Here is a 57,671-nt window from a genome sequence, read left to right as displayed (position 1 = left end):
ATTGTGTACATGGGTGCCATTGATATTGAGCGCCAGAAGCCCAACGTGGACCGCATGCGCATGCTGGGGGCCAAGGTGGTGCCTGCCACCAGCGGCAGCCAAACCCTGAAAGACGCCACCAACGAGGCCATGCGCCACTGGATAAGCAACCCTACCGACACGCACTACATCATCGGCTCGGTGGTGGGCCCGCACCCCTACCCCGACATGGTGGCCCGGTTCCAGTCCATCATTTCGGCCGAAACCATTAACCAGCTCCTGGAGCAAACCGGCCGCGCTACCCCCAATTTTGTGCTGGCCTGCGTGGGCGGCGGCTCCAACGCGGCGGGCGCGTTTTACCACTACCTCGACGAGCCCGGCGTGCGCCTCATTGCCGCCGAGGCCGCCGGCCAGGGCGTGAATTCGGGCCACTCGGCCGCCACCACGGCGCTGGGCAAGCCGGGCATTCTGCACGGGGCCAGTACCATTTTAATGCAGACCGAGGACGGCCAGGTGACGGAGCCCTACTCCATTTCGGCGGGCCTCGACTACCCCGGCATCGGGCCGCAACACGCGCAGCTGTTTGCGACGGGTAGGGCCGAGTTTCTATCGATTACCGACAAGGCGGCGCTTGATGCCGCGTTCCAGCTGAGCCGGTTGGAAGGCATCATTCCGGCCCTCGAAACGGCGCACGCGCTGGCCTGCCTACCCCTCATCGGGGCCACGAAGGACGACGTAGTAGTGGTGTGCCTCTCGGGGCGCGGCGACAAGGACCTAGCCACTTATACCAAGCACCTAGAGGAATATTCCTAACGTTTTTTGTAGGGTGCGGAGCTTGCCCCCGCCCGTCGTTGAACGACTCACCCTGCTCTTGTTCAACGACGGGCGGGGGCAAGCTCCGCACCCTACCCCAATTCTTATGAACCGCCTCACCACCCTATTCCAGCACAAAACAGCCGACGTCCTCAACGTTTATTTCACGGCCGGCTTCCCGCAGCTCCATGACACGGTGCCCATTCTAAAATCCTTACAGGATGCGGGCGCCGACCTCGTGGAAATCGGAATGCCCTACTCCGACCCCGTGGCCGATGGCGAAACTATTCAGCGCAGCAACCAGCAGGCTCTGGACAATGGCATGACCGTGGCCACGCTTTTTGAGCAACTGCAAGATATTCGCCAGCAAGGTATTACGGTGCCTATTCTGCTCATGGGCTACCTCAACCCGGTGGTGCAGTTTGGAGTGGAGAAATTTTGCCAGCAGTGCCAGGAAGTGGGCGTTGATGGCGTGATTTTGCCCGACCTGCCGCTCGAAGTATTTGAGCGTGAATACCAGCCGCTCTTCACTAAATATGGCCTCAAAAACGTATTCCTGGTGACGCCCCAGACCAGCGCCGCCCGCGTGCGCCAGCTCGACGGGTTGGCCGACGGCTTCATTTACCTAGTGGCCGCCGCCGGCACCACGGGCGCGCAAACCGACATGAACGCCGACGTGGACGCCTACCTCCGCCGCACCAAGGTGCTGGGCCTGCGCAACCCTACCCTTGTGGGCTTCGGCATCAGCGACGCGGCCAGCTTCGCGGCGGCCAGCCGGCACACCACGGGCGCTATTATCGGCAGCGCTTTTATTCGGCTCTTACAAAACACGCCCGCTGAGGGGCAACGCCAGGCCATTCAGGACTTTGTGGCAGGTATCCGGCCAGTTCCCGAACCTGCTTAGGCACTCTATTATTCCATGACAATTCAGTGGTAGACAGAATTTTGTAGCCATATCTTGGTCGTAGGCCGAACCTATTTGCTTTGCAGTTCTAGCCAGGTAATCCGTGCGTACGCGGATTACCTGGCTAGTTTTTTTAGTGGCTGATTAGCTACTACTAACGCTGATATAATCTGGATTAATTCTAAATAAATTTTGTCGAAGGCCCGTGCAGGTTGTTTCTTTGTGTATTCTTTAGATTAAATCTAAATAAATCATATGGCAGCCGCACGTTTACTGCTCTTCTTTTCTTTACTATTTGGCTATTCCGGGAGCGCCTGGGCGCAGGCTACGGGTAGCATCAAAGGCCGTATTACTAACAGCACCGGTGGGGCCGCGGAGGCGGTGAGCGTGGGTGTGCAGGGCCAGCCGCAGGGCGACATTACCGACGAGCAGGGCCGCTTCCAGATTCGGCAGGTAGCACCGGGGCAGTACACGCTGGTAGTATCGGCACTGGGGCTCAAGCCTGCGCAGCAAAGCGTGACGGTAGTAGCCGGGCAAACCGCCACGGCCAACTTTTCACTGGTGGAAAGCGCCGCCGAGCTGAAGGAAGTAATCGTGAACGGCGGCCGCACCAACAAATTTAGCCGCACCAACAGCGACGATGTAGCCAAAATGCCGCTCAAAAACGTGGAGAACCCGCAGGTCTACAATACCGTGACCAAGGAGCTACTGACCGAGCAGCTCGTTTTCACGGCCGACGATGCTACCCGCAACGTGCCGGGCATTCAGCGGATGTGGGAATCGACGGGCCGCGCTGGCGACGGCGGCAGCTACTACACCATGCGCGGCTTCGTGACGCAGGCACAGCTGCGCAACGGCCTGGCGGGCAACGTGGCTACGACGATTGATGCCGTTAACCTGGAGAAGCTGGAGGTGATTAAGGGGCCGTCGGGCACGCTCTACGGTAGCTCGCTCACCTCGTATGGTGGCTTGCTGAACCGCGTCACCAAGAAGGCCTACGACAACTTTGGCGGCGAGGTGAGCTACTCGGGCGGCAGCTACAATTTCAACCGCGCAACCCTCGATTTGAATACCCCGTTCAACGCATCCAAAACGGTACTCTTCCGTGTGAATGGGGCTTTCAACTACGAAAAAAGCTTCCAGGATATTGGCTTCCGCCGCTCCTATGCGCTGGCCCCTACCCTCACCCTGCGGCCCACCGACAAGCTAAGTATCACGCTCGACGGCGAGTTTCAGTGGGCCACGACCACGGGGCGCACTTTCTTTTTCCCCAACTCAGCCATCAGTCAGCTGGGCTTCGACCGAGCCGACCAGGCACCCATCGACTACCGCAAAACCTACAGCGGCTCGGGGCTGTGGACCGCCAGCCGGGCCACCAACCTGTTTGGGCAAGTAAACTACCAGCTTTCGCCGGCCTTCCGCTCGTCCACCAACTTCGCGTCGAGCCAAAGCTATTCCGACGGCTTCGGCCCCTACATCGGCATCACGGGCAATGGCAAGGGCATCGGGCAGGATTCACTCCAACAGTCCGACCAGTCGAGCCGCAATAGCCGCGGCCGCATTCAGCAAATTCAGCAGCTTTTCAACGGCGATTTTCAGCTGGGCAGTATGCGCAATCGCGTGGTGCTGGGCTTCGATTTCCTGCACGTGCGCAACGACCAGTTCTTATTCGGCAGCACGTACGCGACCGTGCCCATCAACTCACCGACCTACGACTACAGCACGTTCAACGGGGCCAATATGACCAAGCTGTACGCTACGCAAGCGCCCGGCTACACCTATCCGGTTTATAATGAAACGAATACCTACAGCGCCTTCGTGTCGGATGTGCTGAATATAACTGACCGCTTCAACGTGCTGGCCGCCGTGCGGGTCGACCGCTTTGCCAACAAAGGCGCGGACGGCGCCAACGCCGGCTTCAACCAAACGGCGGCTTCGCCTAAGTTTGGGGCCGTGTACCAGCTGGTGCCCGAGCAGTTGTCGGTGTTTGCCAACTACCAGAATTCCTTTTCTAACCGGGGCACCTACTACGGCTACGACGCTACGACCAATAAGCTAACCGCGCCCCGCACGGCCAAGCTGGAGCACGCCAACCAGGTGGAAGCCGGCGTGAAGTTTGACCGCCTGGGTGGGCGCTTCACGGCCACGCTGAGCGTGTACGATATTCGGGTGCAGAACATTCTGCGCACCGACTCCGACCCGCGCGGCGCGGCCCTTTTTGCCCAGGTGCAGAGCGGCGCGCAGGTGAGCCGCGGCGTGGAAGTGGACATCATCGCCAACCCTTTCCTGGGCTTCAACGTGGTGGCCGGCTTTGCCTACAACCACGCGGAACTGACCAACGACGTGGCCGCCACCGAAGGCCGCCGCCCCAGCACGGCCGGCTCGCCCGCCCTGGCCAACCTCTGGCTGAGCTATCGCCTCTCCAACGGCCCCCTCAAGGGCCTGGGCCTGGGCGCGGGGGGCAACTACGCCAGCGACAACCTGGTAGTGAACGACGCCAACAACGGCCAGTTTACCCTACCCCACTACATAGTGCTGAACGCCAGCGCCTTCTTCGACCAGCCCCGCTATCGCCTCTCGGTGAAGATGGACAACCTCACCGACCAGCACTACTGGATTGGCTACGGCTCGATGAACCCGCAGAAGCTGCGCAGTATTATTGGCCAGGTGGCAGTTAAATTTTAATTTTTCATTGAGTAATAGCCTGTTAAAATGAACGTCATGCTGACGACAGGAAGCAGCTCGCTCTCGTCGTTGCACAGCGCGGACGAGGCGAGCGAGCTGCTTCCTGTCGTCAGCATGACGTTCTTATTTTGTTAAAAACCTCCTTCGCATGACTTTCAAAAAAGCTATCGGCAACCTGCACCTGTGGCTGGGCCTTAGCTCGGGGCTGATAGTCTTTATTGTGAGCTTGACGGGGGCGATTTTCACCTTTCAGGATGAAATTCGGGATGCCGTGCAGCCGTGGCGGCTGGTGGCCGCACCGGCCCGCGCGGTGCCCCTACCCCCCTCACGGCTGCTGGCGGCGGTGGTGGCCAGCCACCCCGGCGCTACCCCCTCCTGGACGACCTACTACGCGCCCAACCGCTCGGCCACGGTATACTTCACCACCAAGGCCGGCGGCAACTACGTGGCGTCGCTCAATCCCTACACTGGCCGGGTGCTACACGAGCAGGATTTAGCGACTGATTTTTTCACCATCGTGCAGGCGCTGCACATGTACCTGCTGCTGCCGCCCGCCGTGGGCGAGTGGGTAGTAGGTATCGCCATTACCATTTTTTTGGTGATGCTAGGCACCGGCCTGGTACTGTGGTGGCCCAAGCGCAAGCAGGAGCGCCGGCAGCGCATCACCATAAAATGGGGCGCTAAGTGGCGGCGGCTCAACTACGACCTGCACCAAGTACTGGGGTTTTACATCGCGGCCGGCGCGTTTGTCATTGCCCTCACAGGTTTGTTTATGAGCTTTGGCTCGTGGATGCAGGCGGCCAGCCTCGTGGCCAACGCCGGCCGTCACTACCCCCTCGAAGAAGTGCCGCCCACCGTGGACACGCTGGCGGCTGCCGTGGCCCCGGCCCGGCCGCTGGTCGATGTGGCCTACGCGCAGGTGCGCCAGCGCTCGCCCACCGCCGCTATGGTGCTCATCGGGCCCAGCGCCGGGGCCAAGCAGCCCGTGTATTGCCTCACCTACCAAAAGGCGCTGCACTACTACCATCGCGACGAGTACTATTTCCACCCCGTGTCGGGCCAACTGCTACGCGCCCTACCCCATGCCGCCAAGAGCAACGGCAAGAAGCTCGGCGACCTCAACTACGACCTGCACACCGGCCAACTGCTGGGCCTGGGTGGCAAAATCGTAGCCTTCTTGATAAGCCTGCTCTCAGCCAGCCTGCCCGTCACGGGCACGCTGCTATGGTGGGGCCGCCGCCACAAAACGCCCAAGCGCCGGGTGGCACTGGCGCCCGCGGCTTAGCGCTCAGCGCAGGGGGTAGCGCTGAAACGTGACGTTGCCCATTACCTCTTTCTCGTATTTTGCCAGGCAGTTTTGGTTGAATTCCGGGTCGAAATTCACGTCGCCCGGCCGCACCATTTTTGGTGCCGGCTGGCCTTGGCGAAAGAAATACACCTTAGTATTGCCGTATTTAGTATAAGGCATAAAGTCGCCGTATTGCTTCATCTGCTGCCACAGCGTGTCGGCCACCGTCACGGCGTACACGCGCACGATGGGGCCGGTGTTGTTCTCGTTACGGTACAAGGCTACTTCCTGAAAATTGCCTTTCAGGTCGCCTACCCCCGGCTGGCTCAGCGAGTCGAACACAAACCAGCCCAGCAGTAGAATAAGGGCGCCGAGGGCGAGGTATTTTGGCTTCATAATCAATTGGTTACGCCCAGCGCAGCTTCAGGCCCGCGTAGTCGGTAAACTTACCGTCGCGGCTTATCAGCGTTAGGTCCTCGCTCAAGGCCTGGGCGATGAGCAGGCGGTCGAACGGGTCGCGGTGGTCTTTTACCTGCGGCAAAGTAGCGTAGATAACCAAGTGCTTATCAAGAATGGGCAAAATCTGAAAGTTATTACCTTTCACTGACTCAAACTAAGTGGCTAGGTCGGGCTGCAACACTAGGCGCTTAAGATTCAGCAAAGTAGCTAACTACCAAGAGGTCAACATACTTACACAACGCTCTACAGCTGGCGAATCTAGCAACTGCCGCGTGGCAGCAGGGAGCTGCGGCGAATCATCCGCATACCAAATAAGCGCGTGAGTATCCAGCAAAACTTTAGTCACGAGCAACTTATCTCATGCTGGTGCTTCCAGTCAGTTAACGGTGCATCCCAATTAGCGGTCAGGTAACTGATTGAGCCTCGCAAAAAACCCGCTTTCCCCCGCTGGCGCTGTGGATGCAGCACTTCCTGCACCATCGCCTCAATCTTATCGAAAGCCGCTTCGTCCTCCAGCTGCGCGATAACGGTCAGCAGTTGCTGTTTTTTTTCTTCTGCTATCATAGCGGCTTGATTTTGAGTATCAACTTACGACGCTGCCTGCAAAGCTATCCCGCCACCTTATCTGCTAGGAATCGCGCCGTGTGGTTCGTATCCTTGAGCTTCACCAGCTGCTCGGGCGTGCCCTCAAACAGCAAGTGCCCGCCGTTGATGCCGCCCTCGGGGCCGAGGTCGATGAGCCAGTCGGCGCACTTGATGATGTCCACGTTGTGCTCAATGATGAGCACCGAATTGCCCTGCTCCACTAGCGCGTTCAGGGCCGAAAGCAGTTTGGCAATGTCGTGGAAGTGCAGGCCGGTGCTCGGCTCATCGAAGATAAATAGAATCTTATCCTGCTGGAGCGTAGCGCCTTTGGTGAGGAAACTGGCCAGCTTCACGCGCTGAGCCTCGCCGCCGCTGAGCGTATTGGCCGACTGCCCGAGGCGGATGTAGCCTAGGCCTACATCCAATAGTGGGCGCAGACGCTCGGCTACTTTGGGCTGGCCTTTAAAGAACTCCACGGCGTCTTCCACCGTCAGGTCGAGCACCTCGTAAATGTTCTTGTCCTGAAATTTGACTTCCAGAATGTCCTGCTTGAACTTGTGGCCGCCGCAGCTCTCGCAGGTCAGGTAGATGTCGGCCATGAACTGCATCTCGATTTTGACTTGGCCCTCGCCTTGGCACACCTCACAGCGCCCGCCCTCCACGTTGAACGAGAAGTGCGACGGTTTATAGCCCCGCGCCTTGGCCAGCGGCTGCTCCGAAAATAGCGTCCGAATGGTGTCGTAGGCCTTTACATACGTCACCGGATTCGAGCGCGACGACTTGCCAATGGGATTTTGGTCCACGAACTCGACGTGCGTTACCTGGCCGTTCACGCCCAGCAGGCGGTCAAACTTACCGGTGGTTTCGCCCGCGCCGCCGCCCAGCATCTTCATGAGCGCTGGGGCCAGAATGCGCCGGATGAGCGTCGATTTACCCGAGCCCGATACGCCGGTGACCACCGTCATCACGCCCAACGGAATCTTGACGGTCACATTCTTGAGGTTATTTTCGCGCGCACCGGTCAGTTCCAGCGCGTTGCGCCAGGGTCGGCGGGTAGTGGGCACCGCCACTTCGAGCAGCCCGCTCAGGTACTTACCGGTGTAGGTTTCGGTATCCCGCATCAGCTCCGGGAAAGTGCCCTGAAACATGAGGTGACCGCCGCCGCTGCCGGCCTCAGGGCCGATGTCGATAATCTGGTCGGCGGCCGCCATCATCTTCTCTTCGTGCTCCACCACCACTACCGTATTGCCCATTTCTTGCAGCGAGCGCAGCACACCAATCAGCTGCTCGGCATCCTTAGGATGCAAGCCAATGCTGGGCTCATCGAGCACGTACATCGAGCCCACCAGCGCCGAGCCCAGCGACGTAGCCAGCGAAATGCGCTGGCTCTCGCCACCGCTCAGCGTGTTACTTAAGCGATTGAGAGTCAGGTATCCCAGCCCTACCCTATCCAGGTAGCCCAGGCGGTTGGTGATTTCGGCCAGCAGGCGGTCGGCTACCGCCATATCGTGCTCGCTCAGGCTCAGGGTGGAGAAGAACGTGAGCGCCTCGGAGATGGGTAGGAGCACCAAATCGGTGATGCTGCGGCCGTCGATTTTCACGTACTGCGCGTCTTTGCGCAGACGCGTGCCGCGGCAGTCGGGGCACACGGTGCGGCCCCGGTATCGGCTTTGCAGCACGCGGTACTGAATTTTGTGGGTCTGCTCGCTTACCCACTTAAAGTAGGCGTCCAGGCCCTCAAAATACTTATTACCAGTCCACAGCAGGCGCTGCTCGGCGGCGTTCAGGTCGTTGTAGGGGCGGTGAATGGGGAAGTCGAACCGGATGCCGTTCTTCAGCAGCGGCTTCAGCCACTCGCCCTGCTTTTCGGTGCGCCAGGGCGCAATCGCGCCCTCATACACCGTCATACTTTTGTCGGGAATCACCAAATCCTCGTCAATACCCAGCACCGAGCCAAAGCCCTCGCAGGTGTGGCAGGCGCCGTAGGAGTTATTGAAAGAGAAGAAGTTAACGCTCGGCTCTTCGAACACTTCGCCGTCCAGCTCAAACTTATCGGAGAACATGCGTGTCTCGTCATCCAGCTTCACAAGGCAGGTGCCGTGGCCCTCAAAAAAGGCGGTCTGCACCGAGTCGGAGAGGCGGAATTGCAGGTCTTCGTCATCCGGCTGCACGGCGGCGCGGTCGATGAGGATGAACACGTCGCCCGTTATTTCGGGCTTGCCTTCGCCCACAAGGTCCTCGATAAACGCATTCTCACCGCTGGCCAGCACCACGCGGCCGTAGCCTTTTTGCAGCAGCAAATCCAGCTCCTTGCTCATGGGGCGGTCGGGCTCGGTGCGCAGCAGCGGGGCCAGTATCGTCACCCGCGTATCGGGGGGTAGGGAGAATAAATAATCGACCACATCGGCCACCGAATCTTTGCGCACCTGCTCGCCGCTGATGGGCGAAAACGTGCGGCCCACCCGCGCAAACAGCAACTTGAGGTAGTCGTAAATCTCAGTGCTGGTGCCCACCGTCGAGCGGTTGTTCTTGATACTGACCTTCTGCTCGATGGCGATAGCCGGCGAAATACCCCGGATGTAGTCCACGTCGGGCTTGTCCATGCGGCCCAGAAACTGGCGGGCGTAGCTGCTCAGGCTTTCCACGTACATACGCTGACCCTCAGCATACAAGGTATCAAACGCCAGGCTCGACTTGCCCGAGCCCGAGAGGCCGGTGACCACGATAAACTTGTTGCGGGGCAGCGCTACGCTTAGGTTTTTCAGATTATGGACCCTAGCGTTTTTAATAACAATAAACTGGCGCGGGTCGAGGAGGTCGATTTCGTCGTGGGCCGGGGCGGCCACTTGCAGAGCGGAATTGTCGGACATGAATGGGATAACCGCACAAGCGGGGCGGAAGGTTTCGGCAGGGGCGTAAAGGTCGGGCCTGGCACATGCCCACAACTAGCTTTATCATTGCAGACCGACTACTTACTTCTCTTTCATGCCCGCCCCTAGTCCACTCGCCGCGCTGGTCGCCGCGCTGGCCAATGTTTGCCACCAAGCCGAGCAAAACCATGCGCTCCTAAGCAAAAACGAAGCGGCCACTCGCGCTGCGCTCATCGACCCAGTACTGCGGGCGCTGGGCTGGGACACCGCCGACGTGCGCATGGTAGAGCCCGAGCGCACCGTCGAAAATAAGCAGTCGCTGGATTATGTGCTGAAAGGCCCGGCAGGCGCTATCCAGTCGGTAGTAGAGGCAAAGAAATTGGGCGAAAGTCTTGACAAGCTAGGCCACGTAGGCGCGCTAATTGGCTATGCCTTTTCGCTAAAGCCAGTTTCGTTTTTTATCACTGATGGGCTGAACTGGCACTGCTACTCGCCCGGCCATTCGCACTACGAGCCTACTTCGACTATTGAACTGCGCGCCGACCAGTTGCTTCCAGCAGCCTTGCAACTGCTTCAGCTGTTGGATGCTGCCCATAGCGGGCACGGCCTCAGGACGGCTCCTACCATAGCCTCTGCCCCAGGGGCTGCTTTTGCTCTGTCCGTCGCCAAGGTTCAGTCGCGCCAAGTCAGCAATACTTCGGCGCCCATACTGTCTAAAAAATACTACCCCCTCGCTGTTGACCTCACCGACCCTGCCAAGCAACTTGGCAAACCGCAGTGGCTGCGCCTGCCCGATGGCCAGGAACACGCTCTCAACACGTGGAAGGATATTCTGATAAAAGCGGCCGACTTGGTTTTGCACAGCCAAAATAAACTGACCATTCCGCTGCCAGATAAAGCCGGCAAAAAAACGGTGCTTCTGAGCTGGCACTATTCGGGCAAAGAGCGCAGCTCCCAGCAATTGACCTATCAGGGGAAAACTATTTTTCTGGATACGCATTACAGCGCCCGCGACTGCGTGGCCAATGCGCTGCATTTATTGAATATGCTGCCTAAATTAAAGTATGCAGTCGAGCCAGCGCTCGCGTTTGGCTAATTAATTAGCAGGAAACGCAGGGGTACTATTTAACGAATACTTATTAAAATTGCCCTTCGGCCCCGCCGCCGCCCGAGTGGCCGCCGCCGAACTGGAAGCCGGCTTCGGGCGCGGCGGGCGCGTGGGCCGTTTGGGCGGTGAGGAGGGTTTCGAGCTTGAAGTGAGGTTCCGCGTCTTCATCGGCGGCGGCGGTGAGGCCGTGGCGCGGGGTGCGCAGGTAGCGCAGCGCCGCCAGGGCCACGGCCAGTAGCAGCGCCCCGCCGATGGCCGACGCTACCGCCGGCGGCAGCAGCGAGTGGTACGTGCGCAACGTGAAGAGCGAAAACGCCAGCGCCAGCAGGCCCATGCTCAGCAGTAGCCGGTCGTGGCGGCGCAGGCCCAGCATTATATATAGCAAGGGAATACCCGCCGTGAAAGCCCAAAACAGGAAGGCCAGCGGAATCTCGGCCGAAGGGCTACCCCCTCCCAGCAGCTCGGCGTTGCCCTCGCGCACTACCAAGTAGTTGCCGGCCAGGTAAAGCGTGGCCAGGCCCAACGTACGCAGCACCAGCCCGGCCGAGCGGTAGTAGAAATAATCAGCCCGCGCCGGCAGCCGCCGCAGCGCCAGCAGCAGCGCGCCGCTGGCTGCCAGCACGGCAAAGGGTAGGAGCAGCCGGCCGGCGCTACTTTGCAATAGGCCATTAGCTAGTAAGGATAAAGCTATTACGAACGTGGCGGCGGCCACTATCGGGTCGGCGTAGCGGAGCAGGGCGGCCAGTAGCACCAGCAGCACGGGCAGCAGCCAGAGCCAGAGCGCGGGGTTGCCGAGCGAGTCGGATAGCACGTCGCGCAGCCCATACGCCACTAAGAACCCCCAAGCCAGCAGCGCGCAGTAGAGCAGCGCATTATCAAGGCCCGAGCGGTAGTGGCGAAAATTTTTGATGACTAGCTCCAGACCAACCAGGCAGCCAATTATAATTAATATGCTATATAAAATCGGACTGACATCAAAGCCAGTTAGTGTCCCGGCCATCCCGGCCAGGCTGCCAATACCAAAGAGGGAGGCTATGAAGAGGCCAACGCGCAAAAACAGGATTGGGCGCTCGTAGCCCATCGGGTAGGCCGCCTCGATGGCCACTTGCTGGGCGGCCGTGAGCAGGCCGCGGCGCTGCCAGCGCCGGGCGGCTTGGCGCAGGGCATCGTTTTCGGCCCATGCCAGGGGGTAGGCGTACCAGCTCATTTGAGACGCAGGATTTTTTTAATTTTGACAAAAAACAGCACCAGCGCGCCGAGCGTGAGCGGAAAGTAGAGCGCGCCTAAGCCAAACAGTAAATCCTCCAACTGCCCGGCTTGCAGCAACCTATACAGGCCTACCGTGCCCACCACGTAGCTGTAGCCCACAGCTAGTAGCAAAAATAAATACGACTGCGTACGCCGGGCATACCAGACCAGTCCCGCGCAAATACCCAGTACCAGCAGCCAGCAGCTAACAGCTGCCAGCCCCGTACGCTCAAAAAATAGGCTGGTGGCCGATAGCAGCGCCAGATTGCTACCCAGCAGCAAATACGTATAAGCAAAATGCGCCTTGCGCTGCCAGCGCTCCGAGGCCAGCCCGGCGGCCACCAGCGCCAGGCCCAGCCCCAGCGCCGGCCGGCTGAGGATGGCCTGAAGATAATCGGTGTTCTGAAATACCGCCAGCGGGGCCACGCTTACCCCTACCCAGGCGGCCAGCGCCGTAACGGCCATGCTGAGCACGCCCCGGTGGTCGTAGCGGTAGGCCAGGGCAAAAAACAGCACGGCTGGTAGTAGCGTCACCAGCCCGTAGCGGGTGCCAAACACGCCGTAGGCGTACTGCACGTAGCCCTCTAGCACTAAAAACAAGAGGCAGCCGAGCAGCAGCAGGTAGTCGGCGGCGATACGCGTGCGTGGGGCCTCGCCCCAGGTAAAAGCCGGCCGGTGCCGCGCCGCGTAGGTAAAGCTGGCTACCATCAGCAGGGCGATGAGGGCCGTAATAGCTTCCTGCCCCAGACTATCGCGGTTTTCGTAGATGAGCACGCCCAGGCCGCCCACTAGCAGCACGCTACCCACATAAAGCAGCGCCCGCAGCTCGTAGTGCAGCGAGAAGGGCCGGGTACGTTCATCGTCGGCGATGGCAGCGGCCTGGGCGGGGGGTAGCAGGTCGTCGGCCACGAGCCGGGCTAGTAAGCGGGCGGTAGGAATCGCCATGTGAGTGAAAGCCAGGTGAAATCAACCGTAAACATAGGCTGGGTTAGGGGCGAAATTTGCATTGGTCTGCCCCAACTGCTGCCCGGCCCCGTGCGTAAGCAGGGCCTACCCCCTCCCGTTGCTCCAATGGCCGAACTGCGTATTCAACCCAAAAAGTCGGCCCCGAGCCCTTGGCTGCTGGTCGCCCTCGCGCTGCTGGTGCTGGCCGCGGCGACTTATTTCTTCCTGCGGCCCGACCCAGCCGACGAGCCGGCCCGGCCCGTGCCAGCCTCAGCTACCGCGCCGGCCCCTGGCCTGCCGCCCGGTGCCTCCGCCTCCGCCGACTCGTTGGTGCGGGCCGTACCCCTGGCGACCGACTCGGCTGCTACCGCGCCGCCCGCTACCGCCGCTAGTCCCGCCCGCGCGGCGCTGCTTCGGCTCAGCCCTGCCCTCACGCAGCTCGTGGACCGGCCCGACCTGCGCGACGATGCTACCGTGCGCGAGCAGCGCGACAATTTTACCAGCGCCACCGCCCGCCTCGAAGATGGCGACCCGCGGGCGAGCCTGCGCCCCGGCCTAGTGGCCGCCGCCAACCTGCTGCTGGCGGTGCAGCAAAAGGCCTACCCCAACCTCGATGCCGAAGCCAACGGTCTCGTGCGCCAAGCTACCCAGCTTTCGGGCCGCGATACTACGCCCGCCGAGCAAGCGCAGAACCAAGAATACCTGCGTAATGCGGCCAGCCTGCTCAATACTATGAGTTACCCCGCTGCCGACGTGCTTTAACTTCCACGCTAGCAAGTATATGAACCCTCCCCTGCTACGTCGCCTGCGTGACCTGCCCACCTTCGAAATGGTGCCCGGCGACCCCGACCCGCGCGGCTGGGTCGTGCGCGGCCGCGACGGTCTACCCCTCGGCACGGTGCACGAACTGCTGGTTGACCCCGCCGCCCGGCGCGTGTTGTACCTCGACGTGGAGCTAGCCGCTGGCTTGCCCGGCCTGCCGCTGCCCGCGCCCCACGCCGACCAGCACATCCTGCTGCCGTTGACTGCCGTCAACCTCGACACAGAGGGTAGCAGCGTGTTCGTCACGGCCCTTAGCCAAGCTACCGTGCATGCCTACCCGCTATTCTTGGACTTCATTCTGCCCGCCGAGTTTGAGGCCGCCATGCGCCAAGCGTTGGAGATTACTGGTTCCTGATTTCTGGTTTGAACGACAACCACGCACTAGGAACGCCGGACCATATTGGCCACAGCTTCTATCCATTGCGGCTCCGAGTTGAGCGAGGGCACCAGCTGCCAATGCTCACCGCCGTTTTCCTCGAACAATTCGCGGAATTCCATCCCGACTTCGATAGTCGTTTCGAGGCAGTCGGCCACAAAAGCCGGTGAAAAGGCCAGTACGCTCTTAATGCCTTTGGCCGGAAATTCCTTGAGCACCTCGTCAGTGTAAGGTTTCAGCCAGGGGTCACGCAGGCGGCTTTGCAGGCGGCTCTGAAACGTCACCGTGTACTGGTCGTCGCGCAGGCCCAGGCCCGCCGCCACTAGCCGCGAGGTGGCAAAACACTGCGCTCGGTAGCAATATTGGTTGGCCGGCGTCAGCGAGTTGCAGCACGCCCCAAACTGGCAGTAGTTGGTGGGGTCGCCCTTCTTCACATGCCGCTCTGGAATGCCGTGGTAGCTCAGTACTACGTGGTCAAACGAGCGCTCGGCCATCGCGGCCCGGCCCCGCGCCACAATGCTGGCAATGAAGCCCGGCTCCGTAGCAAACTGGCTGATAAAGTTAATGCTGGGTACTATCCACCAGTCTTTTACAATATCCATCACCTTCTCCTGGACCGAGCCCGTGCTGGCCGCCGCGTACTGCGGAAACAGGGGTAGGACGATGATGCGGTCCACGGCCGCAGCGCGCAGCTCTTCCAGCGCCGTCTCGATGCTGGGCTTCTGGTAGCGCATCCCGAAGGCCACCACGTACTCCTCGCCCAGCGCCTGCTGCACCGCGGCTTTCAGGTCGAGGCCGTGGAAAAGCAGCGGTGAGCCGCGCTCGGCATCCCACAGCTCCTGGTATATTTTGGCCGATTTGGGGGCCCGTAGCGGCACTATCAGCCCCCGAAAGAGGGGGTAGCGCACGGCGGCCGGCATGTCTACCACGCGGCCGTCAGTCAGAAACTCATTAAGGTAGCGGCGCACGTCGCTGGTTTGGGGCGAGTCGGGCGTGCCGAGGTTCACCAATAGTAGGCCAATGCGGCGGGAGGGGGTAGGCATTATTCTTTGGCTGGTAGCTGTTGGCCGGTAGCTGGTAGCTTTTGAAAGGCTAGCCGCCGCCGGCTGGCAGCCCGTTTCATATACAGATTACTACCTAAACTAAAAAGGCAGCTTTTCGGCTTCATTCCGATTACAAAAAAAGCTATCTGATAACCGCCAACTGCTAACAGCTTAAAGCCGCCGTACCTTTGCAGGCTGATTTTCAAAACTATCCCTAACTTATATTTATCGTGAGTCCCGAACCTACGCCGCATCGCGCCGGCTTTGTCAGCATCATTGGCAAGCCCAACGTGGGCAAATCTACGCTGATGAATGCGCTTGTGGGCGAGCGCCTGAGCATCGTTACGAGCAAGGCCCAAACCACGCGCCACCGCATCCTGGGCATTCTCAACGGCGCTGATTTTCAGCTGGTTTACTCCGATACGCCCGGCATTATTCAGCCCAAATACGAGCTGCACAACGCCATGATGGCCTTCGTGTACTCGTCGCTGGAGGATGCAGACGTGATTTTATTCGTCACCGACATCTACGAAAAGCACGACGAAGAACCCGTGGTGGAACGCCTGCGCAATACTGTGGACACGCCCATCTACATCTTGGTCAATAAGATAGACCAGGCTGACCAAGCCGAAGTAGAAGCCAAGCTCGCCTACTGGAAAGAGCAGCTGCCCAACGCCACCGACGTGCTGCCCATTTCGGCCCTCAACTCCTTCGGCACCGAGCGCGTGTTGCAGCTGGCCCTGGCCAGCCTGCCCATTCACCCGCCCTACTACCCCAAAGACGAGCTGACCGATAAGCCCGAGCGCTTTTTTGCCGCCGAAATGGTACGTGAGAAAATCTTCAAGCTCTATAAAAAAGAGGTGCCATACAGTTGCGAAGTCACCATCGAAGAGTTTAAGGAAGACGACGATATTATCCGCATCCGGGGCGTGATTTACGTGGAGCGCAATAGCCAGAAGGGTATCATCATTGGGGCTAAGGGTGAGGCGCTGAAGAAGGTCGGCACCTGGGCGCGGGAGGAAATGGAGAAATTCTTCCGGAAAAAAGTGTTCCTGGAATTGTTCGTGAAAGTGAACGAGAACTGGCGCACCGATGCCAAAGCGCTCGCCCGCTTCGGCTACCAATAGTCAATGTACAGAACGTCATGCCGACCGAAGGGAAGCATCTCGCTCGCAGCAGTAATCTCAACCGTTTGCAGCTAGTGCACTATGCGAGATACTTCCTCCGGTCGGCATGACAATAAGATAATACCGACCTTAATTCACCTACCTACTCCGGGTACTGCCGCGCCATTGGTCGGGCCGGCGGCTGGAGCCAACTACATGAATACCATTGCAATAGTGGGCCGCCCCAACGTGGGCAAGTCCACCCTCTTTAACCGCTTGGTGGGCCGCCGCCAGGCCATTATGGACAACCAGAGCGGGGTGACCCGCGACCGTCATTACGGCTACGGCGACTGGACGGGCCACAACTTCACCGTGATTGACACGGGTGGCTACGTGCACAACTCGGACGATATTTTCGAGAGCGAAATCAACCGCCAAGTGAAGCTGGCTATCGACGAGGCCGACGTTATCCTGTTCATGGTTGATGCCGACGCTGGTATGCAGGGCCTCGACGAAGAATTTGCTGAAGTGCTACGCCGCTACATCAGCAAAAAGCCCATTTACCTGGTTGCTAATAAGGCCGATACCAACTTGCGGGCCCAAGGCTCGGGTGAATTTTACGCCCTGGGCCTCGGCGATACAGAAGTATTCGCCATTAGCTCAGCGAATGGCTCGGGCACCGGCGAATTGCTGGATGCCGTTGTCAGCCACTTCGACGAAGTAGGAGAGGAAGAGCCCAATGCCGGCCTGCCGCGCATTGCCATTCTTGGCCGCCCCAACGTGGGTAAGTCGTCGTTTGTCAACTTGTTGCTGGGCGAAGAGCGTAGCATCGTAACCGACATTGCCGGTACCACCCGCGACGCTATCGAGGCTAAATACAGCGCTTTCGGCCATGAGTTTATGCTGGTCGATACGGCTGGCCTGCGCCGCAAAGCGCGGGTGAACGAGGACGTCGAATTTTACTCCAACATGCGTACCCTGCGCGCTATGGAGGCCAGCGACGTGTGCGTGGTCATGCTCGATGCCAGCCGCAGCATTGAAGCCCAGGACGTGAGCATCATCGCCCTGGCCGACAAGAACCGCAAGGGCATCGTTATCCTGGTGAATAAGTGGGACTTAATCGAGGGCAAGGAGACGAATACGGCCCGTGATTTTGAAGCCAAAATCATGGAGAAAATCGCGCCCATCGCCTACCCCCCCGTTTTGTTCGTGTCGGTGCTCAATAAGCAGCGGGTGCACAAAGCGCTGGAAGTCATCATGGAAGTGTATGCGAACAAGCGCAAGAAAATCCCGACTTCCCAGCTCAACGACGTGATGCTGAAGGAGATTGAGAAGTACCCGCCGCCCATTCAGAAGGGCAAGATGGTGCGCATCAAGTACGCTACGCAGCTACCCACGCACAACCCAGTGTTTGCTTTCTTCTGCAACCTGCCGCAGTATATCCCCGATTCTTACGCCCGCTACCTCGAAAACCGGCTGCGCGAGCACTTCGACTTTACGGGCGTACCCATTGGCCTAGCCTTCCGCAAAAAATAATGAATTTTTCCTGAAGTTTAAGGTTACCTCGACACTAAACGAGTATTAAGGGCAAAGTCACCAAAACCCTTTTCTTCCTTCCTCATGAAAAAAGTATTGTTCCTCGCCCTGGCCGCTGCTTCCTTCTCCTTCACTTCCTGCGACAGCAAGAAAGAAGATGCAATGGAAGCCCAAGGCAATGCCGTGAAAGCCGAAGGCGAAGCTAAAGCTGACGTGCTAGAAGAGAAGGCAGATGCCGTTCGCGACTCGGCCGATAAAAAAGGCGAAGCCATCGGCGATGCTGCTGATGCTAAAGACCCTAAGTAATTCTTTTGGCCAGGAATAAGCAGTTCCGGCCACGCACAAAACGGCCCCGCCTGGTTGGGCGGGGCCGTTTTGTGCGTGGCCGGAACTGCTTATTGGCATGTATTTTGCTGGGTAAGTGCAAAATTCAACAGCTCAGTAACTAACTGATTTATAAAATAATATCAGTAAATTTAGAGCCGGGGTAATCTTTTGTTAATGGAAGCACTCTTGTAAGAGTGCAACTTTCCATTTATCTTTCCGCACCCAATTCCAATACCCATGACAACTCTCCTTCTCGCAGCGCTGCTGGCCGGTACTCCGACCGCTAAAAACACCCAGGCTACTACGTTGGCACTTGTGCCAGTGGCCATTACGCAAACTACTCCCGGCCAAGCTCCCATGAGCAAATCCGAGCTAAAGCAGCGCCGTAAGGTGCGCCGGCAGAACGGCCCGCAAGTCTACAAAGGCACGGTAGCTGAGCAAAATCGTATTCTTACCGATGCGGCTGGCTCTGAGAAAGAAGACGGCACCACGGAAACGCCCCGCAAAGAGCGCAAAAACAAGAAGAACTAACCTAGTAGCGGTAAGCACCAAAGAGGGGGTAGGCTGACAGTGGTCGGCCTACCCCCTCTTTTTTTGGAAACGCCAGTTCTCCTGGTGAGCCAAAAAACCGCGCTGCCCTACCCCAGGCGGTGGCGCAGAATGGCTTCGACTTCTTCGAGCAAACGGCGTGGCTCGTAGGTGCGCCAGGCTAGGTCGTCGAGCTGCCCGCCAAAGTTAATGTAGTGGTCGAGGCTGTACTGCGCCATTTCGCGGCGCACGTGGTCCTGAAAATTAATACCCGCAATCCAGCCCTCCTCTACTTCCTCAAACCACTCCTCGTAGTAGCTGTCGTCGGAGCCGTGAAAGTTGAATACGTTCTCGCCAATGAGAATAAAGCGCCGGATACCTTCGTGCACCAGCACGTCCAGAATATTGCGCTTAAGCTGCATGATGTCGTTTTCAATGGCATCGTTCCACTCGCCGATAAACTCCAGGATAGCAACTCCATCGTCGTAGTCGGCCCACAGAATCTTGAAAAACAGCGTATCTGACTCCAAGCTATCCCATTGGGGATGAATGTAATACCCGTAGATGGTATTGCTGTACGTATCGAGGCTATATTCGACCCCGAAGAGCGGGGAGCGCGGGTCTTCAGCAGCCGAGTACTGCTCAATCCAGTTGTAGTAGGGTTCGATGGTATGCATAGCAAGGGGGCGGGCGCAGGCGAGCCGCTTAGCAAAACCCTACCCTGCCCGAATCGTTCGGCCAGGGCTGCGCGGCGGCCTGCTTCCGGCTGATTATCAAGCCTAATTATTATGAAGTATGGGCTGCCAGAGCCGCCCGCACCGAGCCGTGCTGCCGGAGCAGCGCGGCGGCCGCGGCGGCTGGAATGGCTAGCTCATCCATCAGCATTCGCTGGCCGCGCGCCACGAGCTTGTCGTTGCTGAGCTGCATATCCACCATTTTATTGCCCCGCACGCGGCCCAGCCGGATAAAGGTGGCCGTGGTCAACATATTGAGCACCAGCTTTTGGGCAGTACCGGCCTTGAGGCGGGTGCTGCCCGTGACAAACTCGGGGCCGGTCACGACTTCCACCGGAAACTCGCAGGCCGCCGCTACCACCGAACCTGCGTTGCAGACCACGCAGCCGGTGGCCAGCCCGGCCGCCCGCGCCGCTTGCAGGCCGCCCACCACGTAGGGCGTACGCCCCGAGGCGGCGATACCCACCAAAACGTCCTTCTCATTAGCGTTAAATGCTTGTAAATCAACCCACGCCTGCGTAGCGTTGTCCTCCGCACCCTCCACGGCCTGGCGAATGGCCCCGTCGCCGCCAGCCATAATGCCCACCACCAGCCCGGCGGGTACTCCGAACGTGGGCGGGCATTCTGAAGCATCCACTACCCCCAGCCGGCCGCTGGTACCCGCCCCAATGTAGAAGAGCCGCCCGCCGGCCCGCAGCCGGGCCACCACGGCTTCCACCAGCCGCTCGACCTGGGGTAGGGCCTTTTGCACGGCCAGCGGCACGGTCTGGTCGAGCTGGTTCAGGCCGGCCAGCAGGGCAGCCGTGGGTAGGGTTTCGAGGTTATCGTACTCGGAAGCGGTTTCAGTGGTCATGCGGGGGGTAAGCAAGCTTTAGCTTGCTGAATCATTGGCGGGAATCAGCCACGCACGGTAAGCTAGATGCTTACCCTATGCTAAACGGCCAATAATGGTAAACTTATCAAATACCGTGGCCAGGTGCGGCGCGTCTTCGTCCAGCTCGTGGGTCAGGTCCTGGCCGGCCCAATGCTCGTAGTGGTTACCCCGCTGCCAGAGGCGCGAGCGGGCCACATCATAAATAGTACCCTGGTAGGCCACCCAGATTTCATCGCGGTCCTGCCCATTGCGCAGCGCCAATTGGCTGCGGGTGTAGGTTTTCAACTCCTGGTTCGCAGTTCCTGGTTCTTGGTTACCAGCCTTATTTTTCTCACTCATTATAAACTCTTTATCAAAAGTTAATACCGAATAAAACCAGGAATTTACGCCTACCCCAACAGCGCCTGGGTGCGCACCCAGCGCTGCGGCAGGTCGCCCTGGGCCGCTTGCAGGTAGTCCTGGTGGGTGCAGGGCACGATGCGTTTGAGGGAATGGTCGGCCATACTTTCGACTTCCATCCACCATTTATTATCGGTATCGAGGCGGCGCGATTTATAAAAGACCAGCTCGGAGGGCTCGCCGTGGGCTTTACCGGGTAGCACCAGCGTGTAGGTGAGGAAGCGGTAGGTACCAAAGCCCGTTTCGGGCCGCCGGTGGTAATAGCCCTCCATAAAATACCAGAGCATGGTGGCCAGCGTGGCGGCGGCCAGGCCGTGGGGGTCGTGGTCGGGCCGGTAGCCGTAGAGGCCGAGGGAGGTCAGCTGCTCGTTGTGGCCCGCGTACCAGCAGAGCTGCGCCGCATCTTCATTACCCAGGCCAAAGGGGCTGGCGGGGTAGTAGCCGGGCGCGTCCTGCCAGCGCAGAGCGGCGATGTCGAAGCTCAAGAAATTGGCCTGGCGCAGGGCGGGCTCAGCACGGGTGTGGTCGCGGCGCAGTTCGCCCACGCTCATCGTTTCGAAGTGCAGCTTCTCGAACGCGGCCAGGATTTCGGGCGGCGTGAGGTACTGTTGGTGGCCCAGGTGCGCGCAGCTAAACACGAAGTTGGGCGTGTGCATGAGCAGGCGGCGCAAGTGGCTGTGCTCGGCCGGCGTGCCGGGGTTGGGCCGTAGCATATCGGGCTGCGCGTCAACTACGGCAAAGTTAATGGACTGGCCCAGCGCCTCATACGCCAGAAACTGGCCATAGTCGAGGTCGTGGCCACCACCCAGCAGCAGCGGCACCGTATTGGCTTCGAGCAGCGCGGCCACGATTTCGCGCAGGCGCTGGTAGGTGTCTTCCAGGGTGAGGCCGGGGCGTAGGTTGCCCAGGTCCACGAGCCGTAGCGGGCGGTTGCCTTTTTGGAGCTGGTAGAGGCGTTCGCGCACGCGGTTGGCCCCGTGCTGGGCGGGCGCGCCGGCCACCGTGCCGCGCCACTCATCGAGACCAATGAGTGCCAGGTCGGCCGCGCGCCAGTTGGGAAAGGTTTCGCCAAAGCTGGTTACGTAGGCTCCCACGCTGGTGGGCACGGCGGCGGGGGTAGTCAGCGCCTCGGGTAGCGGGTCAAAATAGAGGGCCAGATTCATGCGTCGGTGCTCAAAACTCGCGGCAGGCCGCGGCGAGCGAGCCCAAAAATACGCCCTACCCCCGCCAAATCAGTCAGCCCGCGCTTGGCCTGGCGGTTCATTATCACTTGACTTTGGCCAAAACCTCGTTTATTTAGCCTCGCAATTCCCTACCCCCTCCTCGCCCTCGTGCCCATGCTCGCCCGCCGCTCGTTTGATATTATCGCCGCTCAGCTCGAAAGCTTCCCGAAGTCCGACTCCCTCGCCGCCAAAATCAATGGCCACTACGAGCCCCTAAGCACGCAGCAGGTGCAGGAGCAAACCAACCTGGTAAGCCTGGGCCTGCTCAAATTAGGACTTAAAAAAGGGGATAAAGTCGCCATTATCAGCATGAACCGGCCCGAGTGGCTGCTTGCCGACTTTGGCATTGCGCAGCTAGGGGCAGTGAGTGTACCCATGTACCCGAGCATTACGGTCGAGGATTACAAGTACATTTTCACCGACGCGGGTGTGCGGGCAGTGTTCGTGTCCGACCAGCACCTCTACGATAAAGTAAAAGAGGCCACGGCGGACCTCGACATTCCGGCCGAAAACGTGTTTACGTTTGATAAAGTCGGCAGCGGCCGGCACTTCAGCGAACTGCTGGAACTGGGCCGCCAAGGCAACCCCGCTGACCTGGAGCCGCTTAAAGCCGCCGTGCTGCCTGGCGACCTGCTCACGCTCATCTACACCAGCGGCACCACCGGCCAGCCCAAGGGCGTGATGCTCAGCCACGAGAACCTACTCAGCAACTGCCGCAACTCGTCGGTGGCCGTGCCCGTAGGCCAAGAAGATAAAGCTTTGAGTTTCTTGCCTTTGTGCCATATTTTCGAGCGTATGGTAACGTATTTATACCTGATGCACGGCGTGAGTATCTACTACGCTGAGAGCATGGAAACCATCGCCGACAACCTGCGCGAGGTGAAGCCGAGCATCTTTACTACCGTGCCGCGCCTGCTTGAAAAAGTGTACGACCGCATCGTGGCCAAGGGCCACGAGCAAACCGGTATTAAGCACAAGCTCTTTTTCTGGGCCCTGGACTTAGGCCTGAAATACGACACGCAGAAAGACCAGGGTTTTCTGTATAATACCGAATTAGCGTTGGCTAATAAGCTCATTTTCAATAAATGGCGCGAGGCGCTGGGCGGCAATCTGCGCTGCATTGTGAGCGGCGGCGGGGCCTTGCAGCCGCGCTTGGCGCGGGTGTTCTGGGCGGCTGGCATCCGGGTAATGGAGGGCTACGGCCTCACCGAAACCTCGCCCGTGATTAGTGTGAACGGCTATGAGGCCAAGGATAATATGATTGGCGCGGTGGGTCCGCTCATCGAGCATATGGAGGTAAAAATTGCCGCCGATGGCGAAATTCTTACCCGGTCGTCGTCCGTGATGCTGGGCTACTACAACAAGCCCGAGCAAACGGCCGAGGCTATTGATGCGGATGGCTGGTTTCACACCGGCGACATTGGCGAGTTTGTGAACGGCCGCTTTCTCAAGATTACCGACCGCAAAAAGGAGATGTTTAAGACCAGCGGCGGTAAGTACATTGCCCCACAAGTTATTGAGAATAAGATGAAAGAGGACCCCTTCATCGAGCAGATGATGGTAGTGGGGGCCGACCAGAAGTTTGCCGGCGCGCTCATTATTCCCGCGTTTGACGAGCTGAAAAAATGGGCGAGCAAAAACGGGGTGACGGCCGGCTCAAATACTGAGCTGGTGCAACATGAGCAGGTAATTAAGCTCTACCATGAGCTGGTGAGTAAGTACAACCAAGGCTTCGCGCAGTGGGAACAAGTGAAAAAATCGGTGCTTCTGCCCGAGCAATGGACTGTAGAAACCGGCGAACTAACGCCCACTATGAAGGTGAAGCGCAAGGTGATAACGGAGAATAATAAGGATATTATCGAGGGCCTGTATAAGTAGCGTAGGGTAGGCTATAGCCTGCCGGAAACAGTCTCGCATATGGCGAGCTGGCGGCAGGCTGTAGCCTACCCTACACCTGCTCAACATAGTATGCAAGCCTAACAAATTTCTTCGTATGTTTACCGCACTTTCACTGCGATATGAAACCCGAAGAAACCGTTGACTACAACATAAAAGTGGCCTGGCACGCCATTTCGCGGATGTATAACGCGCAAGCCGCGCGCTACGACATCACGACGAGTATCGGCTTCGTGCTCCTCAATATTGACCAGGAGTTGGGTACGCCGGCCACCAAAATCGCGCCGCTGCTGGGCCTCGAAACCCGCTCGCTCACGCGCATCCTGCGCAGTATGGAGGAGAAGGGCCTGATTTATAAGCAGGCTGACACCCAGGACAAACGCTCGGTGCGCATTTTTCTAACCGAGTTGGGGCTAGAGAAGAAAGAAGTTTCGCGCCAGACGGTGCGGCATTTCAACTTGAAAATCCGCGACAAAATCTCGCAGAGCCAGCTTGATACCTTTTTCAAGGTGGCCAGCCAGATTACGAGCATGATTGAGGGTAAAACGCTCTTCGATGATTTTGAACTGAAGCCGCTGCGCACGGAAGCGGCCTGACGCAGCGCGGACTTGGTAGTCCACGTTGCGCTCGATTAACAGGTATACTACCCCACCCAACGCGGACTACCAAGTCCGCGCTACTTCTATATGAAACGCACAATCAAGAAAGTTGCCGTGCTGGGCTCCGGCGTAATGGGCTCGCGCATTGCCTGCCACTTCGCCAACATCGGCGTGCCGGTGCTGCTGCTCGACATCGCGCCGAAGGAATTGACGGCCGATGAGGAGAAAAAAGGCCTGAAGTTGGACGCGCCCGCTGTACGCAACCGCATCGTAAACAGCGCCTTGCAGGCGGCCGTGGTGGCCAATCCGTCGCCGCTCTACCGCAAGAGTGAGGTGAGCCGCATCAAGACCGGCAACTTCGATGATAACCTCCAGGAAATTGCGTCGTGCGACTGGGTAATTGAAGTGGTCGTAGAGCGGCTCGATATTAAAAAGAGCCTCTACGAGCGCGTAGAGCAATTTCGCAAGAAGGGTACGCTCATTACGAGCAACACCTCGGGCATCCCGATTCACCTGCTGGCCGAAGGCCGCTCAGAGGATTTTAAGGAAAACTTCGCGGGCACGCACTTCTTCAATCCGCCGCGGTATTTGAAGCTGCTCGAAATCATCCCTACCCCCAACACGAAGCCGGAAGTGGTTGATTTCCTGTTGCATTACGGCGATTTGTACCTGGGCAAAACGGTGGTATTGGCCAAAGACACGCCGGGCTTCATCGCCAACCGCGTGGGCGTATTTGCCCTACTCGACGCCATGCAAACCATGCAGAAGCTGGGCCTGACGGTGGAGGAAACCGACAAGCTCACCGGCCCGATTATCGGCCACGCCAAGTCGGCCACACTGCGCACCTCCGACGTGGTGGGTCTCGATACGACCATCAACGTAGCCAACGGCCTGGCCCAGGGCCTGCCCGACGACGAGGCCAAGGACGTGTTTGTGCTGCCCGATTTCGTGCAGAAAATGGGCGAGAGCAAGTGGCTGGGCGACAAAACCGGCCAGGGCTTCTACAAGAAAGTGAAGGGTGCGGACGGCAAGTCGGAAATCCACGCGCTCGACCTCAACACGCTGGAATATAAGCCTTCGCAGAAGGTGAAGTTTGCCACGCTGGAGCTCACCAAGAGCATTGATAAGCTGGCCGACCGCTTCAAGGTGTTGGTAACGGGCAAAGACAAGGCCGGCGAGTTTTACCGCCTGAGTTTCGGCAGCCTGTTCGCCTACGTGAGCAACCGCATTCCCGAAATCGCCGACCAGCTGTATAAGATTGACGATGCGCTGCGCGCCGGCTTTGGCTGGGAGCTGGGGCCGTTTGAGACTTGGGACGCTTTGGGCGTAGAAGCAGGGGTAGGGCTGGCCAAGGCCGCCGGGCGCACCGTAGCGCCGTGGGTGGAGGAAATGCTAGCCGCTGGCAATCAGACCTTTTACAAGGTCGAGAACGGCACCCGCAAGTTTTACGACAAGGCGAGCAAAGCTTACCAGCCAGTGGCGGGCGTGGAGAATTTCATTATTCTCGACAACCTGCGGGCCAGTGGCAAGGTGCTGTGGAAGAACGCCGGGGCCTCAGTTATCGACCTGGGCGACGGGATTCTGAACGTAGAGTTTCACTCTAAGATGAACTCGCTCGGCACCGACGTGATTCAGGGCCTTTTGAAGGGGGTAGAGATGGCCGAAGCCGGCTACCGCGGCCTCGTGGTGGGCAACGACGCGCCGAACTTCTCGGCCGGGGCCAACTTAGGCCTCGTGTACATGCAGGCGCTGGAGCAGGAATTTGACGAGTTGAACATGATGATTCAGCAGTTTCAGCAGGCCATGATGCGGATGCGCTACAGCAGCATTCCGGTGGTGGGCACCCCGCACGGCCTCACGCTGGGCGGCGGCTGCGAGCTCAACCTGCACTGCGACAAGGTAGTAGCCTCGGCCGAATCGTACATCGGCCTCGTAGAATTCGGCGTGGGTTTGATACCCGGCGGCGGCGGCACCAAGGAGATGACGCTGCGCACGGCCCTCAAGTACGAGGACGGCGAGCCCGAATTCAACCTGCTGCGCAACACCTACATGACCATCAGCACGGCCAAGGTTTCGACTTCGGCCGCCGAGGCATTCGACCTGGGCTTCCTGCGCCGGGGCGACGAGGTGGTGGTGAATCCCAACCGGGTAATTGCCCAGGCCAAGGCCGCCGCCACCGAGCTGGCCGACGCCGGCTACTCGCAGCCCAACCAGAAAACCAACATCAAGGTGCACGGCAAGGGCGCCATTGCCATGTTCCGCACCGGCGTGTACGCCATGCAGCAGGGCAATTACATCTCGAAGCACGATGAGCTGATTGCCAATAAGTTGGCCTACGTAATGTGCGGCGGCGACCTCTCCTCCCCTACCGAGGTGAGCGAGCAGTACCTGCTGGATTTGGAGCGCGAGGCGTTCCTCTCGCTCTGCGGCGAGCGCAAGACGCTGGAGCGGATTCAGTCGATTTTGACCACTGGCAAACCGTTGCGTAATTAATTATTTAGCACAGAGTTAAAGGAGGAAAAGGGAGTTTTTAAGAGTTTTCTCAGTGAAACTCCTTTTTCCTCCTTTAACTCTGTGCGAAAAAAATCCCACCCATAGTATCATGGCTAATACCGCATATATCGTGGCCGGCTTTCGCACGGCCGTTGGCAAAGCGCCGCGTGGCGTCTTCCGTTTCACCCGCCCCGACGACCTGGCGGCCGAGGTTATCAAGCACCTCGTGAAGTCGGTGCCGGCCCTGGACCCCAGCCGCGTCGACGACGTGATTGTGGGCAACGCCGTGCCCGAAGCCGAGCAGGGCCTGCAAATGGGCCGCCTCATCTCGCTGCTCGCGCTGCCTATCAACGTGCCGGGCCTCATCGTGAACCGCTACTGCGGCTCGGGCGTGGAAACCATTGCCATGGCCGTGGGCAAAATCACGGCTGGCATGGCCGAGTGCATCATCGCGGGCGGCACCGAAAGCATGAGCATGGTGCCCACCGTAGGCTGGAAAACCGTGCCCAACTACAAGCTCGCCAACGAGCACCCCGACTACTACATGGGCATGGGCCTCACCGCCGAAGCCGTGGCCAACGACTACAAAATCAGCCGCCAGGACCAGGACGAATTTTCCTACAACTCGCACCAGAAAGCTATCAAGGCTATCAAGGAAGGCAAGTTTGCTAAGAGCATCGTGCCCATCACGGTAGAGGAAACCTACCTCGACCAAGCCACCGGCAAGAAGAAAAACCGCTCCTACGTAGTCGATACCGACGAAGGTCCTCGCGCCGATACGTCTATCGAGGCGCTGGCCCGCCTGCGCCCCGTGTTCGCCGCCAACGGCTCGGTTACGGCCGGCAACTCGTCGCAAACCTCCGACGGCGCGGCCTTCGTGCTGGTAATGAGCGAGCGCATGGTGAAGGAGCTGAACCTGGAGCCCATCGCCCGCATGGTCACCTACGCTACCGAGGGCGTCGACCCGCGCATCATGGGCATGGGCCCGATTGCGGCCGTGCCGAAAGCCCTACGCCAGGCCGGTATGAAGTTGGCAGACATTGACTTGTTCGAACTGAACGAGGCCTTCGCCTCGCAGTCGCTGGCCGTGGTGCGCGAGTTGGGCATCAACACTGAAAAGCTAAACGTGAACGGCGGCGCCATCGCGCTGGGCCACCCACTGGGCTGCTCGGGCGCCAAGCTGAGCATCCAACTCTTCGATGAGCTGCGCGACCGGGGCCAGAAGTACGGCATCGTCACCGCCTGCGTGGGCGGCGGCCAGGGCGTAGCAGGGATTTATGAGCTGCTGAAGTAGGCCCTACCCCCGTCTGTCATGCTGACGAAGGAAGCATCTTATCAGGTTCACATATTGGATAAGATGCTTCCTTCGCCAGCACAACGGACGAATTTCCCTAAGACATGAAAAAGCGACTACGTAAGAAGCTAAAAATTAGAGAGTTTCAGAGAACTGGGTTTTCGGTAGGTCTTTACCTAAATTTTCTCACTGACGATACTAAAAGCTCTTACCCTTTCTGGCATAAGTTGACATCTTTTGTTGAGGCAAATGGCTTGTATGTTGAAGGGGCGATAAACGACTTCTCAATTTTTACCAACTACAATAAGATTCCTGTACCATCAATTAAGGAGTCCGACCGTCGTTTAATAAGGGATTGGTTACAGCAACAACTCGAAGTGAAAAACTTCAGAATTGGCCCGCCAACTGTAGACTGGCATCCTTTCTTTCACTAGTTGAGTCAAATTGATAAAACCCCATTCATCGGGGTTTTCTTTCCAATAAATAGTCGGCACGCCTAACATTTTTTACTTATCTTGCAACACTAATTCGGGCAGTGCGTTGTTATAATATACTCGGCACGCCTAACAGTTTCACTCCCACCTTATTCTAAGTACCATCATGGAAGTATCGAACAAAGCCGTCGTGAAAGGCGGCGAATTCATCATCAAGCCTACTGAGGCTCAAGACGTTTTCACGCCCGCCGACTTCACGGAGGAGCAGAACATGATGTACCAGACCTGCCTGGATTTCCTGGTGGCTGAGGTGCACCCGCTGCTGGAGCGCCTCGACAACCACGAGGAGGGCCTCATGCGCGGCCTGATGGAAAAGGCGGGTCAACTCGGCCTATTTGGGGTGAGCGTGCCAGTGCAGTTTGGCGGTCTCGATATGGACTTTCCGACCGCGTTGCGCGTGACGGAGGGGGTAGGCGGCGGCAACTCGTTTCCGGTGGCCTTTGCGGCGCACACGGGCATTGCCCTGCTACCAATTCTGTATTTCGGCACTGATGCGCAGAAGCAAAAATACATTCCCGGCCTCACGGATGGCACCCTGATGGGCGCTTACTGCCTGACGGAGCCCGGCTCGGGGTCCGACGCGCTGGGCGCGAAGACCAAAGCCGTGCTGAATGCCGAAGGCACGCACTACGTGCTAAACGGCCAGAAGATGTGGATTACCAACGCTGGCTTTGCCGACGTGTTTATCGTATTTGCCAAGATTGATGGCGAGCAGTTCACGGGCTTTATCGTGGACAAGGACACGCCTGGCCTGAGCCTCGGCAACGAGGAGCACAAGATGGGCATCAAGGGTTCTTCGACGCGCCAGGTATTTTTGAGCGATGCGCAGGTGCCCAAGGAAAACGTACTAGGTGAGATTGGCAAGGGCCACCTCATTGCCTTTAATGTGCTGAATATCGGCCGCGTCAAGTTGGCGGCGGCTTGCCTGGGCGGCGCGAAGGCAACGGCCACGCAGAGCGTGAAGTACGCCAATGAGCGCGTGCAGTTCAAGCTGCCCATCTCGAAGTTTGGCGCGATTCGCTATAAGCTGGCGCAGCAGGCCATTCGGATGTACGCCGTAGAATCGGCCATTTACCGCGCTGGCGAGGACATTTATCGCAAGGAGCAGGAGTTGCTGGCTAGCGGCCTGGGCACCAACGAAGCCTTGCTGGGCGCAGCCCGCGAGTTTGCCGTGGAGTGCGCTATTTTGAAAGTAGAGGGCTCGGAAGTACTTGATTACGTGACCGATGAGGGCGTACAGATTTACGGTGGCTATGGTTTTTCGGCCGACTACCCAATGGACCGCAACTACCGTGACTCGCGTATCAACCGGATTTTCGAGGGCACCAACGAAATCAACCGAATGCTGGCCGTCGATATGATTCTGAAGAAGGGTCTGAAAGGCGAAATCGACCTCATGGGTCCGGCCCAGGCTGTGCAGCAGGAGTTGATGAGCATCCCGAGCATGGGCGAGAGCGACGACTCAGCCTTCGCTAGCGAGAGAAAAGCCATTGCCAACATGAAAAAGGCCATCCTGATGGTAGCTGGCACGGCCGTGCAAAAATACATGAACTCGCTCGCCAAGGAGCAGGAAGTGCTAATGAATATCGCCGATATGGCCATTAAAACCTACACCGCCGAAAGCGTGCTGCTGCGCGTGGAGAAGGAAATCGCCGCCAAAGGCGAGGCTGCCCTGGCCCAACAGCTCGATATGGCCCGCGTGTACCTCTCCGACGCCATCGACCTAGTAGAAAAATCGGGCCGCGAAGCCATCGCCAGCATGACCGAAGGCGACGAGCAGCGCCTGCTGAGCATGGGCCTCAAACGCTTCACCAAGCCTGACCTTTTCAATGTGAAAGATGCCCGCCGCCGCGTGGCCGCCGGCCTCATCGAAGCCAACGAATACTGCTACTAGACCGCAGATTCAAACGGATTTAACTGATTTCACAGATACGCCGCTTATGCGGCTGACTGCTGGCTAATGCAAATAGACCAGGGCTGCTCTCACGAGCAGCCCTGGTCTATTTGCATCTTTTTGTTCATCCGAATATTCAGCCAGTATTACTCCAAAAAAGTCAGCCGCGCAAGCGGCGTATCAGTTAAATCCGTTTGAGTCTGCGGTCTATTTGAGTTTCACTTCGTTCAGCTGCAAGGCTGCTGATTTTTTGCTGGGGCGGCTCACGCCGATGATAGTTTTGGGGCCAAGCCACGTCGTGAAATCTTTGACGTAAGCTAGTTGCTGGTCGTTAGCCACGTTGAGTTTGAGGCGCTGCGGGGCGCTAATAACGCCGGTGGGCACCTGCACATGGCGCAGGTAGAGGTCCGACTTACCTTGCAAGGTTTCCAGAGTCAGCAGCTGCAAATCTTCGCCAAAGACGGCAGCGCGGTAGCCGATGCCGGTGTAGCTGTCTATGGCCGGGGCCACTTGGTCTTTGGGCACGATAAGGTGCCAGACCGGCTTCAAATAGGGGCTATAGCCAAAAGCGTACAATTCGCGGGCGTGCACGGGAAGTTCAGGGCCACCCTCCTCGTAATGGCGCTCAGCCACCACCACCAGGTTTTTATCCTCCGTCAGCAGCATTTCGGCCAGGTAGATATCAGTCAGACGCTTGGTTTCGGTACCGGTGGCTTTGCTGACTTCAGCCAAAAAGGTGGGGGCGAAGGGTAATTCATCGGCGAATTTCAACTGGTTGGCAGCGAAATCGAAGCGCACGATTTTGAGGCTCGTTAACTCGCCCGTATTGTAATTAGCGCAAAGCGCGGCGGCATATATCTGGCCATCGGGCTGCAAGGAGAACCGGGCGTCGCGGATGGTAATGGGCTGGCCGCCGAACGTGCCGCCTACCGGCACGCCCATTACCGGGATGGCGGTAGGGATGCCCACTTGGTCGGGCGTGGGAGGGTAGCGGCGTACGCTTACTTTTTTGAGACCATCGCCGAGCAGCGTTACGTACTGCGTACCGTCGTTGGCCAGCAAGATATTAGGCGTAAAAAAGTCGCCTTGGTCCCGAAAATCATAGGTGCGGTCCAAGATTTTGCCCAGCTTCTGGTCGTAGAGCGTGCCCTCGATGCTGCGCACCTGCTCGTCGCGGGTGGCATAGCGGAAGGCCAGCAGCCGGGTACCGTCGGGCGAGAGGCGCACGCCGGGGCGGCGGTCGCGGGCTCCGGCCCGAATGAGTACCGTGGGCGTGCCCTTTTGCCCGCCGCTCAGCGCCACAGGCTCCACGGTGAGGGTCTGGCCGCTTTCATCGGCGCGGTGCACTACTACCCACGCTTGCTCGGGGCTGCGTCCGAAGGCCTCCACAGTTTCGCCGGGAGCTACGGGCAGGGTAGTACTCCACTGCTTTTTGAGGTCGGCGTCGTAGCGCTCCACGGCATAGGCGCTGCCACTCTGGTGAGCCAAGATGATGAAGCCGCTACCATCGGCCAGAGGCAGGGTTTTCTGCGGCACGCGCTGGTTGTAGCGGTCCTCGCCCTGTTCGGGCAGGTAGCTAAAAGGGGCTGACCTGACTTTCTGAGCTAGCGTCGGCGTACTTATGCTGAGCAAACTACCCAGTAGCAGTGCGGCTGCGCAAATTGAAAAGTACATAAAAAAATAATACGAACAAAAAATAGACAATGGCCCCCCCGAAGCCCAAAAATACCTCCCCGCAGCCGTTGATACCCACCAACGGAGCGCGCCCGGCCTACCCCTACCACCTTAGTTGCATCAGAATAGTATAACTTTGCTGGCAGGTACGTATCTGAATTGTCCGCTACTTTCCCTCAACGCAACTCTACTCGAGGTTATTCGTTCAAGGGCCGGCCTGAAGGTACACTACCTTTTTAGCTCTATAACTATCCCACCCGTTGCTCAATCTTTTTTTCGAACGCAATAACCTATCAACTGGCACTCGTTTTGAGGTAGCATGTGCCGCTACCCGCTTTTTATGAAATTATTTCTTAAGCTTGGCTCCCTGTTCGCCCTTATTATCGCGGGTCGCTACATGCAGCTAACCACCCCGTCGGCCACGGCTGGCCTCACCAAGTCACCGGTGGCACTCGCCTTTCCCAGTAGTACCTTCAAAGACCTGCCGCTCACGCGCTACACCACCGAGCAGCCTATTTCTCCCACTATCATTCGCGTCAGTCAGCACCCCAAAAAGGCGGAGCCGATTACCTGGTTTTAATCGATAAGCAAAGCGGCTTTCTTCCCAAAGGTCGCTTTTTTTATGCCTTGGCGGGTCCTAACTAATGCGGCTCCAGTTGACGGCCGTGGTGGGCAGGCTTTCAATATGACGGCGGATATTCCCATGCTCGGGCCGGGCCAGCTCAGGGTCGTCTTGCAGAATGGCTTGGGCGGCGGCACGGCTCTCGCTCAGGATGCGGCCATCCTTGGCCAGGTCGGCGATGAGCAGGTCGAGCACGCCGCTTTGCTGGGTACCCATGAGGTCGCCGGGGCCACGCAGCTTGAGGTCAATGTCGGCAATTTCGAAGCCATTATTGGTCCGCACCATCGTTTCGAGGCGAGTGCGGCTGTCTTTGCTCAGCTTATAGCCCGTCATCAGGATGCAGTAGCTCTGGTCGGCGCCGCGCCCTACCCGCCCCCGCAGCTGGTGCAGCTGCGAGAGACCAAAGCGCTCGGCGCTCTCAATCACCATCACCGAGGCATTGGGCACGTTCACACCGACTTCGATAACGGTGGTCGCCACCATTATTTGGGTTTCTTTTTTAACGAAGCGAGCCATCTCGAAGTCTTTTTCCTCGGCCTTCATGCGCCCGTGTACGATGCTGATTTGCATCTCCGGAAAGGCCCGGCTTACGCTTTCGTAGCCGTCGGTCAGGTCTTTGTAGTCTAGTGTTTCGCTTTCCTCGATGAGCGGGTACACGATGTACACCTGCCGGCCCAGCGCCACTTGGTCGCGAATAAACTGAAAGACTTTCAGCCGATTAGCATCGTAGCGGTGTACAGTCACGATGGGCTTGCGGCCGGCGGGTAGCTCATCAATCACACTCACGTCGAGGTCGCCGTAGAGCGTCATGGCCAGCGTACGCGGAATGGGCGTGGCCGTCATCACCAGCACGTGCGGGATAACGTACGGGTTTTTCTGCCACAATTTTGAGCGCTGCGCCACTCCGAAGCGGTGCTGCTCGTCCATGATGGTCAGGCCCAAGTTGCGGAACTGCACCACGTCTTCCAGCAGGGCGTGGGTGCCCACCAGCATTTGCATTTCGCCGTTGCGTAGCTGCTCGTGCAGCACTCGCCGTTCACTGGTGCGCGTGCTACCCGTGAGTTTGCCCAGGTTCAAGCCCAGCAGGTCGGCGTACACTTTCAGGCCCTGGTAGTGCTGGTCGGCCAGAATTTCGGTGGGGGCCATCAGGCAGCTTTGCGCGCCATTGTCGGCGGCCATCAGCATCGAGATAAAAGCCACGATAGTTTTGCCCGAGCCCACGTCGCCCTGCAAGAGCCGGTTCATCTGCTGGCCATTGCAAAAGTCCTTATAAATCTCGTGGATAACCCGCTTCTGCGCGCCCGTGAGGTCGAAGGGCATGATGTTCTTATAGAAATGCACCAGCGTGGGCACGTCACTGAAAATCTGCCCCGCCAGCGTCACCTTACGCTGGTCCTTTTGGCGCAGCAGCTTGAGTTGAATGTAGAAAAGCTCCTCAAATTTGAGCCGAAACCGCGCCTTTTCCAATAATTCCGGGTTCTGCGGAAAATGAATCTGCTGCATGGCAGCAGCCTTATCCAGCAGCGCGTACTGTTGAATAAGCGCGGGCGAGAGCGTCTCGGTTACCTGGGGTAGGGCAATTTTCAGCAGGTCGCCCACCATCCGCATAATCGCCTTGCTATCAACGCGGTGATAGTTTTTCAGCTTCTCGCTCGTGTTGTACACCGGCTGCAAAAAACTCTGACCGGGCTTCTGCTCGCTCACTTCTTCCAGGTCAGGGTGCGCCATCTGCGGCCGGCCGTTGAATATGGTTGGCTTGCCGAACACAATGTATTCCTGGTGGTTTTTGATGACTTTTTCCAGGTAGTTTACACCCTTAAACCACACCACTTCCAGCTCGCCGCTGGCATCGCCTACCTTAGCCACCAAGCGTTTTTTAGGCCCCTCTCCTAGCACCTCCCGCCCGCGCAGCACGCCTTTTACCTGCACATAAGGCAATTCATCATGCAGGTCCACAATGTTATAAAACTGCGTGCGGTCGAGGTAGCGAAAGGGGTAGCGCTGAATCAGGTCGCCGTAAGTAAACAGGCCCAGCTCCTTGCCTAGTAGCTGCCCCCGTTGCACCCCTACCCCCCGCAGATTTTCGAGCTTAGTTTGAAAGAAATTACTCATTTCTAAAGTAGAACGCGAGCATTATAGAAAACTAAAATGCTGTCAGGCTGAGCTTGTTGAAGCATCTTTACCGCGTAACTAACCTCAACCAAGTAGGATTACTTACACAATAAAAAAGCTTCGACAAGCTCAGCCTGACAGTATTTTGGGGAAACTATTTATATTTAAGTGAATTAAGCATTTTTATCATATCGTACTTCACGTACTCGATAACCGGGGCCAGTGAGTCGTTGGCCGTAGCGGTGCGGAAGTAGAGCGCCGCCCGAAAAAAGTGTTTGGTACTGTCGGTGGTATAGAACTGAAACTGGCTCGGCACCTCACCTTCCAACTCAAACACCGAAGCGCGCATTCCGTTGGGCGTGCGCAAAATCTTTTCTTCAATCGAAGTCGCTTTTACCTGGTGCTTGCCGGTGAGCTTGCGTGCGTCCTCCATCATTTTATTATAAAGCTGACGGTTACGTATCACATTGGTGTAAGTAATCTGCACGTTGGCGTGCAGCCGGGGGTAGTAAATATTCAGCCAATCGGGTTGCGCCAGGTACGACGAATCGCGCAATACCTTGGCATACTGCGAGTACTCGAATGTGTAGGGGTGGCCGGCCGGCAGCTCCCGGTAGCGATGCGGCGGCAGGTCAATGCGGTTATAGCCCTTTGGCTTGGGCGTGTAGTCGGGGGTAGGCGAGCAGCCAGCTAGCCCGCTGGCTGCGCCAGCCAGCGCCAACATCCAAACCCAGAATCGGGGAGTACTCATAGGTACTAAAAACAAAATAAGTACCAAAGATAGACCACCGATTAGTAGGGATTTTAGCGGATTTCCCGGTTTTTATGGATGATTTGGCAGCCTCCACTTGCGCTGCGGCTTCTTTGCAAACTAAAAAGCCGCCCATTTGGGCGGCTTTTTAGTTTGGCACGCTGGCATACGGGCCAAACGTGTACCACGCACAAGGTCCAGGAAAGCCATTAAAATCTGCACTAATCAGTGGTCAGAAGGGGAGTTGGTCCAACTCGGGTTCCTGGCGCAGACTCACGTTGTCGTCGGCGAGGGGGGTAGGGCTGCCAGGGCCATTGGCCGCACCACCCGCCCGGTTGCCGAGCAGCGAAATTTCCTCAGCGATAACCTCCGTAATATAGCGCGTCTGCTGGTCTTTGTCCTGGTACTGGCGGGTGCGCAATTTACCTTCCACGTACACCTGCGAGCCTTTTTTCAGGTATTTCTCAGCTAGCTCGGCCAAGCCGCGCCAAGCCGAGATGTTGTGCCACTCGGTGCGCTCTACGCGCGCGCCCTGTTTATCCTTGTAATATTCATTAGTAGCTAGGGTGAAGTGGGCAACACTATTGCCACCTTCGAGGTGGCGCACTTCGGGGTCTTTACCCAAATTACCCACCAAAATAACTTTGTTTACTCCGGCCATACTCGTACTCTGTTAAAAACGTAGGCGACAGCCAACCACAGCTGTCATTGACGGGTTAAAAGTACGAATATTTTTTTGATTTTACAAATTTAATTAGTAAATAAAGCTAATTAAAATAGTCAGTATTTTCCCCTTCTCTACGGGCTAGCATTAGCTTATCTTATCCAAGTAATTACTAATCAGCACTGGCTTGGGCAACTGCTCAATTTCAGTGGCGGAGTAAGCTTGCAGGCCCGTATCGCGCTGGGTAGCGGGGGGTAAGGGCACAGTCAATTCAACGGCGTGGAAGCGGCATTCCAGCTTCTGGTGGCTCAGTACGTGGCGCAGGGTGGGGCTGGGCCGGTCCTCAGCCACGCGGCTGGTATCAGGCTGGCCGCCCAGCGCCGCTACGTGGCGCAGTACTTCAGCGACGGGCATTTCGGCCGCATCGGTTTCGGCCAGGGCAAAGTCGTAGAGGCCCTGCCAGATATCGCCGGCCGAGCGTTGCTTGAGGTATAGCTGCCCCGCGTGGCATAGCACTAAGTAGTGAAAATAGCGCGTGCGCGCCGCCTTGGCTTTGGCCTTGATGGGCAACAGCGCCACCTGCCCGTGCTGAAAGGCCCAGCACGGGCTTTGCAGTGGGCAAAACAGGCAATCGGGCTTGGCAGGCGTGCACTGGAGTGCGCCAAACTCCATAATGGCTTGGTTGAACTCGGCGGCGTGAGCGGGCGGCAGGTGCTGGTCGGCTAGCGCCTGAAATTCCTTACGCGAAGCCGGGGCCGCGATGTCAGAATGCAGCCCAAACACCCGCGCCAGCACCCGAAATACGTTACCATCGAGCACAGCCACGGCCTCATCGAAGGCAAAAGAAGCTACGGCCGCCGCCGTATAGGGCCCTACCCCCTTCAACTGCCGCAGGCCCGCGTAGGTGGCCGGAAACCGCCCGCCAAACTCGCCTACTACCTGCTGAGCGGTGTGATGCATGTTGCGGGCCCTTGAGTAATAACCCAAGCCTTGCCAGTGGCGCAACACTTCCTGCTCGGGGGCGGCAGCCAGGTCGCCCACGGTAGGATAAGTAGCCAGAAAATCAAGATAATACGGTAGGCCCTGAGCTACCCGCGTCTGCTGCAGAATAACTTCGGAAAGCCATATTGCGTAGGCGTCACGCGTATGCCGCCAAGGCAAATCGCGGCGGTGGCGCGGGTACCAACTCAATAAAGCCTGGGCTAAGAACGTATGGGGAGGAACCGAGGCGGTAGTAGACGCAGTTTTAAGCAAGATAATGATGCAGAATAATTTGGCAAAAAGAGAATCTTGGAGATTTCCATTGGCCGGACAAGAAATAAGAAGTACCTTTGCGCTCCGTTTCCAATAGCAAACCTCCTACCGGGCAAGGAATTACGCTGAAACGGTTGATTATCCGCCTGATATTTTTTTCACTTTTAGTACCCCCCCTCACCAACGTGACCAAAGCTGAGGTAATTTCCGAAATCTCGCAAAAAACCGGCATTGAGAAAGCCGATGTGCTAACGACCGTTGAGGCCTTCTTCAAAGTAGTGAAGGACTCGATGACCGAAGGCCACAACATTTACGTGCGCGGCTTCGGCTCGTTCGTGAATAAGAAGCGAGCCCGCAAAGTAGCCCGCAACATCTCTAAAAACACGTCGCTCATTATCGACGAGCATTACATTCCGAGCTTCAAGCCGAGCAAAACCTTCGTTGCCAAGATTAAAGGCAGCAAGAAAATAACCGGCGAGTCGTCGGAGAAAGCCCCTAAAAAGGCTGGCAAGAGCACCAAAAAAGCGAAAGCCTAGTTAAATAAGTAACCGCGTTACGCTTGTAACGGGCTGGGGTGATAAGGGCGGACGGCTGCCGCGAGGTGGGCCGTAGTTCCCTTATCACCCCATTGCTTAGCTACCCCGACTCTTTTTCGCATGGCTTCTACTTCCTCCTCCAGTAAGCACCAATTGGTACTACTGGCTGGCGCGCTGGCGCTGGCCGGTGGGCTCTACGCGCTGCCTAAGGGCATCGTAAAGCCCAAGGAGAGTAAGACGGAGTTGCGGCAGGATGCGGCTGCTACCGCCACCCGCGATGGCGGCGGCTTGGCTACCAACGGCTCAAAAACCGATGCTTCGTCGGGACCGCGCCCGGCTGAAACTGGCACCGTAGCTGGCGCAGCGGCGGGCATGGCTAACGCTGCCCCCCACACGCAGGCCACCGCTACCCAGCGCCAGGAGTTGAATACGCTGCTGGCGCAATTTCGGGCCGCTCCCAACGCAGCCACCCGGCAGCAAGTGGTAGCCACCCTGGCGGCCCGCTACGCAACCGTGGAGCGCTTCGACAGCGCGGGCTACTACTTAGCGACGGTGGCGACGGCTCAGCCCAGCGAGAAGGCCTGGCAGCAGGCGGCCGATGCGTATTTTCAGGCGTATAGCTTCGCGGCTTCGGCCGAGCGCAAGAAATTGCTTGGTGACAAAGCGCGGGAGCTGTATGATAGAGTATTAGCTATCAACCCAAATAATCTGGATTCTAAGACGAATTTGGGTATGGCCTACATGAGCAGCGACAATCCCGTGAAAGGAATTGGGCTGTTGCGGGAAGTGCTGGAGCAGGACCCCAAGAACGAGAAGGTGCTCTACAACCTGGGTATTCTGGCCATTCAGAGCAACCAGCTGGACAAGGCTACGGAGCGTTTTTCGCAGCTGGTGCAGGTGAATCCTAAAAACGTAGAGGGTCAATTTTACCTCGGAGTGGTGCTAGCCCGCACCAACCGGGGAGCCGAAGCCCGCGCCGCTTTCCAAAAGGCTAAAAGCCTCAGCGCTGACCCGGCCCTAGCCACTTCAGTAGATGAGGAGTTGGCTAAACTCAAAAATTAAGTCTACTTTCCGCTGACTGACCGCCGCGGCGTTACTTTTACGCCCCCTAACCTAGCTTCGGAAACCAGGAACTACTACCTACCCATTTTAACCCAACAAGACAATGCCCTGCGGTAAGAAACGTAAACGCCACAAAATCGCCACCCACAAGCGCAAGAAGCGCCTGCGTAAGAACCGCCATAAGAAGAAGTAATCTTCTGACTTAGTGCGGAGTACGGGGCAGGCAGCCCGGCTAAGAGCTTGGCTGCCGCCTATCTCTCACGTAGCCTCCGCCACGCGGACGACTACCGTGGTGTGCCGGATTATCCCTCAAGGGGGATAATAACCGTGGCTCGCGAGGGGAAGCTGGGACATCCTGTTCCTGGCTTCCCTTTTGCTGGTTTCGGGGCACCCTACCCCTGCGTCCGGGACCAGGTAGGCTACCTTAACTAACCTACTACGTTGAGCAATGAATTAATAATCAATTCCACCCCCGAAGGGGAGCGCATTGCCTTGCTCCAGGATAAACGGCTGATTGAGTACCACTTCGACCGTAACGATACCAACTACGCAGTAGGTGATATCTTTCTGGGTACCGTGCGTAAGGTAATGCCCGGCCTCAACGCTGCCTTCGTCGATATTGGGTCCGAAAAGGATGCCTTTTTGCACTACGGTGACCTCGGCGAGCAGTTTCCCTCCCTTCACAAGTGGGTGGGCACGGTGATGAAGCACCAGGCGCAGAGCGCGGGCTTAGAGAATTTTAAGCTGGAGCCGCCGCTGGAAAAAGTTGGTAAGGCCGACAGCGTTTTCAAAAAGGGGCAGAATCTGTTGGTGCAGGTGGTCAAAGAGCCGATTTCGACCAAGGGCCCACGGGTAAGCACCGACATTTCGATGGCCGGCCGCTACCTCGTACTGATGCCGTTTACAAACGGTATCTCAGTCTCCAAAAAGATTGTGAGCAAGGCTGAGCGTGACCGACTCAAGCGGCTGATTGCCAGTATCAAACCCGAAGGCTTCGGCGTCATCATCCGCACTGTGGCGGAGGGCCACGAGGTGGCCGAGCTGGACCGCGACATGCAGAGTATGGTCGAAAATTGGGATACGCTCTACCAAAACCTGCGTAAGGGCCAACCCCGCGACAAAGTATTGGGCGAGTTGGGCCGCACGTCGTCTATGCTGCGCGACATGCTGAACGAGTCGTTTGACTCGATTATCGTGGATACGCCGGGCCGCTTCGAGGAGATGAAGGAGTACGTGCAGAAAATTGCACCCGATAAGGTGGGGCTGGTGAAGCTGCACAATACCAAGGTCAAGTTATTTGAGCACCTGGGTATTGAAAAGCAGCTAAAAACGCTGTTTGGCAAGACGGTGAGCGTGCCGGGCGGTGGCTACTTGGTCATTGAGCACACGGAGGCGCTACACGTAATTGACGTGAACTCGGGCTCAAAGAGCAACCAGGAAAATGACCAAGAGGCCACGGCCCTGATGATTAATCTACTGGCCGCCAAGGAAGTAGCGCGCCAGCTGCGCCTACGCGACATGGGCGGCATCATCGTGGTGGACTTCATTGATATGCGCGCCGCGGAGAGCCGCAAAAAGGTGGAGGACGCGGTGTACCACATCATGAAGCAGGACAAGGCCAAGTTTACCATTCTGCCGCTCACCAAATTTGGGCTGATGCAGATAACCCGGCAGCGGGTGCGCCCGGCCGAAACCATTGTGACCGGCGAGGTGTGCCCCACCTGCGGCGGCACCGGCAAGATTTCGGCCTCCATCCAGGTAACGGACGAGATTGATAACAGCATCGACGACCTGCTGGTGAACCAGAACCAGAACGGCCTGACGCTCTACGTGCACCCATTCCTGCACGCTTATTACACCAAAGGCTTGGTAAGCAAGCAGATGAAGTGGTATCTCAAGTACTACAAGTGGGTGAAGGTGATGAAGGATACCGCCCTTGGCCTCACCGACTTCCGCATTGAGGACGAGCACGGCGAGCAGATTGAGTTACACTCGGCCGCCGCCGCAATGGCGCGCGCGCAAGACCGGGAGGTAGTAGAGCTAACCGCTGAATAGGCTACTGATTGGCACGAATTTCACAGATTTTGTGGACGCAAGTAAGGCTACCCAGCAGGGTAGCCTTACTTATTTTTAGCCGATGTGCGTGGCGTGAACACCGTCCATAGAATCCGTGAAATCCGCTTACATCCGTACTAATCAGTGGTCAGAATTTGAGACCCAAATCCAGCGCCACGACGCTGTTTTTAATGCTCACATCTTGGAAGCCCCGATTTTTCTTAAAGTAGCGGTCGAGGTCCACTAGGCCGTGGTGATAGCTGAAACCGGCAAGCGCTTTGGTACTATGGCCCAGCTGATATTCGACGCCCAAACCGCCGATGAGGTTGGCATCCACTGCGAAAACGTGGGCCGAAGCAGCAGTCTGGACGTTGCCATTGTAAGGGTCGGTGTAGAATTTATCGCCGTTGATGCGCGTGCTAACCGGGAAAGACAGCGAGCCACCGACCTGGAAATAAAGGCGGGTAGCGGGCGAAATCTCGTTGGTAAACAGCTTGAGGGTAGCGGGAATTTCGAGGTATTGGATAGCCAGCTTTTGCCCATTTCGGTAGTCTGCGATTGGATAGGGCGAGTTGTTTTTTTCTATATAATTGAAATTTCCTCCCTTACCGGTCAAAAACAGCCCAGTGTTAAAGGCGTAGTTTTCGCCAAAAAAGTAATCTATAAACACCCCACCGCCGAAACTGAGCTTACTACCGCCGCCTTGAAAACTGGCAGGAGCAGGCGAGCTGGCGCGCAGAAAAGACACGGCAGGCGATACCTTGAGGCCAATTTCGACCTGGGCGAAAGCGGCGGCGGAAATAGCCAGCGCGGCGAGAGTCAGGAATAACTTCTTCATAAACAGCCGGTAAGGTGGGTAGCAGCCTGAAACGCGCTGTCGCGTTAAGAACGTGTAATTTTGTGCGAAAATAGCTTCAGCTTGAAAGTATCTACTTATATCCTAGCGCTCGGCTTAGTCGCCGCAGAGCTGCTGGCCGGCTGCCAGCGTGATGCCGAGGAAGGTGGTTGCCGCCCCGACCCCGCCAGCAACGCGCCCGCCTTGCCCCTACCCCTGCACCGTCTTGAAAGGTCCTTCTTTCAGATTAAAAATCCGGACGAAGCGTCGCAATTCATGCGCGACAATCCTGTTTTTGCGCAGCTATACCTGCACGCCGACCAGGCCCCGCCCGCTACGCTGGCGACATCTCTGACCAAGATGGCGACTAATCCGGCGCTCCAAAAGCTGGGCCAGCAGACCGCCGTGGCCTTTGCCGACTCGGCAGCCCTGCGGCGGGATATGGCAGCTATGTTTGGGCGGGTGAAGTATTATTTTCCTGATTTTCAGGGGCCGGCCGTGGCCGATACTTACGTGAGCGGGCTGGTGGGCCAGGACATTTATATCAACGATAAGCTACTGGTTATCAGCTTAGATTGGTTTGCGGGACCGCAGGCCAGCTACCGGCCCGACTTGCCCGGTTACATGTTGCGGCGCTACCGCCCGGCCTACGTGCTGCCCACGCTGGCGCTGGCCGTATCGGGCAAGTACAACAAGCATCAACTCACAGCCACATCCATGCTCGACCAGATGGTGGACCAGGGTAAGCGCCTCTACTTTGCGGGCCGGATGCTGCCCTGCGCACCCGATTCGCTGCTGATGGGCTACTCGGAGAAGGAGCTGAAGAGCGTTAAATTCAATGAGCCGCGCATTTGGGGGCATTTTCTGGAGAAAGACCTGCTGTATGCTACTACTCCGTTTCTGATTCAGAAGTACGTGGGCGAGCGGCCCAACGTGCCCGAAATTGACCGCACCTGCCCTGGCCGCATCGGGCAGTGGCTGGGCTTGCAAATCGTGCGCAAATACATGGCCGAGCACCCGGATGTGACCCTACCCCAGCTCATGGCCCTGACCGACGCCCAACGCCTGCTCAACGACTCGCATTATCGACCGAAGAAATAATCAGTGCATTGGTGGATTAGCGAATCAGTGAATGAGAATTATTTACTGATTCGCTAATCCACCAATGCACTAGTTGTGTTTATGCACATTGCCGTTTTCAGCCAGTACCATACCAGCCCCGACTGCCCGGCCACCAGCCGGCACTATACGCTGCTGACTGAAATTGCGAAGCATCACCGCGTTACGCTGTTTACTACCCCCGCCTGGCGACCGCAACGACTGACGCACGAGTGGCCTTGGGTACCGCTGGGTGTGGAGCTGTGCGAGGCGCGCGTGCCGTATCAGAACACGATGGGACCGGCACGGCGGGCGCTGGCCTTTGCGCAGTACGCGGCCTGGGCCGTGCGGGCGGGGCGACGCATGGCGCGGCCCGACGTGGTATGGGGTATCAGCACGCCGCTGACGGCGGCCTGGGCGGCGGCGCGGGTGGCGCAGCACTGGCAGGTGCCGTGGGTATTTGAGGTGCAGGATTTATGGCCCTCGTTTCCGGTGGCGATGGGCGCGGTGCCCACGGCGCTGGCCCGGCGGCAGCTATTCGCGTTGGAAAAGCGGCTGTACAACAGCGCGGCGCACATTGTGCCGCTCTCGCCCGACATGAGCCGCTACATCACGGCGCTCGGAATTTCGCCCGCTAAAATCACTACCCTGCTCAATGGCACCGACCTCGACCTGGCGGCCTGCCCTACCCCCCTACTTGTAGCCGAGCTGCGCCGGGCGCAGGGGCTGGAAAACCAGCAAGTGGTGCTCTACGCGGGCACCTTCGGTCGAGCCAACGACCTACCCACGGTAGTCGCCGCCGCCGAGGCGCTGGTGGCGGCCAACCCGGCCGCGACGTTTCTTTTCTTGGGCCACGGTTTTTTTGAGGCGCTGGTGGCGGCGGCGGCGGCGCGCTGGCCGGGGCGCATCCGGCTGGTGGGCGGGCAGCCGCGCCACGCAGTATTCAGCTGGTTCGCGCTGGCCGATGTGGCGGTAGTGTCATTTCTGGGCCTGCCGGTGTTGGACGCCAACTCGCCGGCTAAGCTCTATGATGCGCTGGCCGTGGGCACACCGGTAGTAGTTACCAATAAGGGCTGGACCAAGGCGCTCGTGGAGCAGTATGGCTGCGGCTGGTACGCGCCGGCCGGCGACGCGGCGGCCCTGGCGGCGCGCCTGCAAGCCGTGCTGGCCGACCCAGTAGCTGCCGCCGAAGCTGGCAAACGGGGGCAGACGTTGGCACGGGCTGAGTTTGACCGGCGACTACTTGCCCAGCGAATGCAGCGCATTTTGGAAGGGGTGCTCTTTACTAACTAGCTTATTGAGCAAGACTTACGCAATGGGATTGGCCGGGGAGTTAGGCTGCGCCAGCCAGGTCCGGAAGGCCACGACTTCCTCCGGAGTTAGCGTATTTTTAGGAAGCCGCATTTCCAGGCGGGGCAAGCGCTGAATTAGTAGAAAGAAGTAAGCTTCATTTTCTTCCGAAGTTAGAATCCAACTCCAGTTTTTGGTCTCGGCTGGGCGGTCTGGGTTATCGTAGTGAACGAGTATTCGGGTGGGTTGAAACTCGACCATTGCCTGAAACACCTGCTTGCGGCGCTGCCAATGACTACCCAAATAGACCATTGCGTAGCCGAGGCCGCAGAAACCTGCTGAGTAGGTAAACCAGGTTCCCCAGAAACTACCTACCAGCGCCGGGCGCAACAGCGCCAGCCCTAAAGCAGCCAAGCCGTAAAGCCACACATCGCGCTTCCAAAAAATTCGGGTTTTGGCCGATAAATGCGCTTCATAGCTACTACCGAAACGCTTAGTTATTTGAGTTATCACGTGGATTACCTTTATTTCTACGTATTGTTGCTATTCCTTACCTTCTCCCGACTACCGATGAAATGGCTTCCCTCATTCGTTAAGCTTTTCCTGATTTTCGTGGCGGGTTTCGCGCTCCTGCTAGGCGCGGGCGTAGTAGAAATGAGCTACTTGGGCAACTACCAGCTTAGTAGTATTTTCGGATGGCTACGTTTAGTAGGCTTGCTGCTAATCGTCGTGAGCCCCATTCTAATGGGGCTAAAGTTTTTTGCCCGGCTGGATAGCAAGGTCAAATTAAGCCTTACCCCTACGAAATCGGCACCTTGCGCAGAATGGCCTCGATGAGGTCGTGGGTGCGGATGCCGTCGGCTTCGGCCTCGTAGGTGAGCAAGATGCGGTGGTTGAGTACGTCCTCGGCCACATCCTTGATGTCTTCGGGCAACACGTAGTCGCGGCCATCGAGGTAGGCCACGGCGCGGGAGGCGCGGTGCAACGCGATGCTGGCCCGCGGACTGGCCCCAAACTGTACGGCCTGCGCAAACTCGGGCAGGTCGTAGTCGGCCGGGCGGCGGGTAGCGAACACCAGCTCGATGAGATACTTCTCCAGCGTATCCGAAATCTGTACTTGGTTTATCTGGTCGCGGATGCCAAAAATATCCTCCTTGGTAAGTACCGGCCGCACGTCGCCCTGGAAACCCAGGTTGGCCATGCGGCGCATCACCTCCAACTCGTCGGCTTTTTTGAGGTAATCGACGTGCACTTTCAGCATAAAGCGGTCTACCTGCGCCTCAGGTAGGGGGTAGGTACCTTCCTGCTCCACCGGGTTTTGGGTGGCTAGCACCAGGAAGGGGCGGTCGAGCGGGTAGGTCGTTTCGCCGATGGTAACCTGGTTTTCCTGCATGGCCTCAAGCAGCGCACTTTGCACCTTGGCCGGCGAGCGGTTAATTTCATCGGCCAGCACGAGGTTGGCGAAAATGGGACCCTTTTTTACTTCAAAAACCGACTGGTTCTGGTTGTAAATCATGGTGCCCACGAGGTCGGAGGGTAGCAGGTCGGGCGTGAACTGCACGCGCTGAAAGTGCAGGTGCAGCACTTGCGCCAAGGTACTTACGGTGAGGGTTTTGGCGAGGCCCGGCACGCCTTCGAGCAGGATGTGGCCGCCGGTAAAAACGCCGATGAGCAAGCGGCTCACCAGCGTCCGCTGCCCCACCACTACTTTTTCCATCTCAGCAAACGCCTGGCGAATGAGGGGGCGGTAATCGGGGGCGGAAATAGGCTGCATGGGGCAAAGTAACGGCCGGCGACGGAGATGGGCGGTAGCCAGGGCATACCCAAAAGCCTGTTTCTCGCGTTTGGCAGCCGTGCGCCCGGCCCCAGCGCGGTACCTTCGGCCGGGCCGGCCCAACCCAGGGCCGGCCTTTTTCGTTTGGAAAGGCTTAGTTCTGATTTCTTAACGCGAGCCGGACGCGGCTTGGCTTACCTTTTCATCTGCCTGTGTCAATTTATTTACGACGCTTTCTATACTTTATTCTGGGGTTGATTGCGCTGGTCCTGCTGCTGGTGATTGGCGTAGTCGTGTTCTTGCAGTTTCCGGCGGGCCAGGATTTTGTGGCGCGGCGGGCCGAGGGCTACCTACGCGGCAAGCTGCACACGGAAGTAAACATCGGAAAATTTCGGACCGATTTTCGGCACGCCCTCAACTTTGATGACGTGTATCTGGCTGACCAGCAGCGCGATACGCTGCTGAGCGTGGGCCACTTGGGCGTGAGCATCGACATTTTTGCGCTGCTGCACAGCCAAGTCAACGTCAGTGACGTGGAGCTGGAAAACGGCCGGGTGCGCCTGACCCGCACCGAGCCCGACAGCGTAAACAACTACGACTTCATTATCAAGGCGTTTAGTAGTCCGCCTACCCCGGCCGACACTGCCAAATCCACCTTGAAGTATGACATTGGGAAGGTACACGTCCGTAATTTGCTCTTCACCCAAAATGACCAGGTAGCAGGCTCCGACCTGCGGGCCAAAATCGGCGAGTTACTGGTGAACATGGACGAGGTGGACGTGACCAACTCCATCTACAAGATTGATAAAGTGGCGCTGCGCCACTCGGTGGTGCAAATGGCGCAGAGCAAAACCGCACCCGAGCTGGCCGACAATAAGCCGACTAAGCCGCTGGATTTGACATTTGGGCTGAACCAGGCAACGGTGGAAGACTTTGGTTTTGAGTATAGAAACGACCCATCGGCGCAGTATATCAAGACGCAGGTGGGGTTGGCCAACGTGACGGCTAAAAATATTGACCTTGCCAAGGAGCGCATTGACCTGGGCAAGCTGACGCTTAAGAACACGACTTTTGCCTACGCCCAAAACCAGAATGTGTCGGCAGAAAAGCGGGCCGTGAACCCGGCCGAAGCCGTGCGCAAAGTGAACGAGGCGGCCAAGAAAGCGGCCCCTACCCCCCTGGCCTGGCGCGTCACCCTGGAGCAGTCGGACGTGAGCGGGCTGGCCGTGAACTTTGATAATTTCAACGACCCCAAGCTGAAAACCAAGTATCCGGCGCTGGATTACAGCCACTTGCACTTCACGGATTTGATACTGAATACGCGGGACCTGAGCTTTACCGAAAACCTGACGACGGTGAAGCTGGACAACCTGGCGGGCAAGGACCAGAGCGGCTTCGCTATCAGTTCGGCGCGGGCCAACGTGGTGTACGATTCGACGGATATCAAGCTCGACAGCCTGGATTTGATAACGCCCAATTCGCGCATTAAACGGAACATTTTTCTGCATTATAAGAGCCTGGGGGCCATTGCCGACGACCTACCTAACTTAGGTCTGGCCGGCGACCTGCGCGAGACTCGCCTGGGTTTCCGCGACTTATTATACCTGGTGCCGGGCCTGGCCGACACGCCGCCCTTCACTACCGGCCCCAACCAGAGCGTGCTGCTGACCGGCTTGGTGAGCGGCCGGCTGGGCGACTTAACTATCCGCGGCTTTGAGTTTGTGGGGCTGCGCAACACCATAATTGAGGCCCGCCGGGCGCACATCGTGGGCCTGCCCAACGTGGACGGCCGACTGTTTGTGGACCTGGATATTCAGAAGTTCACCAGCTCGCGGGCCGACTTGCTGAGTATTTTGCCCAAGGGCACGGTGCCGGATAACATCAGCATTCCGCCGGTCATTGCGCTGAGCGGCACCTTTCGGGGCCACCCTACTACCCTCGCTTTTGATACGAACCTAAAGTTGCGCTCGACCTACGGCAACGTGGCGTTTTCGGGCAAGCTGGGGGCGGCGCAGGCCAACGGCCGGCAGCCGCTGGTGGGCACTTTCGCGGTGCAAAACTTCGACGCGGGTAAGTTGCTGAAAAACCCGTCCATCGGCACCATTACCGGCACGGGGCGCATCAACGCAACGGGTAATTTACAGGACCCTAACACGCTGGTGGGCAAGTTATCGGCCAACATTCAGAGCGCCCGCTACAACGGCTACACCTACCACGGCGTGACGGCCGCCGTGGACATTGACCGGAGCAAGTATACCATTGCGGCCAGTAGCAAAAGCGACCCCAATTTGAACCTGGATTTGAACGCCGTGGTGAACTTGCGGGACGCGAAAAACCCAACGTACCAGGTGACTTCGCTCAACCTGCGGGGCGTAAACCTGACCAAGCTGGGCTTTTATACCGGTGGCGACCTGCGAGTGCAGGGCGACCTCGCGGCGAGCATCAGTGGCTCGGGACTGAACACGATTAACGGCACGTTTAGCGGCAGTAAGCTGGTTATTATCAAGGATGGCCTACCCATCGCGCTCGACTCGGTGCGTGGGCGCATTGTGCAGAACGCAACCCACACGGCGGTCACGTTTAGCTCGAACGTGGCCGACTTAAACCTCGATGGCAACGTGCACCTGGGCGATTTGGCGACAGAATTGCAGCGCCACATCAGCCGCTATTTCCGGCTGCCTGGGGTGAAACCGTTTAGCAATACGGCTGGTAACCAGTACTTTACCTACTCGCTGCAAGTTAAGAATACGCGGCTGCTGACCAAGCTGGTAAAGGATTTGAAGCAGATTTCGCCCTTCACGCTGGCCGGCGAGTACAGCCGTGCCGAGGCTAAACTCACGGCCCACACCACTATCGGCGTGGTGCGCTATGCGAGCTACAAGCTCGACTCGGTAAACCTGAACCTAAACTCCGACCCGCGCAAGCTCGACTATAATTTGCACCTGGCCCGCGCCCGCCAGGCCAGCAGCCTAAACCTGCGCCGGCCCAGCCTGATAGGCTCCGTAGCCGATAATAAGGTGAACGTGCGGGCCGCCATCCTGGGTGACAGCAGCAACCGCGAGCGGCTGGCACTAGCCGGCGCGCTGACCGTGGTGGACCAGGGTAAGCGCGGCGACGGCTATCAGTTTGCCTTCACGCCCGACCAGACCATTAATTATGATACCTGGACGGTGAGCGCCGACAACTACGTGCGCTACAACGCCGACGGCAGCGTGACGGCCAATAACCTGCGCCTGACCAACGGTGGCTCGGCGCTGGTAGTGCAGAGCCAAAACCCGGCCGTGAACACCTCGCCGCTGGCCGTGCGCTTCGAGAAGTTTGACCTGGGCATCGTGAGCAAGGCCATTGGTCAGCCCGACTCTACCCTCGGCGGCATCCTCAATGGCGAGGCCGTGGTGCGGGGCCTGGGCACCAAGCGCTTGGGCTTCACGTCTAATCTGACTATCAACAATTTACTATACAGTAAAGCCGTTATTGGCGACTTAGCGGTGCAAGCCAGCAATCCCGAGGCCGACCGCTACCAAGTGGAGGCTCGCCTGACCGGCGGCAGCGGCAACGACGTGACAGTAAAGGGTTTTTACCGTACCAGCGGCCCTACCCCCCTCAATTTTGTGGCCGACGTGAAGCGGCTTAATCTGAAAACTGCCGAACCCTTCTCGGCCGGGCAGCTAAGCCAGGGGAAGGGCTATTTGAGTGGAGAACTGAAAATAGCTGGTACGACCAGCGCACCGCAGGTGCGCGGCACGCTCACTACCTCGGCCGACGCGTCCTTCGTGGTACCTCAGCTTGGTGCGCCGTTCCGATTAGTGAGCCAGCCCGTTACGTTCGATGCGAAAGGCATTGCCTTTAATAATTTCACGGTGGTGGACTCGGCGGGCAATAAGGCCGTAGCCAATGGCTACCTGCTTACTCCTAATCTGCTGGATTACGCTTTTGACCTGCGCGTGACAACCAAAGATTTCCTGGCCGTGCGCAGCACTCGCAGCAAGGATAACACCTTGTACTACGGCCGCTTGGTAGTGGACTCGGATACGCGCCTGACGGGCCCATTGACGCTCATCAAAATCAATACCGTAGCGACTGTGGTCAAAGGCTCGGACCTAACCGTGGAAAACCCAGCCGCCGACCCCAGCGTGGTGGCCCGCGAAGGCATCGTGCAGTTCGTTGACTTCAGCCTGCCCGATTCGCTGCGGGCTAAAAAAGCGGTGGCTGACTCGGCCAATACAGGGGCCATCGGCTACGACATCACGGCCCGCATCACGATTACTGATGACACACCCTTCACTTTTGTCGTGGACCCCGTGAGTGGCGACAATCTGCGCGTGCGGGCCGCCGGTACCCTTACTACTACCCTCGATGCCAGCGGCAACCTCACCCTGACTGGCCGCCTCGACGTGCGCCGGGGCAAGTATAAGCTGTCGCTTTACGGCCTGGCTACCAGGGAGTTTATTATTGCGCAGGGCTCGTCGGTGAGCTGGAGCGGCGACCCGTATAACGCCGACCTCAACATTACGGCCATCTACAAAGTAAAGGCTGCCCCGTCTGACCTGTTAGCCGGCCAGGGCAGCAACGACGCTTCTACTAACCTGGCGGCCCGCAATACACTACCCTTCAACGTACTGCTGAAGGTAACGGACCAGCTCAGTAAGCCGACAATTGGGTTCGACATTACGCTACCTGAAGACCAGCGCGGGGCGCTGGGGGGCGAGGTAGAGGCCCGCCTGGGTCAGCTGCGGCAGCCCGGCAACTCGTCGGACCTCAGCAAGCAGGTGTTCTCGCTCCTCGTGCTGGGGCGCTTTATTCAGCAAAATCCGTTTGAAACCACGGCTGGCGAGAGTATTGTAGCCAGCCAGCTGCGCGGCTCGGTGAGCCAGGTGCTCACCGACCAGCTCCAGAACCTGACCGGCAAATACCTGGCGGGCCTGGGCCTCGACCTGGGCGTAACCAACCAGGCTGACTACACCAGCGGCTCGGCCCAGGGCCGCACCGACCTTAACGTGGCCGTGCGCCGCCAGCTGCTCAACAACCGCCTCACCGTGCGCCTAGGCACCGACGTGCCGCTGAGCGGCGGCAACGGCAACCAGGGCACCTCAGGCACCAGCTCGGCCAGTAACTTTGCCGGCGACATCAGCCTCGAATACACGCTGCTCGCTGACGGCCGCCTGCGCCTGCGCGCCTTCCGCCAGAACGCCTACGAAGACATCGACGGGGCCATCGTGCGCACTGGGGCTTCGCTGGTATACCAGCGCGAGTACAACAACTTCAAGGAGTTATTTGAGAAGGTGAGCCAGCAAGTGAAGGACGAGCGCCGTCGCAACAGCAAGCAGGAAAAGCTGGATAAGGAGGAAGAAAAGCGCCACGACCAGCACCTAGCCGACTCGACGGCCGCCGCCAATGGGGCCGTGCGCGCGGACACGACGAAGAGAAACAAGAAGTAAAAATGATACCTTAAGAATTACCACAGGGTAGTTTTTATTAGCATGAAGCACAGCGTTTTACCAACAATACTTAAGTTAATTCAACGGCCGCTCGGGGGGGTAGCAAGTGCGCGCCTGAGCGGCTCTAGACGGAGCGTTTTTAAGTTATCCTTTTTGCTTGTTAACTTATTTCTCGCCGGCTGCTCGGGGCTGCGCTACGTGCCGGCGGGCCAGAAGCTGTATACGGGCAGCAAGGTCATTATTAATACGCCACCCGAATCCAAGAAAAACGTGGGTGCGCTGCAAACGGAGCTAACCAGTGTGCTGCGGCCCGCGCCCAACTTTTCGTTTTTGGGGCTGCGGCCCAAGCTGTACTTCTGGCACCTGGGGGTAGGCAAGAAGAAGGGCCTGGGCCATTTTCTGGCTGGTAAGCTGGGCGAGGCCCCCGTGGTGCTGAGCCAGGTGCAGATTGGCCCTACCCGCAAGTTGATGGTGAACCGGCTCGATAACCGGGGCTACTTTAAGGGCGCGGTGAGCAGCGAGGTAGTAGCGCAGGAGAAAACGGCCCAGGTGAACTACACGGCTAACACAGGCCGGCGCTATTTAATCAAAGAGATTTTTTTTCCGCAGCGCGATACTCTTATCGACGCGGCCATCCGGGCCACCCAGCCCGAGTCGCTGCTGAGCGTGGGCGACCCCTACGACCTCGACGTGCTCACCAACGAGCGCGTGCGCATCGACCTGGCGCTGAAGAACAAAGGCTATTATTATTTCAACCCCAACTACCTCCTGTTTCAGGTGGATAGTACGCTTGACGGGCAGGTAAGCATTCACTACCGGGTGAAGGCCGAGGCACCGGCCAAAGCTACCCAGCCTTACTGGCTCGATAAAGTGAGCCTGAATACCGATTACGTGCTCACCGACTCGGTGCATCGCCAGCCCATTATTTACCACAAATACCTGTATTATCCCGACGAGAGTATGTTTCGGGCCAGCGCCATCACGCGGGCCGTTTTTCTGACCCCCGACAGCCTATTCCGGCAGCGCCGCCGCGACCAGACGCTCTCGCGCCTCATGAGCCTGGGCACGTTTCGCTTCGTCGAAATCAAGTTTAGCCCGGCGACGGCCGGCGACTCGGCGGGGAGGGCGCGCCTCGACACGGATATTCGGATGACGCAGCTCAGAAAGAAAAGTCTGCGGGCGGAGTTGCAGCTCGTTACGAAAACCAACGGCTTCACGGGACCGGGCCTCACGGTGAGCTTCCGTAACCGCTCGGCATTGCGCGGGGCCGAGCAGCTGCTCATCAACGGGGTAGCCTCTTACGAAACCCAGACCAAGGCCCCGCCAGGTACTGAAAGCCGCAGCAACACGGGCCTTATCTCGACCGAGTTTGGGATTGATGCCCGCCTCATCGTGCCGCGCCTCATCGTGCCCCAACTGCCGATACTCAACCCGCGGCTGGTAAACTCTGACTTTCAGCCGCGTACTACGTTTGGGGCCGGCATTAAGTACGTGACGCGCACGGGCTACTTTGCCACCACCAACTACACCTTCAACTACGGCTACAGCTGGAAAACCAGCATTACCAACGAGCAGGAATTCCGGCCGATTGATATTACCTACGGCACGTTTGCCAGCACCCCGGCCTTCGATTCGGTACTGAATGCCAAGCCATTTCTAAAGCAGGCGTTTCAGCAGCAGTTTATCTTGGGTAGCTCCTACCGCTACACATTCAACCAGCAGGCGCTGGAAAAGCGCCGTCAGCAGATTTTCTTCCAGGGAATGGTGGAGGTGAGCGGCAATGCGGCCAATGCCCTCGGCGGCTTCACGGCCGGCAAGAAGTCACCTACCGAATACTATACCATCGCCGGCCAGCGCTTTGCGCAGTACGCTAAGTTCGATTTAGAGCTGCGCGAGTACTACCGCATCAGTCCTAAGCCTACCTCCGGCGACCGCATCGTGGGCCGGCTGCAATTAGGCATTGGCCTACCCTACGGCAACTCGGGGGGCGGCTCCCTACCCTACCTGCGCCAGTACGGCATCGGCGGCCCTAACTCCATCCGGGCCTTCGCGGCGCGTCAGCTCGGGCCAGGCTCGTACAAGCCCGCCGCTACCGACATCATCAGTAATTATTACGACCAGGTGGGCGACCTGCGCCTGGAAGGCAACATAGAATACCGGCAGGACCTGTTTCCCTACGTGAAGGGCGCGCTCTTTATGGATGCAGGCAACATCTGGCTCGTCAACAACGACCCGAGCCGGCCCGGCGGGCAGTTCCACGCCAATACGTTCCTGCAGCAGTTGGCCGTAGGCGCGGGCGCAGGCCTGCGCATCGACGTGCAATTCTTCGTTATCCGCTTCGACTATGCCGTCCCACTGCGCGCTAATTACGGCACGCCCGATGATAAATCGGGACGGCTGAATCTAGCGATTGGGTATCCGTTTTAGGGAGCCAAAACAATCGTTCTGGCGGGTGCCTCTCCCCGGACTCTCCCTCTCCGAAAAGGAGAGGGAGAGCCGACCGATTGTGGACGTAAGCGCAAAACCGGTGCCCCCTCTCCTCTTCGGAGAGGGGGTCAGGCGCAAGTGGAGAGCGAATATTGTGCTAGGTGAGAATAGAAAGAGCAGGCTGAACGTTCAGCCTGCTCTTTCTATTCTCACCTGTTGCAGACTTACTTCGTGCCCGCCGACTTGGTAGCGCTCGCGGCCCTACCCCCCGGCTTGAGCAGCGCAGCGTAGCGATTGGGGTCGTTGAGCACGGCCACGGCGGCCTGAATATTAGGGTCGTCATCGAAACCCGCTTCGGTGCGGCCCTTCTCGTAATAGTAGCGCGAGGCAATTTCTTCCTCCAGCATTTCCCGGATTTCGGGCTTGAAGCGCAGTAGGTCGTTGGCTTTGTTGGCGGTCACTTTGCGCTTGATGGCATCTAGCTCGGGCTTCACGTCGTCGTAGTGCTTTTCTTCCTTCACCTTTTTAGTGAGGTCGGTGAGGGCACGCTCAGCATCGGTACTATACGTCACGCCTTTCGTTTGCATGAATGCCACAAATTTCTGGTAGTCCGCATCCGGCAGCTTAAAGTCGCGGGCCGATGCAATAGTGGCATGCTCGGCGTGGTAGCGCGTGGCATAGTCGAAGAGGTAGCTCTTCTGGATGAGCACGCGGGTAATGTCGGCGATTTCGCGGTTCTGCACGTCAATGTCGGGGGCCACGCCGCCACCGTCGTACACGATGCGGCCGGCCTGGGTCTTGAAGGCCGTGCGCAGCGAATCGGGAAACTTACTGAGCGTACCGTCTTCGCCGCGGTGCGAGTAGTCAATCTCCTGAATGCAGCGGCCGCTGGGAATGTAATACTTGGCCGTCGTCACCTTCAGCTGCGAGTTATAGCTCAGCGGCCGGGTAGCCTGCACGAGGCCCTTGCCGAAGGTGCGCTCGCCCACCAACACGGCGCGGTCGTAGTCCTGCAGCACCCCCGACACGATTTCTGAGGCCGAGGCCGAACGGTTGCTCGTTATAATGGCAATCGGCATCTGCGTGTCCAGGGGCACGTCCAGGGCCTTATAGGTCTTGTTCCACTCCGTCACCTTACCCTTGGTACTCACCACGTCCAATCCCTTGTCTACAAAGAGGTTAGAAATATTTACTGCCTCGTTGAGCAGGCCACCGGGGTTATCGCGGATGTCAAACACCAGTTTTTTCGCGCCTTTTTCCTTGAGCTTAACCACCGCGGCGCGCACCTCGCGGCCCGCGTCCATCGTGAAGCCGGAGAGCTGAAAGTACCCGATATCGCCGGTCAGCATCCCGTAGTAAGGCACGTTATCAACCTGAATCTTATCGCGGGTGATATCAATCTCCACCGGCTTATCCTGGCCGTAGCGCGTCACCATCAGCTTCACTATCGAGTTGGCCTGCCCCTTTAGCAGCTTGCTGATATCGAAATTGGTTTTCTTTTCGAGGTTAACGTTGTTGATGGTCAGAATCTCATCGCCGGGTAGTAAGCCGGCTTTTTGGGCGGGGTAACCTTCATAGGCGCTCTGCACCACCGTTTTGCCGTTGCGCTTGATGACGACTGCGCCAATACCGCCGTACTGCCCCGTGGTGAGGGTACGGAAGTCCTCAATGTCGTCTTCCGGGATGTAGTTTGTGTACGGGTCCAGCGATTTTAGCATCCCATCAATGCCCGTTTTCACCAGCTTGCCGGGCGTAATCTCGTCCACGTAATACGTGTTCACCTCCTTGAAGAGGGTAGCGAAGATATCGAGGTTTTTGGCAATCTCAAAGTACCGCTCGCTGTCGGACGCGGCCCGAAAGCTAACGAGACCGAGTGCCCCCAGACCCAGGGTGGCGAGTAGTTTCTTACGGTTTGTCATTGGGCAGAAAGATACTAAAGAATGCGGAAGGAAACGCCACCCAACATAGGGTTTCTTGCTTCTTCCCAATTCATTCTTCTTTTCTTCGTGAAGAGTGGCCAACCTATGAGGGAGGTTGCACCGCAGCTTCGGCCAGCAAACGATTTAGCCCGGAAATTAATTTTTTTTCTATTAGCGGCAGGTCGCTTTTTTCTTTACCAGTGTAAAGAATACCCAGCAATGCTACCGGATGGCCATTTTCGGCTTCCAGCAGGCGGTGTTTATTTAGGCGGTATGCCTCGCGCAGCAGGCGCTTGAGGCGGTTGCGGTCCACGGCCCGCTTGAAGGTGCGCTTAGGCACCGTCACCAGCACCTGGGGCGGGGCCGTGGTGCGCGCCGGAGCCGGCAGCCAGGTCAGGCGCAGGGGGTAGGCCCCGAACGAAATTCCCTGCTTGCTGAACAGCTGCTCAATAAGCTTTTTACGGCACAGGTGCTCAGCCTTCGGAAAACCGAATTTCTTAGCCTGGGGCGGCGGGGTAGCGGGTAGGTCGGGCACGGGATGCGGGGAAATAGCGAAGCCGCATTGCCCCGGCTGCCTCCTGCTGAAAAATCAGCGGTGAGCAGCCCGCGCAATGCGGCTACCTGCTTGCCAACAGCTAAGGGCCGATTAGAGCCCCCCACCAGTAGCTAACAGCTTAAAATACTAGCGCTTGTGGCGGCCTTCGTCCGATACGGTGAGGCGCTTGCGGCCTTTGGCGCGGCGGCGGGCCAGCACGTTGCGGCCGTTGGCGGTTTCCATACGGTTGCGGAAACCGTGCTTGTTGCGGCGCTTGCGCTGCGAGGGCTGATAGGTACGTTTCATGTCCGGTCAAATTGCGAGTTGGGCCGGCAAAGGTACGGATTTTGGTTTGGAATAGCAAACGCCGCCCGAAACAGCGGTTGGTCCCGTCGTCCCCGTGCCGCTGCTGGCCGTAAGGGGGGTAGGGCGGTGATAGCCGGCGTGTGCGACTGGCCTACCCCCTCCCCCACGGAGTGCCCCTCCGCTTTACATTGTCGGCGCATCGCTTCCATCCATGACCTACTACCACGTTTCCTTCGAGAATCCGCTCACGTTTTACCTGCAAATTCAGCTTATGGTGGAAGTGCCAGCCGACGCGGCCGGGCCGCTGGCTTTGCAGCTTCCCGCCTGGCGGCCAGGACGTTATGAGCTACAAAATTTCGCTCAAAAAATCCAGCGCGTCGAAATCAGCGATGCCGAAACGGACGCGCCCCTACCCTACCGCAAAACTACCAAGGACCGCTGGGAGGTGCCCGGCGCGGCGGGCCGTAGCGTGCGGGTGCGCTACAATTTCTACGCTCATCAGATGGACGCCGGCGGCTCGTGGCTCGATGCGAGTCAGCTCTACCTCAACCCCGTGCAGGCCCTGATGTACGCTGAGAGCCAGCAGGATGCCCCCTGCCAACTGACGCTGGACCTGCCCGCCGGCTGGCGGTTGGCCTGCGGCCTACCCCAGTCGCTACCCAACACGCTGCAAGCCAATAGCTTCGACGAACTGGTGGATTCGCCGCTCATCGCCAGCCCTACCCTTCAGCACGAGCAGTACGAGGCCGGCGGCGTGCCCTTTCACGTGTGGGCGCAGGGCGAGGAGGCGGTTATCA

At 58.2% G+C, this 57,671-nt stretch carries 48 protein-coding genes (2 of these 48 running past the window's edge); 26 read left to right on the top strand and 22 right to left on the bottom strand.

What is annotated here, in order from left to right:
* From trpB to LC531_RS02415, 4 genes are all read left to right on the top strand, one after another.
* A protein-coding gene (gene trpB, locus LC531_RS02430; RefSeq protein WP_223648739.1) for a tryptophan synthase subunit beta crosses the window boundary here: on the top strand, positions 1-792 show its 3' portion. 414 nt of this gene lie to the left of the window's left edge; only the last 792 of its 1,206 coding nucleotides appear in the window; its start codon lies off the left edge, out of view; the stop codon is at positions 790-792.
* A 106-nt stretch (positions 793-898) separates the two neighbouring features.
* The gene (gene trpA / locus LC531_RS02425) at positions 899-1,696 is read left to right on the top strand and encodes a tryptophan synthase subunit alpha (protein ID WP_223648738.1); all 798 of its coding nucleotides are present in this window, start codon (positions 899-901) and stop codon (positions 1,694-1,696) included.
* A 255-nt stretch (positions 1,697-1,951) separates the two neighbouring features.
* Entirely contained in the window at positions 1,952-4,381 is a 2,430-nt protein-coding gene (locus tag LC531_RS02420; protein ID WP_223648737.1) for a TonB-dependent receptor, read from the top strand.
* 148 nt (positions 4,382-4,529) lie between these two features.
* Positions 4,530-5,666 carry a PepSY-associated TM helix domain-containing protein gene (locus LC531_RS02415; protein WP_223648736.1) on the top strand — a complete coding sequence of 379 codons (1,137 nt, stop codon included), beginning with the start codon at positions 4,530-4,532 and terminating at the stop codon, positions 5,664-5,666.
* A gap of 3 nt (positions 5,667-5,669) precedes the next feature.
* Here LC531_RS02415 and LC531_RS02410 read toward each other — a convergent pair whose 3' ends face one another.
* The 4 genes from LC531_RS02410 to uvrA form a co-directional block, all read right to left on the bottom strand.
* Positions 5,670-6,065 (bottom strand): hypothetical protein, encoded by a 396-nt coding sequence (locus tag LC531_RS02410; RefSeq protein ID WP_223648735.1) that lies wholly within the window; start codon positions 6,063-6,065, stop codon positions 5,670-5,672.
* 10 nt (positions 6,066-6,075) lie between these two features.
* Positions 6,076-6,273, bottom strand: coding sequence for a PIN domain-containing protein (locus LC531_RS02405; RefSeq protein ID WP_223648734.1), 198 nt, complete (start codon positions 6,271-6,273; stop codon positions 6,076-6,078).
* Positions 6,274-6,470: 197 nt separating this feature from the next.
* On the bottom strand, positions 6,471-6,692 hold the full coding sequence (locus LC531_RS02400; RefSeq protein WP_223648733.1) for a hypothetical protein: 222 nt from the start codon (positions 6,690-6,692) through the stop codon (positions 6,471-6,473).
* Positions 6,693-6,736: 44 nt separating this feature from the next.
* A complete protein-coding gene (gene uvrA, locus LC531_RS02395) occupies positions 6,737-9,583 on the bottom strand; it encodes an excinuclease ABC subunit UvrA (protein ID WP_223648732.1) in 2,847 nt (948 codons plus the stop codon).
* Positions 9,584-9,698: 115 nt separating this feature from the next.
* On the opposite strand from uvrA, the gene LC531_RS02390 reads away from it, so the two are divergent.
* Positions 9,699-10,679: a hypothetical protein gene (locus tag LC531_RS02390; RefSeq protein ID WP_223648731.1), complete on the top strand. Its 981-nt coding sequence runs from the start codon at positions 9,699-9,701 to the stop codon at positions 10,677-10,679.
* A gap of 43 nt (positions 10,680-10,722) precedes the next feature.
* Here LC531_RS02390 and LC531_RS02385 read toward each other — a convergent pair whose 3' ends face one another.
* Together LC531_RS02385 and LC531_RS02380 are read right to left on the bottom strand one after the other, a co-directional pair.
* Positions 10,723-11,898, bottom strand: a complete 1,176-nt coding sequence (locus LC531_RS02385) for a hypothetical protein (protein ID WP_223648730.1) — start codon at positions 11,896-11,898, stop codon at positions 10,723-10,725.
* Complete coding sequence (locus tag LC531_RS02380) at positions 11,895-12,884, bottom strand: DUF2157 domain-containing protein (protein ID WP_223648729.1); 990 nt, start codon at positions 12,882-12,884, stop codon at positions 11,895-11,897. The genes LC531_RS02385 and LC531_RS02380 overlap by 4 nt, the downstream gene beginning before the upstream one ends.
* Positions 12,885-13,010: 126 nt before the next feature.
* Here LC531_RS02380 and LC531_RS02375 point away from each other — a divergent pair, with 126 nt between their 5' ends.
* Both LC531_RS02375 and LC531_RS02370 read left to right on the top strand, forming a co-directional pair.
* Positions 13,011-13,646, top strand: coding sequence for a hypothetical protein (locus LC531_RS02375; protein ID WP_223648728.1), 636 nt, complete (start codon positions 13,011-13,013; stop codon positions 13,644-13,646).
* Between the two features lie 19 nt (positions 13,647-13,665).
* On the top strand, positions 13,666-14,061 hold the full coding sequence (locus LC531_RS02370; RefSeq protein ID WP_223648727.1) for a PRC-barrel domain-containing protein: 396 nt from the start codon (positions 13,666-13,668) through the stop codon (positions 14,059-14,061).
* 26 nt (positions 14,062-14,087) lie between these two features.
* Here LC531_RS02370 and hemH read toward each other — a convergent pair whose 3' ends face one another.
* Entirely contained in the window at positions 14,088-15,125 is a 1,038-nt protein-coding gene (gene hemH, locus LC531_RS02365) for a ferrochelatase (protein WP_223648726.1), read from the bottom strand.
* Positions 15,126-15,355: 230 nt separating this feature from the next.
* Between hemH and era the strand changes: the two genes are divergently transcribed.
* The 4 genes from era (at position 15,356) to LC531_RS02345 (ending at position 18,625) form a co-directional block, all read left to right on the top strand.
* Positions 15,356-16,252: a GTPase Era gene (gene era / locus LC531_RS02360; protein WP_223648725.1), complete on the top strand. Its 897-nt coding sequence runs from the start codon at positions 15,356-15,358 to the stop codon at positions 16,250-16,252.
* Between the two features lie 195 nt (positions 16,253-16,447).
* The gene (gene der / locus LC531_RS02355) at positions 16,448-17,767 is read left to right on the top strand and encodes a ribosome biogenesis GTPase Der (protein WP_223648724.1); all 1,320 of its coding nucleotides are present in this window, start codon (positions 16,448-16,450) and stop codon (positions 17,765-17,767) included.
* An 84-nt stretch (positions 17,768-17,851) separates the two neighbouring features.
* Positions 17,852-18,073 (top strand): hypothetical protein, encoded by a 222-nt coding sequence (locus tag LC531_RS02350; RefSeq protein WP_223648723.1) that lies wholly within the window; start codon positions 17,852-17,854, stop codon positions 18,071-18,073.
* A gap of 258 nt (positions 18,074-18,331) precedes the next feature.
* Entirely contained in the window at positions 18,332-18,625 is a 294-nt protein-coding gene (locus LC531_RS02345; protein ID WP_223648722.1) for a hypothetical protein, read from the top strand.
* A 107-nt stretch (positions 18,626-18,732) separates the two neighbouring features.
* Here LC531_RS02345 and LC531_RS02340 read toward each other — a convergent pair whose 3' ends face one another.
* The 4 genes from LC531_RS02340 to LC531_RS02325 form a co-directional block, all read right to left on the bottom strand.
* On the bottom strand, positions 18,733-19,299 hold the full coding sequence (locus LC531_RS02340) for a hypothetical protein (RefSeq protein ID WP_223648721.1): 567 nt from the start codon (positions 19,297-19,299) through the stop codon (positions 18,733-18,735).
* Between the two features lie 109 nt (positions 19,300-19,408).
* Positions 19,409-20,209 carry an N-acetylmuramic acid 6-phosphate etherase gene (murQ, locus tag LC531_RS02335; protein WP_223648720.1) on the bottom strand — a complete coding sequence of 267 codons (801 nt, stop codon included), beginning with the start codon at positions 20,207-20,209 and terminating at the stop codon, positions 19,409-19,411.
* Between the two features lie 75 nt (positions 20,210-20,284).
* Positions 20,285-20,569 (bottom strand): cytochrome b5 domain-containing protein, encoded by a 285-nt coding sequence (locus tag LC531_RS02330; protein ID WP_223648719.1) that lies wholly within the window; start codon positions 20,567-20,569, stop codon positions 20,285-20,287.
* 50 nt (positions 20,570-20,619) lie between these two features.
* Complete coding sequence (locus tag LC531_RS02325) at positions 20,620-21,792, bottom strand: formimidoylglutamase (protein WP_223648718.1); 1,173 nt, start codon at positions 21,790-21,792, stop codon at positions 20,620-20,622.
* A gap of 174 nt (positions 21,793-21,966) precedes the next feature.
* Between LC531_RS02325 and LC531_RS02320 the strand changes: the two genes are divergently transcribed.
* From LC531_RS02320 to LC531_RS02295, 6 genes are all read left to right on the top strand, one after another.
* A complete protein-coding gene (locus LC531_RS02320; RefSeq protein ID WP_223653831.1) occupies positions 21,967-23,730 on the top strand; it encodes an AMP-dependent synthetase/ligase in 1,764 nt (587 codons plus the stop codon).
* A gap of 140 nt (positions 23,731-23,870) precedes the next feature.
* Complete coding sequence (locus LC531_RS02315; protein WP_223648717.1) at positions 23,871-24,344, top strand: MarR family winged helix-turn-helix transcriptional regulator; 474 nt, start codon at positions 23,871-23,873, stop codon at positions 24,342-24,344.
* Positions 24,345-24,434: 90 nt separating this feature from the next.
* Positions 24,435-26,840 (top strand): 3-hydroxyacyl-CoA dehydrogenase/enoyl-CoA hydratase family protein, encoded by a 2,406-nt coding sequence (locus LC531_RS02310; protein ID WP_223648716.1) that lies wholly within the window; start codon positions 24,435-24,437, stop codon positions 26,838-26,840.
* A gap of 109 nt (positions 26,841-26,949) precedes the next feature.
* Positions 26,950-28,134 carry an acetyl-CoA C-acyltransferase gene (locus LC531_RS02305; RefSeq protein ID WP_223648715.1) on the top strand — a complete coding sequence of 395 codons (1,185 nt, stop codon included), beginning with the start codon at positions 26,950-26,952 and terminating at the stop codon, positions 28,132-28,134.
* 104 nt (positions 28,135-28,238) lie between these two features.
* Positions 28,239-28,568: a 50S ribosome-binding protein YggL gene (locus tag LC531_RS02300; RefSeq protein WP_223648714.1), complete on the top strand. Its 330-nt coding sequence runs from the start codon at positions 28,239-28,241 to the stop codon at positions 28,566-28,568.
* Between the two features lie 166 nt (positions 28,569-28,734).
* Entirely contained in the window at positions 28,735-30,522 is a 1,788-nt protein-coding gene (locus LC531_RS02295) for an acyl-CoA dehydrogenase family protein (RefSeq protein ID WP_223648713.1), read from the top strand.
* 207 nt (positions 30,523-30,729) lie between these two features.
* On the opposite strand, the gene LC531_RS02290 is transcribed toward LC531_RS02295, so the two are convergent.
* Positions 30,730-32,196, bottom strand: coding sequence for a hypothetical protein (locus LC531_RS02290; RefSeq protein WP_223648712.1), 1,467 nt, complete (start codon positions 32,194-32,196; stop codon positions 30,730-30,732).
* 340 nt (positions 32,197-32,536) lie between these two features.
* Here LC531_RS02290 and LC531_RS02285 point away from each other — a divergent pair, with 340 nt between their 5' ends.
* Positions 32,537-32,776, top strand: coding sequence for a hypothetical protein (locus LC531_RS02285; protein WP_223648711.1), 240 nt, complete (start codon positions 32,537-32,539; stop codon positions 32,774-32,776).
* 57 nt (positions 32,777-32,833) lie between these two features.
* Here the strand turns inward: LC531_RS02285 and recG are convergent, their stop codons facing one another.
* The 4 genes from recG to mutY form a co-directional block, all read right to left on the bottom strand.
* Positions 32,834-34,930 carry an ATP-dependent DNA helicase RecG gene (gene recG / locus LC531_RS02280; protein WP_223648710.1) on the bottom strand — a complete coding sequence of 699 codons (2,097 nt, stop codon included), beginning with the start codon at positions 34,928-34,930 and terminating at the stop codon, positions 32,834-32,836.
* A 154-nt stretch (positions 34,931-35,084) separates the two neighbouring features.
* Entirely contained in the window at positions 35,085-35,681 is a 597-nt protein-coding gene (gldD, locus tag LC531_RS02275; protein WP_223648709.1) for a gliding motility lipoprotein GldD, read from the bottom strand.
* A 232-nt stretch (positions 35,682-35,913) separates the two neighbouring features.
* Positions 35,914-36,342 carry a single-stranded DNA-binding protein gene (locus tag LC531_RS02270; RefSeq protein ID WP_223648708.1) on the bottom strand — a complete coding sequence of 143 codons (429 nt, stop codon included), beginning with the start codon at positions 36,340-36,342 and terminating at the stop codon, positions 35,914-35,916.
* A gap of 150 nt (positions 36,343-36,492) precedes the next feature.
* Positions 36,493-37,536, bottom strand: coding sequence for an A/G-specific adenine glycosylase (gene mutY / locus LC531_RS02265; protein ID WP_416138292.1), 1,044 nt, complete (start codon positions 37,534-37,536; stop codon positions 36,493-36,495).
* Between the two features lie 248 nt (positions 37,537-37,784).
* On the opposite strand from mutY, the gene LC531_RS02260 reads away from it, so the two are divergent.
* From LC531_RS02260 to LC531_RS02250, 3 genes are all read left to right on the top strand, one after another.
* Entirely contained in the window at positions 37,785-38,135 is a 351-nt protein-coding gene (locus LC531_RS02260) for an HU family DNA-binding protein (RefSeq protein ID WP_223648706.1), read from the top strand.
* Between the two features lie 120 nt (positions 38,136-38,255).
* Positions 38,256-39,197 carry a tetratricopeptide repeat protein gene (locus tag LC531_RS02255; RefSeq protein WP_223648705.1) on the top strand — a complete coding sequence of 314 codons (942 nt, stop codon included), beginning with the start codon at positions 38,256-38,258 and terminating at the stop codon, positions 39,195-39,197.
* Positions 39,198-39,638: 441 nt separating this feature from the next.
* Entirely contained in the window at positions 39,639-41,252 is a 1,614-nt protein-coding gene (locus LC531_RS02250; RefSeq protein WP_223648704.1) for an Rne/Rng family ribonuclease, read from the top strand.
* Positions 41,253-41,400: 148 nt separating this feature from the next.
* Here the strand turns inward: LC531_RS02250 and LC531_RS02245 are convergent, their stop codons facing one another.
* Positions 41,401-42,090, bottom strand: a complete 690-nt coding sequence (locus LC531_RS02245; RefSeq protein ID WP_223648703.1) for a porin family protein — start codon at positions 42,088-42,090, stop codon at positions 41,401-41,403.
* 81 nt (positions 42,091-42,171) lie between these two features.
* Here LC531_RS02245 and LC531_RS02240 point away from each other — a divergent pair, with 81 nt between their 5' ends.
* Together LC531_RS02240 and LC531_RS02235 are read left to right on the top strand one after the other, a co-directional pair.
* Positions 42,172-43,188 (top strand): gliding motility protein GldB-related protein, encoded by a 1,017-nt coding sequence (locus LC531_RS02240; protein ID WP_223648702.1) that lies wholly within the window; start codon positions 42,172-42,174, stop codon positions 43,186-43,188.
* 81 nt (positions 43,189-43,269) lie between these two features.
* A complete protein-coding gene (locus LC531_RS02235; RefSeq protein ID WP_223648701.1) occupies positions 43,270-44,478 on the top strand; it encodes a glycosyltransferase family 4 protein in 1,209 nt (402 codons plus the stop codon).
* Positions 44,479-44,493: 15 nt separating this feature from the next.
* Here LC531_RS02235 and LC531_RS02230 read toward each other — a convergent pair whose 3' ends face one another.
* Entirely contained in the window at positions 44,494-44,865 is a 372-nt protein-coding gene (locus LC531_RS02230; RefSeq protein WP_223648700.1) for a hypothetical protein, read from the bottom strand.
* Positions 44,866-45,274: 409 nt separating this feature from the next.
* Positions 45,275-46,249, bottom strand: coding sequence for an AAA family ATPase (locus LC531_RS02225; protein ID WP_223648699.1), 975 nt, complete (start codon positions 46,247-46,249; stop codon positions 45,275-45,277).
* A 212-nt stretch (positions 46,250-46,461) separates the two neighbouring features.
* On the opposite strand from LC531_RS02225, the gene LC531_RS02220 reads away from it, so the two are divergent.
* Both LC531_RS02220 and tamL read left to right on the top strand, forming a co-directional pair.
* Entirely contained in the window at positions 46,462-51,687 is a 5,226-nt protein-coding gene (locus LC531_RS02220; RefSeq protein WP_223648698.1) for a translocation/assembly module TamB domain-containing protein, read from the top strand.
* Positions 51,688-51,840: 153 nt separating this feature from the next.
* Positions 51,841-54,114 (top strand): translocation and assembly module lipoprotein TamL, encoded by a 2,274-nt coding sequence (tamL, locus tag LC531_RS02215; protein WP_223648697.1) that lies wholly within the window; start codon positions 51,841-51,843, stop codon positions 54,112-54,114.
* A gap of 224 nt (positions 54,115-54,338) precedes the next feature.
* Here the strand turns inward: tamL and LC531_RS02210 are convergent, their stop codons facing one another.
* The 3 genes from LC531_RS02210 to rpmH all read right to left on the bottom strand — a co-directional run bounded on the left by LC531_RS02210 (position 54,339) and on the right by rpmH (position 56,874).
* Positions 54,339-56,033 carry a S41 family peptidase gene (locus LC531_RS02210; RefSeq protein WP_223648696.1) on the bottom strand — a complete coding sequence of 565 codons (1,695 nt, stop codon included), beginning with the start codon at positions 56,031-56,033 and terminating at the stop codon, positions 54,339-54,341.
* Between the two features lie 103 nt (positions 56,034-56,136).
* Positions 56,137-56,568, bottom strand: coding sequence for a ribonuclease P protein component (locus LC531_RS02205; RefSeq protein ID WP_223648695.1), 432 nt, complete (start codon positions 56,566-56,568; stop codon positions 56,137-56,139).
* A 147-nt stretch (positions 56,569-56,715) separates the two neighbouring features.
* Positions 56,716-56,874 carry a 50S ribosomal protein L34 gene (rpmH, locus tag LC531_RS02200; protein ID WP_068337113.1) on the bottom strand — a complete coding sequence of 53 codons (159 nt, stop codon included), beginning with the start codon at positions 56,872-56,874 and terminating at the stop codon, positions 56,716-56,718.
* A gap of 211 nt (positions 56,875-57,085) precedes the next feature.
* On the opposite strand from rpmH, the gene LC531_RS02195 reads away from it, so the two are divergent.
* A protein-coding gene (locus tag LC531_RS02195) for a M61 family metallopeptidase (protein WP_223648694.1) crosses the window boundary here: on the top strand, positions 57,086-57,671 show its 5' end (the start). 1,151 nt of this gene lie beyond the right edge of the window; 586 of the gene's 1,737 nt are visible here — the first part of the coding sequence; its start codon is at positions 57,086-57,088; the stop codon falls past the right edge of the window.

This window comes from Hymenobacter psoromatis (assembly GCF_020012125.1).
GTDB classification, from domain to species: Bacteria; Bacteroidota; Bacteroidia; order Cytophagales; family Hymenobacteraceae; genus Hymenobacter; species Hymenobacter psoromatis.
This window is presented reverse-complemented; position numbering and strand designations above follow the sequence as displayed.

What these genes read in the sequence shown, in the direction of transcription:
- trpA (WP_223648738.1), top strand. Translation starts at nt 899, where the DNA reads ATGAACCGCCTCACCACCCTATTCCAGCACAAAACAGCCGACGTCCTC.
- LC531_RS02420 (WP_223648737.1), top strand. Translation starts at nt 1,952, where the DNA reads ATGGCAGCCGCACGTTTACTGCTCTTCTTTTCTTTACTATTTGGCTAT.
- LC531_RS02415 (WP_223648736.1), top strand. Translation starts at nt 4,530, where the DNA reads ATGACTTTCAAAAAAGCTATCGGCAACCTGCACCTGTGGCTGGGCCTT.
- LC531_RS02410 (WP_223648735.1), bottom strand. Translation starts at nt 6,065, where the DNA reads ATGAAGCCAAAATACCTCGCCCTCGGCGCCCTTATTCTACTGCTGGGC.
- LC531_RS02400 (WP_223648733.1), bottom strand. Translation starts at nt 6,692, where the DNA reads ATGATAGCAGAAGAAAAAAAACAGCAACTGCTGACCGTTATCGCGCAG.
- uvrA (WP_223648732.1), bottom strand. Translation starts at nt 9,583, where the DNA reads ATGTCCGACAATTCCGCTCTGCAAGTGGCCGCCCCGGCCCACGACGAA.
- LC531_RS02390 (WP_223648731.1), top strand. Translation starts at nt 9,699, where the DNA reads ATGCCCGCCCCTAGTCCACTCGCCGCGCTGGTCGCCGCGCTGGCCAAT.
- LC531_RS02385 (WP_223648730.1), bottom strand. Translation starts at nt 11,898, where the DNA reads ATGAGCTGGTACGCCTACCCCCTGGCATGGGCCGAAAACGATGCCCTG.
- LC531_RS02380 (WP_223648729.1), bottom strand. Translation starts at nt 12,884, where the DNA reads ATGGCGATTCCTACCGCCCGCTTACTAGCCCGGCTCGTGGCCGACGAC.
- LC531_RS02375 (WP_223648728.1), top strand. Translation starts at nt 13,011, where the DNA reads ATGGCCGAACTGCGTATTCAACCCAAAAAGTCGGCCCCGAGCCCTTGG.
- LC531_RS02370 (WP_223648727.1), top strand. Translation starts at nt 13,666, where the DNA reads ATGAACCCTCCCCTGCTACGTCGCCTGCGTGACCTGCCCACCTTCGAA.
- hemH (WP_223648726.1), bottom strand. Translation starts at nt 15,125, where the DNA reads ATGCCTACCCCCTCCCGCCGCATTGGCCTACTATTGGTGAACCTCGGC.
- der (WP_223648724.1), top strand. Translation starts at nt 16,448, where the DNA reads ATGAATACCATTGCAATAGTGGGCCGCCCCAACGTGGGCAAGTCCACC.
- LC531_RS02350 (WP_223648723.1), top strand. Translation starts at nt 17,852, where the DNA reads ATGAAAAAAGTATTGTTCCTCGCCCTGGCCGCTGCTTCCTTCTCCTTC.
- LC531_RS02345 (WP_223648722.1), top strand. Translation starts at nt 18,332, where the DNA reads ATGACAACTCTCCTTCTCGCAGCGCTGCTGGCCGGTACTCCGACCGCT.
- LC531_RS02340 (WP_223648721.1), bottom strand. Translation starts at nt 19,299, where the DNA reads ATGCATACCATCGAACCCTACTACAACTGGATTGAGCAGTACTCGGCT.
- murQ (WP_223648720.1), bottom strand. Translation starts at nt 20,209, where the DNA reads ATGACCACTGAAACCGCTTCCGAGTACGATAACCTCGAAACCCTACCC.
- LC531_RS02330 (WP_223648719.1), bottom strand. Translation starts at nt 20,569, where the DNA reads ATGAGTGAGAAAAATAAGGCTGGTAACCAAGAACCAGGAACTGCGAAC.
- LC531_RS02325 (WP_223648718.1), bottom strand. Translation starts at nt 21,792, where the DNA reads ATGAATCTGGCCCTCTATTTTGACCCGCTACCCGAGGCGCTGACTACC.
- LC531_RS02320 (WP_223653831.1), top strand. Translation starts at nt 21,967, where the DNA reads ATGCTCGCCCGCCGCTCGTTTGATATTATCGCCGCTCAGCTCGAAAGC.
- LC531_RS02315 (WP_223648717.1), top strand. Translation starts at nt 23,871, where the DNA reads ATGAAACCCGAAGAAACCGTTGACTACAACATAAAAGTGGCCTGGCAC.
- LC531_RS02310 (WP_223648716.1), top strand. Translation starts at nt 24,435, where the DNA reads ATGAAACGCACAATCAAGAAAGTTGCCGTGCTGGGCTCCGGCGTAATG.
- LC531_RS02305 (WP_223648715.1), top strand. Translation starts at nt 26,950, where the DNA reads ATGGCTAATACCGCATATATCGTGGCCGGCTTTCGCACGGCCGTTGGC.
- LC531_RS02300 (WP_223648714.1), top strand. Translation starts at nt 28,239, where the DNA reads ATGAAAAAGCGACTACGTAAGAAGCTAAAAATTAGAGAGTTTCAGAGA.
- LC531_RS02295 (WP_223648713.1), top strand. Translation starts at nt 28,735, where the DNA reads ATGGAAGTATCGAACAAAGCCGTCGTGAAAGGCGGCGAATTCATCATC.
- LC531_RS02290 (WP_223648712.1), bottom strand. Translation starts at nt 32,196, where the DNA reads ATGTACTTTTCAATTTGCGCAGCCGCACTGCTACTGGGTAGTTTGCTC.
- LC531_RS02285 (WP_223648711.1), top strand. Translation starts at nt 32,537, where the DNA reads ATGAAATTATTTCTTAAGCTTGGCTCCCTGTTCGCCCTTATTATCGCG.
- recG (WP_223648710.1), bottom strand. Translation starts at nt 34,930, where the DNA reads ATGAGTAATTTCTTTCAAACTAAGCTCGAAAATCTGCGGGGGGTAGGG.
- gldD (WP_223648709.1), bottom strand. Translation starts at nt 35,681, where the DNA reads ATGAGTACTCCCCGATTCTGGGTTTGGATGTTGGCGCTGGCTGGCGCA.
- LC531_RS02270 (WP_223648708.1), bottom strand. Translation starts at nt 36,342, where the DNA reads ATGGCCGGAGTAAACAAAGTTATTTTGGTGGGTAATTTGGGTAAAGAC.
- LC531_RS02255 (WP_223648705.1), top strand. Translation starts at nt 38,256, where the DNA reads ATGGCTTCTACTTCCTCCTCCAGTAAGCACCAATTGGTACTACTGGCT.
- LC531_RS02245 (WP_223648703.1), bottom strand. Translation starts at nt 42,090, where the DNA reads ATGAAGAAGTTATTCCTGACTCTCGCCGCGCTGGCTATTTCCGCCGCC.
- LC531_RS02235 (WP_223648701.1), top strand. Translation starts at nt 43,270, where the DNA reads ATGCACATTGCCGTTTTCAGCCAGTACCATACCAGCCCCGACTGCCCG.
- LC531_RS02225 (WP_223648699.1), bottom strand. Translation starts at nt 46,249, where the DNA reads ATGCAGCCTATTTCCGCCCCCGATTACCGCCCCCTCATTCGCCAGGCG.
- LC531_RS02210 (WP_223648696.1), bottom strand. Translation starts at nt 56,033, where the DNA reads ATGACAAACCGTAAGAAACTACTCGCCACCCTGGGTCTGGGGGCACTC.
- rpmH (WP_068337113.1), bottom strand. Translation starts at nt 56,874, where the DNA reads ATGAAACGTACCTATCAGCCCTCGCAGCGCAAGCGCCGCAACAAGCAC.